Annotated in this window: 64 protein-coding genes (1 of these 64 running past the window's edge); 53 read left to right on the top strand and 11 right to left on the bottom strand. The window is 48.8% G+C overall.

Annotation, left to right across the window (positions count from 1 at the left end):
* Positions 1–1,426 carry the 5' portion of an aspartate ammonia-lyase gene (gene aspA / locus AC6R1O_RS06915; RefSeq protein ID WP_500629848.1) on the bottom strand. It extends 26 nt beyond the left edge of the window, so only the first 1,426 of its 1,452 coding nucleotides appear in the window; its start codon is at positions 1,424–1,426; the stop codon falls past the left edge of the window.
* A 270-nt stretch (positions 1,427–1,696) separates the two neighbouring features.
* On the opposite strand from aspA, the gene AC6R1O_RS06910 reads away from it, so the two are divergent.
* From AC6R1O_RS06910 to AC6R1O_RS06885, 6 genes are all read left to right on the top strand, one after another.
* Positions 1,697–2,254, top strand: a complete 558-nt coding sequence (locus AC6R1O_RS06910) for an FxsA family protein (RefSeq protein WP_500633609.1) — start codon at positions 1,697–1,699, stop codon at positions 2,252–2,254.
* Positions 2,255–2,384: 130 nt separating this feature from the next.
* Positions 2,385–2,969: an aminodeoxychorismate/anthranilate synthase component II gene (locus AC6R1O_RS06905; protein ID WP_500633624.1), complete on the top strand. Its 585-nt coding sequence runs from the start codon at positions 2,385–2,387 to the stop codon at positions 2,967–2,969.
* A 515-nt stretch (positions 2,970–3,484) separates the two neighbouring features.
* Complete coding sequence (locus tag AC6R1O_RS06900) at positions 3,485–4,696, top strand: aspartate aminotransferase family protein (protein ID WP_500633608.1); 1,212 nt, start codon at positions 3,485–3,487, stop codon at positions 4,694–4,696.
* A gap of 111 nt (positions 4,697–4,807) precedes the next feature.
* Positions 4,808–5,827: an arginine N-succinyltransferase gene (gene astA, locus AC6R1O_RS06895; protein WP_487903350.1), complete on the top strand. Its 1,020-nt coding sequence runs from the start codon at positions 4,808–4,810 to the stop codon at positions 5,825–5,827.
* 59 nt (positions 5,828–5,886) lie between these two features.
* Positions 5,887–7,344 (top strand): succinylglutamate-semialdehyde dehydrogenase, encoded by a 1,458-nt coding sequence (gene astD / locus AC6R1O_RS06890; RefSeq protein ID WP_500629852.1) that lies wholly within the window; start codon positions 5,887–5,889, stop codon positions 7,342–7,344.
* A 119-nt stretch (positions 7,345–7,463) separates the two neighbouring features.
* Complete coding sequence (locus AC6R1O_RS06885; RefSeq protein ID WP_500633607.1) at positions 7,464–8,255, top strand: DUF1338 domain-containing protein; 792 nt, start codon at positions 7,464–7,466, stop codon at positions 8,253–8,255.
* Between the two features lie 157 nt (positions 8,256–8,412).
* Here the strand turns inward: AC6R1O_RS06885 and crp are convergent, their stop codons facing one another.
* On the bottom strand, positions 8,413–9,045 hold the full coding sequence (gene crp / locus AC6R1O_RS06880; protein WP_004410522.1) for a cAMP-activated global transcriptional regulator CRP: 633 nt from the start codon (positions 9,043–9,045) through the stop codon (positions 8,413–8,415).
* A gap of 257 nt (positions 9,046–9,302) precedes the next feature.
* Positions 9,303–10,172, bottom strand: a complete 870-nt coding sequence (locus tag AC6R1O_RS06875; RefSeq protein ID WP_500633606.1) for a phosphoribulokinase — start codon at positions 10,170–10,172, stop codon at positions 9,303–9,305.
* Between the two features lie 325 nt (positions 10,173–10,497).
* Between AC6R1O_RS06875 and AC6R1O_RS06870 the strand changes: the two genes are divergently transcribed.
* The 7 genes from AC6R1O_RS06870 (at position 10,498) to AC6R1O_RS06840 (ending at position 19,703) form a co-directional block, all read left to right on the top strand.
* Positions 10,498–11,844, top strand: a complete 1,347-nt coding sequence (locus AC6R1O_RS06870; RefSeq protein ID WP_500633605.1) for a capsule assembly Wzi family protein — start codon at positions 10,498–10,500, stop codon at positions 11,842–11,844.
* 33 nt (positions 11,845–11,877) lie between these two features.
* Positions 11,878–14,460 (top strand): SLBB domain-containing protein, encoded by a 2,583-nt coding sequence (locus tag AC6R1O_RS06865; RefSeq protein WP_500633604.1) that lies wholly within the window; start codon positions 11,878–11,880, stop codon positions 14,458–14,460.
* 138 nt (positions 14,461–14,598) lie between these two features.
* Complete coding sequence (locus AC6R1O_RS06860; RefSeq protein ID WP_500627504.1) at positions 14,599–15,579, top strand: Wzz/FepE/Etk N-terminal domain-containing protein; 981 nt, start codon at positions 14,599–14,601, stop codon at positions 15,577–15,579.
* A 142-nt stretch (positions 15,580–15,721) separates the two neighbouring features.
* Positions 15,722–16,015: a hypothetical protein gene (locus AC6R1O_RS06855; RefSeq protein WP_500633603.1), complete on the top strand. Its 294-nt coding sequence runs from the start codon at positions 15,722–15,724 to the stop codon at positions 16,013–16,015.
* A 75-nt stretch (positions 16,016–16,090) separates the two neighbouring features.
* The gene (locus tag AC6R1O_RS06850; protein ID WP_500633602.1) at positions 16,091–16,777 is read left to right on the top strand and encodes a YjbF family lipoprotein; all 687 of its coding nucleotides are present in this window, start codon (positions 16,091–16,093) and stop codon (positions 16,775–16,777) included.
* Positions 16,774–17,514 carry a capsule biosynthesis GfcC family protein gene (locus AC6R1O_RS06845; protein ID WP_500633601.1) on the top strand — a complete coding sequence of 247 codons (741 nt, stop codon included), beginning with the start codon at positions 16,774–16,776 and terminating at the stop codon, positions 17,512–17,514. Before AC6R1O_RS06850 ends, AC6R1O_RS06845 begins: the two co-directional genes overlap by 4 nt.
* Positions 17,511–19,703, top strand: coding sequence for a YjbH domain-containing protein (locus AC6R1O_RS06840; protein WP_500627508.1), 2,193 nt, complete (start codon positions 17,511–17,513; stop codon positions 19,701–19,703). The genes AC6R1O_RS06845 and AC6R1O_RS06840 overlap by 4 nt, the downstream gene beginning before the upstream one ends.
* A gap of 83 nt (positions 19,704–19,786) precedes the next feature.
* Here the strand turns inward: AC6R1O_RS06840 and AC6R1O_RS06835 are convergent, their stop codons facing one another.
* The 4 genes from AC6R1O_RS06835 to AC6R1O_RS06820 are packed head-to-tail and all read right to left on the bottom strand — an operon-like array spanning position 19,787 to position 23,494.
* Complete coding sequence (locus AC6R1O_RS06835; protein WP_500629854.1) at positions 19,787–19,999, bottom strand: YheU family protein; 213 nt, start codon at positions 19,997–19,999, stop codon at positions 19,787–19,789.
* Positions 20,000–20,053: 54 nt separating this feature from the next.
* Entirely contained in the window at positions 20,054–21,034 is a 981-nt protein-coding gene (locus AC6R1O_RS06830; protein WP_500632854.1) for a hydrolase, read from the bottom strand.
* A 4-nt stretch (positions 21,035–21,038) separates the two neighbouring features.
* Entirely contained in the window at positions 21,039–21,629 is a 591-nt protein-coding gene (locus AC6R1O_RS06825; protein ID WP_500632853.1) for a TIGR02444 family protein, read from the bottom strand.
* Positions 21,566–23,494, bottom strand: coding sequence for an ABC transporter ATP-binding protein (locus AC6R1O_RS06820; protein ID WP_500632852.1), 1,929 nt, complete (start codon positions 23,492–23,494; stop codon positions 21,566–21,568). Before AC6R1O_RS06820 ends, AC6R1O_RS06825 begins: the two co-directional genes overlap by 64 nt.
* 226 nt (positions 23,495–23,720) lie before the next feature.
* Between AC6R1O_RS06820 and kefG the strand changes: the two genes are divergently transcribed.
* From kefG to rplQ, 37 genes are all read left to right on the top strand, one after another.
* On the top strand, positions 23,721–24,365 hold the full coding sequence (gene kefG / locus AC6R1O_RS06815; protein WP_500632851.1) for a glutathione-regulated potassium-efflux system ancillary protein KefG: 645 nt from the start codon (positions 23,721–23,723) through the stop codon (positions 24,363–24,365).
* Positions 24,349–26,142 carry a glutathione-regulated potassium-efflux system protein KefB gene (kefB, locus tag AC6R1O_RS06810; RefSeq protein WP_500630339.1) on the top strand — a complete coding sequence of 598 codons (1,794 nt, stop codon included), beginning with the start codon at positions 24,349–24,351 and terminating at the stop codon, positions 26,140–26,142. Before kefG ends, kefB begins: the two co-directional genes overlap by 17 nt.
* A 68-nt stretch (positions 26,143–26,210) precedes the next feature.
* The gene (locus AC6R1O_RS06805; protein WP_334554646.1) at positions 26,211–26,405 is read left to right on the top strand and encodes a YheV family putative zinc ribbon protein; all 195 of its coding nucleotides are present in this window, start codon (positions 26,211–26,213) and stop codon (positions 26,403–26,405) included.
* Between the two features lie 97 nt (positions 26,406–26,502).
* A complete protein-coding gene (gene slyD / locus AC6R1O_RS06800) occupies positions 26,503–27,075 on the top strand; it encodes a peptidylprolyl isomerase (RefSeq protein WP_500632850.1) in 573 nt (190 codons plus the stop codon).
* A 144-nt stretch (positions 27,076–27,219) separates the two neighbouring features.
* A complete protein-coding gene (locus AC6R1O_RS06795) occupies positions 27,220–28,161 on the top strand; it encodes an isoaspartyl peptidase/L-asparaginase family protein (protein ID WP_500632849.1) in 942 nt (313 codons plus the stop codon).
* 161 nt (positions 28,162–28,322) lie between these two features.
* A complete protein-coding gene (locus tag AC6R1O_RS06790) occupies positions 28,323–29,639 on the top strand; it encodes an adenylosuccinate synthase (RefSeq protein WP_334554640.1) in 1,317 nt (438 codons plus the stop codon).
* A 331-nt stretch (positions 29,640–29,970) separates the two neighbouring features.
* Positions 29,971–30,609 carry a flagellar protein MotX gene (motX, locus tag AC6R1O_RS06785; protein ID WP_334554638.1) on the top strand — a complete coding sequence of 213 codons (639 nt, stop codon included), beginning with the start codon at positions 29,971–29,973 and terminating at the stop codon, positions 30,607–30,609.
* A gap of 300 nt (positions 30,610–30,909) precedes the next feature.
* On the top strand, positions 30,910–33,390 hold the full coding sequence (gene rnr / locus AC6R1O_RS06780) for a ribonuclease R (protein WP_500656728.1): 2,481 nt from the start codon (positions 30,910–30,912) through the stop codon (positions 33,388–33,390).
* A gap of 56 nt (positions 33,391–33,446) precedes the next feature.
* Positions 33,447–34,184, top strand: coding sequence for a 23S rRNA (guanosine(2251)-2'-O)-methyltransferase RlmB (rlmB, locus tag AC6R1O_RS06775; RefSeq protein ID WP_334554633.1), 738 nt, complete (start codon positions 33,447–33,449; stop codon positions 34,182–34,184).
* A 513-nt stretch (positions 34,185–34,697) separates the two neighbouring features.
* Complete coding sequence (gene rpsJ, locus AC6R1O_RS06770) at positions 34,698–35,009, top strand: 30S ribosomal protein S10 (protein WP_001181007.1); 312 nt, start codon at positions 34,698–34,700, stop codon at positions 35,007–35,009.
* Between the two features lie 14 nt (positions 35,010–35,023).
* Positions 35,024–35,653 carry a 50S ribosomal protein L3 gene (gene rplC / locus AC6R1O_RS06765; RefSeq protein WP_500630336.1) on the top strand — a complete coding sequence of 210 codons (630 nt, stop codon included), beginning with the start codon at positions 35,024–35,026 and terminating at the stop codon, positions 35,651–35,653.
* Between the two features lie 17 nt (positions 35,654–35,670).
* On the top strand, positions 35,671–36,273 hold the full coding sequence (gene rplD / locus AC6R1O_RS06760; RefSeq protein WP_005379556.1) for a 50S ribosomal protein L4: 603 nt from the start codon (positions 35,671–35,673) through the stop codon (positions 36,271–36,273).
* On the top strand, positions 36,270–36,572 hold the full coding sequence (rplW, locus tag AC6R1O_RS06755) for a 50S ribosomal protein L23 (protein WP_004398471.1): 303 nt from the start codon (positions 36,270–36,272) through the stop codon (positions 36,570–36,572). The genes rplD and rplW overlap by 4 nt, the downstream gene beginning before the upstream one ends.
* A gap of 16 nt (positions 36,573–36,588) precedes the next feature.
* Positions 36,589–37,413: a 50S ribosomal protein L2 gene (rplB, locus tag AC6R1O_RS06750; protein ID WP_334554627.1), complete on the top strand. Its 825-nt coding sequence runs from the start codon at positions 36,589–36,591 to the stop codon at positions 37,411–37,413.
* 20 nt (positions 37,414–37,433) lie between these two features.
* The gene (rpsS, locus tag AC6R1O_RS06745) at positions 37,434–37,712 is read left to right on the top strand and encodes a 30S ribosomal protein S19 (protein WP_005435078.1); all 279 of its coding nucleotides are present in this window, start codon (positions 37,434–37,436) and stop codon (positions 37,710–37,712) included.
* A gap of 10 nt (positions 37,713–37,722) precedes the next feature.
* Positions 37,723–38,055: a 50S ribosomal protein L22 gene (gene rplV / locus AC6R1O_RS06740; RefSeq protein ID WP_334554973.1), complete on the top strand. Its 333-nt coding sequence runs from the start codon at positions 37,723–37,725 to the stop codon at positions 38,053–38,055.
* 17 nt (positions 38,056–38,072) lie between these two features.
* A complete protein-coding gene (gene rpsC / locus AC6R1O_RS06735) occupies positions 38,073–38,771 on the top strand; it encodes a 30S ribosomal protein S3 (protein WP_334554625.1) in 699 nt (232 codons plus the stop codon).
* Between the two features lie 11 nt (positions 38,772–38,782).
* Positions 38,783–39,193, top strand: a complete 411-nt coding sequence (gene rplP / locus AC6R1O_RS06730) for a 50S ribosomal protein L16 (RefSeq protein ID WP_005379577.1) — start codon at positions 38,783–38,785, stop codon at positions 39,191–39,193.
* Complete coding sequence (gene rpmC / locus AC6R1O_RS06725) at positions 39,193–39,384, top strand: 50S ribosomal protein L29 (RefSeq protein ID WP_334554623.1); 192 nt, start codon at positions 39,193–39,195, stop codon at positions 39,382–39,384. The genes rplP and rpmC overlap by 1 nt, the downstream gene beginning before the upstream one ends.
* On the top strand, positions 39,384–39,638 hold the full coding sequence (gene rpsQ, locus AC6R1O_RS06720; protein WP_500627519.1) for a 30S ribosomal protein S17: 255 nt from the start codon (positions 39,384–39,386) through the stop codon (positions 39,636–39,638). Before rpmC ends, rpsQ begins: the two co-directional genes overlap by 1 nt.
* A gap of 163 nt (positions 39,639–39,801) precedes the next feature.
* Complete coding sequence (gene rplN / locus AC6R1O_RS06715; RefSeq protein ID WP_334554619.1) at positions 39,802–40,173, top strand: 50S ribosomal protein L14; 372 nt, start codon at positions 39,802–39,804, stop codon at positions 40,171–40,173.
* 13 nt (positions 40,174–40,186) lie between these two features.
* Positions 40,187–40,504: a 50S ribosomal protein L24 gene (gene rplX / locus AC6R1O_RS06710; protein WP_334554617.1), complete on the top strand. Its 318-nt coding sequence runs from the start codon at positions 40,187–40,189 to the stop codon at positions 40,502–40,504.
* 24 nt (positions 40,505–40,528) lie between these two features.
* A complete protein-coding gene (gene rplE / locus AC6R1O_RS06705) occupies positions 40,529–41,068 on the top strand; it encodes a 50S ribosomal protein L5 (protein ID WP_334554615.1) in 540 nt (179 codons plus the stop codon).
* A 17-nt stretch (positions 41,069–41,085) separates the two neighbouring features.
* A complete protein-coding gene (gene rpsN, locus AC6R1O_RS06700; RefSeq protein WP_334554612.1) occupies positions 41,086–41,391 on the top strand; it encodes a 30S ribosomal protein S14 in 306 nt (101 codons plus the stop codon).
* Between the two features lie 29 nt (positions 41,392–41,420).
* Positions 41,421–41,813: a 30S ribosomal protein S8 gene (rpsH, locus tag AC6R1O_RS06695; protein ID WP_500627520.1), complete on the top strand. Its 393-nt coding sequence runs from the start codon at positions 41,421–41,423 to the stop codon at positions 41,811–41,813.
* A 12-nt stretch (positions 41,814–41,825) separates the two neighbouring features.
* Positions 41,826–42,359: a 50S ribosomal protein L6 gene (gene rplF / locus AC6R1O_RS06690; RefSeq protein ID WP_334554608.1), complete on the top strand. Its 534-nt coding sequence runs from the start codon at positions 41,826–41,828 to the stop codon at positions 42,357–42,359.
* Positions 42,360–42,368: 9 nt separating this feature from the next.
* A complete protein-coding gene (rplR, locus tag AC6R1O_RS06685; protein WP_334554606.1) occupies positions 42,369–42,722 on the top strand; it encodes a 50S ribosomal protein L18 in 354 nt (117 codons plus the stop codon).
* A 14-nt stretch (positions 42,723–42,736) separates the two neighbouring features.
* Positions 42,737–43,240, top strand: a complete 504-nt coding sequence (rpsE, locus tag AC6R1O_RS06680) for a 30S ribosomal protein S5 (RefSeq protein ID WP_500627521.1) — start codon at positions 42,737–42,739, stop codon at positions 43,238–43,240.
* 7 nt (positions 43,241–43,247) lie between these two features.
* Positions 43,248–43,424, top strand: a complete 177-nt coding sequence (gene rpmD, locus AC6R1O_RS06675; RefSeq protein ID WP_000201159.1) for a 50S ribosomal protein L30 — start codon at positions 43,248–43,250, stop codon at positions 43,422–43,424.
* Between the two features lie 5 nt (positions 43,425–43,429).
* Positions 43,430–43,864, top strand: coding sequence for a 50S ribosomal protein L15 (gene rplO, locus AC6R1O_RS06670; protein WP_500627522.1), 435 nt, complete (start codon positions 43,430–43,432; stop codon positions 43,862–43,864).
* A 20-nt stretch (positions 43,865–43,884) separates the two neighbouring features.
* Positions 43,885–45,219, top strand: a complete 1,335-nt coding sequence (secY, locus tag AC6R1O_RS06665; protein WP_500627523.1) for a preprotein translocase subunit SecY — start codon at positions 43,885–43,887, stop codon at positions 45,217–45,219.
* 39 nt (positions 45,220–45,258) lie between these two features.
* Entirely contained in the window at positions 45,259–45,372 is a 114-nt protein-coding gene (gene rpmJ, locus AC6R1O_RS06660; RefSeq protein ID WP_000868186.1) for a 50S ribosomal protein L36, read from the top strand.
* Positions 45,373–45,520: 148 nt separating this feature from the next.
* Positions 45,521–45,877 carry a 30S ribosomal protein S13 gene (gene rpsM, locus AC6R1O_RS06655; protein ID WP_005435100.1) on the top strand — a complete coding sequence of 119 codons (357 nt, stop codon included), beginning with the start codon at positions 45,521–45,523 and terminating at the stop codon, positions 45,875–45,877.
* A gap of 18 nt (positions 45,878–45,895) precedes the next feature.
* Positions 45,896–46,285 carry a 30S ribosomal protein S11 gene (rpsK, locus tag AC6R1O_RS06650; protein ID WP_001118870.1) on the top strand — a complete coding sequence of 130 codons (390 nt, stop codon included), beginning with the start codon at positions 45,896–45,898 and terminating at the stop codon, positions 46,283–46,285.
* A gap of 27 nt (positions 46,286–46,312) precedes the next feature.
* Entirely contained in the window at positions 46,313–46,933 is a 621-nt protein-coding gene (gene rpsD / locus AC6R1O_RS06645) for a 30S ribosomal protein S4 (RefSeq protein ID WP_334554596.1), read from the top strand.
* A 24-nt stretch (positions 46,934–46,957) separates the two neighbouring features.
* Entirely contained in the window at positions 46,958–47,950 is a 993-nt protein-coding gene (locus AC6R1O_RS06640) for a DNA-directed RNA polymerase subunit alpha (protein WP_334554594.1), read from the top strand.
* 26 nt (positions 47,951–47,976) lie between these two features.
* Positions 47,977–48,357 (top strand): 50S ribosomal protein L17, encoded by a 381-nt coding sequence (gene rplQ, locus AC6R1O_RS06635; RefSeq protein WP_005383141.1) that lies wholly within the window; start codon positions 47,977–47,979, stop codon positions 48,355–48,357.
* Between the two features lie 130 nt (positions 48,358–48,487).
* Here the strand turns inward: rplQ and AC6R1O_RS06630 are convergent, their stop codons facing one another.
* Both AC6R1O_RS06630 and bamJ read right to left on the bottom strand, forming a co-directional pair.
* Entirely contained in the window at positions 48,488–48,967 is a 480-nt protein-coding gene (locus AC6R1O_RS06630; protein WP_500656727.1) for a DUF2780 domain-containing protein, read from the bottom strand.
* Between the two features lie 202 nt (positions 48,968–49,169).
* A complete protein-coding gene (bamJ, locus tag AC6R1O_RS06625) occupies positions 49,170–49,790 on the bottom strand; it encodes a BamJ family beta-barrel-assembly machinery protein (RefSeq protein WP_500627525.1) in 621 nt (206 codons plus the stop codon).
* 247 nt (positions 49,791–50,037) lie between these two features.
* Here bamJ and AC6R1O_RS06620 point away from each other — a divergent pair, with 247 nt between their 5' ends.
* Entirely contained in the window at positions 50,038–50,733 is a 696-nt protein-coding gene (locus AC6R1O_RS06620) for a LysM-like peptidoglycan-binding domain-containing protein (RefSeq protein ID WP_500627526.1), read from the top strand.
* 39 nt (positions 50,734–50,772) lie between these two features.
* Here the strand turns inward: AC6R1O_RS06620 and AC6R1O_RS06615 are convergent, their stop codons facing one another.
* Both AC6R1O_RS06615 and AC6R1O_RS06610 read right to left on the bottom strand, forming a co-directional pair.
* Complete coding sequence (locus AC6R1O_RS06615) at positions 50,773–51,228, bottom strand: GNAT family N-acetyltransferase (protein WP_500627527.1); 456 nt, start codon at positions 51,226–51,228, stop codon at positions 50,773–50,775.
* 143 nt (positions 51,229–51,371) lie between these two features.
* Positions 51,372–53,333: a bifunctional 2',3'-cyclic-nucleotide 2'-phosphodiesterase/3'-nucleotidase gene (locus AC6R1O_RS06610; protein WP_500627528.1), complete on the bottom strand. Its 1,962-nt coding sequence runs from the start codon at positions 53,331–53,333 to the stop codon at positions 51,372–51,374.
* A 262-nt stretch (positions 53,334–53,595) separates the two neighbouring features.
* On the opposite strand from AC6R1O_RS06610, the gene cobA reads away from it, so the two are divergent.
* Positions 53,596–54,471 (top strand): uroporphyrinogen-III C-methyltransferase, encoded by an 876-nt coding sequence (cobA, locus tag AC6R1O_RS06605; RefSeq protein WP_500632848.1) that lies wholly within the window; start codon positions 53,596–53,598, stop codon positions 54,469–54,471.
* A 72-nt stretch (positions 54,472–54,543) separates the two neighbouring features.
* On the top strand, positions 54,544–55,334 hold a 791-nt coding region (gene cysD / locus AC6R1O_RS06600), incomplete at its 3' end, for a sulfate adenylyltransferase subunit CysD (RefSeq protein WP_500656726.1).

Genomic DNA, 55,334 nt, shown 5'->3' with positions numbered 1-55,334 from the left:
TTGGACGCATGAAGTTTTCAACCGAAAGAATGTCATCGAGCTCTTCTGGCGTCAGCAATCCACGCTCTAGCACCACCTCACGTACGCTCTTACCGGTTTCAGCACAAATCTTACCGACGATGTCGCCTTCGTGGTGTCCGATGTATGGGTTGAGGTAAGTGACGATACCAATCGAGTTGTAGACGTAGTTTTCGCACACTTCTTTATTGACGGTAATGCCGTCGATGCATTTGTCGCGCAAGTTCACGCACGCGTTAGACAGAATCGAAATCGACTCAAACATGCTTTGGGCAATCACTGGCTCCATCACGTTAAGCTGCAATTGACCGCCTTCTGCCGCGAAAGAGATGGTGTTGTCGTTACCCAATACTTTGAAGCAGACTTGGTTAACCACTTCAGGCACCACAGGGTTGACCTTAGCAGGCATGATGGAAGAGCCCGCTTGCAGCTGTGGCAGGTTTAACTCGTTCAAACCCGCGCGAGGACCAGAAGAGAGCAAGCGCAAGTCGTTACAGATTTTAGATAGCTTCACCGCTAGGCGTTTGAGCGCGCCGTGCGTCATCACGTAGGCGCCGCAGTCTGAGGTGGCTTCAATCAAATCTTCCGCAGGGACCACATCAAGACCAGTCACTTGTGCTAAGTGTTTGACTGCCGCTGCTTGATAGCCCGGCGCCGCGTTGAGACCAGTACCGATGGCCGTTGCGCCTAGGTTCACTTCGAGCAGAAGCTTTGAGGTGTACTCAAGCGCGCGGATCTCTTCGTTGAGTGTCACCGCCCAAGCGTGGAACTCTTGACCGACCGTCATTGGCACCGCGTCTTGCAGCTGAGTGCGGCCCATCTTGAGGATATCTTTGAACTCTTGGCTCTTAAGCTCGAACGCACCTTTGAGGTATTCAATCGATTCAATCAGTTTGTGCACGCTGTTGTACACCGCAATGCGAAAACCGGTTGGGTAGGCACAGTTGGTCGACTGGCTCTTGTTGACGTGGTCATTTGGGTTGATGAAGTCATACTCGCCTTTTTCCTTGCCCATTAATTCGAGGGCGATATTGGCGATCACTTCGTTGGTGTTCATGTTGACCGACGTGCCCGCGCCACCTTGGTAGACGTCTGATGGGAATTGGTCCATGCACTTGCCGGTTTCTAGAATCAAATCACACGCTTGGATAATATAATTCGCCACATCCTTTGGAATTACACCCAGCTCTTTATTGGCCAGCGCCGCGGCTTTTTTGGTCATCACCATACCGCGGACAAAATCCGGCACGTCGGAGATGGTCATGTTGGAGATGTTGAAGTTTTCAATCGCACGTAGGGTGTGGATGCCGTAGTAAGCGTCGGCAGGGACGTGACGCTCACCCAATAAATCTTCTTCAAGACGTGTTGCAGGGGAAAGTGCCTTAGTGGCATCGGTTAGGGTAGCCATACAGGATCCTTAGAGTATTATTCTGATAATAAAGTTAAATGCTAGCCATTCTGTAGTCTAAGAATCCATTCATCAGAATTTTGGGCTATAAATCCGTCCTGACTTATGTGGCACATCATACTGCACCTAGCGCATAAAAATAGTAACTTGATCACCTTTTTTGTATTTATTTACTGAAAGTTTCATCGTGAGAGGTAAACACTTTTTTACCGCTTAAATTTGTGCCTGTGCAGGCTTTGCGCGTACACTGAGGGCAACAAAGGAGGGCGTGTGTTTCCTATCTTACTCTTACTATTTATCATCGTACCTATTATTGAAATCGGCCTGTTTATCCAAGTGGGTGGGTTTCTTGGTTTATGGCCGACCATCGGTCTGGTGCTGGTCACCGCGTTTGTCGGCGCTTCTTTAGTGCGTAGCCAAGGCGTTGCGACGTTACTGTCGGTGCAGCAACGCCTGGCACAAGGCGAGCTCCCCGCGCAGCAGATCATGGAAGGCGTGATGCTGGCGGTGGCGGGTGTCTTACTGCTCACTCCCGGTTTTTTAACCGACGCGTTAGGCATGTTGGTGTTACTGCCAGCGCCCCGTGCCATGATCGCCAAAACGCTGATGAGCAAAATGGTGATTCGATCAGTGGGTGGGCAGAGTGGCTTTGGTCATGATCCATTCTCTCATGATCCCTTTTCTCACTCTCATCAAGATCCTTCTCATCAAGACCCTTTCCATCGTGACGGCGCCTCGCCGTTTGAGTCTGACTCGACGCAGGGGAAGACGTTTGAAGGCGAATACGAACGCAAAGACGATGAGAATGACAAGCCGAAATTAAAGTAACTCCGCATAGACGAGTTGAACCTCTGGCCAGCGTTTGCTGGCCTTAATTTTGCGCTTTTCCCTTGCCTTTCTGGCATGGTGTTGCACAATACCGCCCCAGTGAAAACCAACCTGTGTGTCATCGTCACTCATGCTACTGATCATCGACAATTACGACTCGTTTACCTACAACCTCTACCAATACTTTTGTGAGTTGGGCTGCGAGGTGTTGGTGCGCCGTAATGATGAGATCACGCTTGAGGAGATTGAGGCGCTGTCGCCAAGCCATTTGGTGATTTCGCCTGGGCCATGTACGCCCAATGAAGCGGGGATTTCCCTAGCGGCCATTCGCCACTTTGCCGGTAAGCTGCCGATTCTCGGTGTCTGTTTGGGGCATCAAGCGATTGCCCAAGCCTTTGGCGCCAACGTCGTACGGGCGCGTCAAGTGATGCACGGTAAAACCTCCCCCATTATCCATACGGGTAAGAGCGTCTTTAAAGGGCTCAATAACCCCCTAACGGTGACGCGTTACCATTCGCTGGTGGTCGAGGCAAACAGCCTGCCGAGTGAGTTTGAGCTCACGGCTTGGACGACACTCGCCGATGGCAGCATGGATGAGATCATGGGCTATCAACACCGCACTCTACCGATTGACGCGGTGCAGTTTCACCCGGAATCGATCAAAACCGAGCAAGGACATCAATTGCTGGCGAATTTCCTGACGCGCATGGTTTAACGCGCATGATTGAATGCGCATAGTTTAAAACCGTCTTCAAATCGGTCAGCAAGCCGCGTGCAACGTTTGTCTCTTTCCCCTGTGCTGAAAACCGCACTCAGATCACTTTTCTTAACATTTCTTTCATAACTTGCCGTTTGCATAGCGAGTGAAAAACTATTCGCTAGCCAAGTGGCGCTCTGGGCTCACGCCTTGTTGCGTCTGGGTTAAACCCCTGCTTATCTTTGTTATAAGAATAAATTGCTTCATAAAAGGGGTGGCATCGTGCATAAATACTCAAGCTCAATAGGGTTTTGCCTCCTATGGTGCCTCTAAAAAGAATAAATCACTATTGAAATGGTTAATTAATTGTAAATACAATGCTGTGATGGCTGATATGCAAAACATTCTGTTTTCTGTCTCTGTTGGTAACGTGATAAGCGAACGTCGTGAACGACACCAATGAACGAAGAGACGTTTAATGAAGAGATATCGAGCAACAGCGATCCAGTGAGCAGTATCGAGAGGGAAAGACGATGACAACTGAAATGAACGTAGAACGCGGCCTGTTTGATGAGGTGATGGTGCCTTGTTACAACCCAATGGAGATGATCCCAGTGAAAGGCGAGGGTGCTCGCGTATGGGATCAGCAAGGTAATGAGTATATCGACTTTGCAGGGGGGATTGCCGTGAGCTGCTTGGGGCATTGTCACCCTGCGATGGTGAAGGCGCTGACCGAGCAAGGTCAAAAATTGTGGCACCTGAGCAACGTGATGACCAATGAGCCGGCGTTGCGTTTGGCGAAAAAGCTGACCCAAGTGAGCTTTGCCGAGAAAGTCTTCTTTGCTAACTCAGGCGCAGAAGCCAATGAAGCGGCGCTCAAACTGGCGCGCCGCGTGGCAGCCGACAAGTTTGGCCCTGAAAAGTCGGAAATCATTGCTTTTAAACAAGGCTTCCACGGCCGAACCTTCTTTACGGTAACGGTCGGCGGTCAAGCAGCTTACTCTGATGGCTTTGGCCCGAAACCGGGCGATGTCACGCACTTGCCTTACAACGATGTCGAAGCACTGAAAGCGCACATCTCAGATCGCACCTGCGCCATCATGATGGAGCCGCTGCAAGGCGAAGGCGGGATTATCTCACCAACGGACGAGTTTGTTGCGACTGTGCGCGAGCTGTGTGACAAGCACAATGCGCTGCTGATCTTCGATGAAGTGCAAACCGGCAACGGCCGTACTGGCAACTTTTACGCCTACCAAGGTTTGGGTGTGACGCCTGATATTTTGAGCACAGCGAAATCACTCGGTGGCGGTTTCCCGATTGGGGCAATGCTGACCACCAATGCGCTCGCGGAGCACATGAAAGTGGGCACGCACGGTTCGACTTACGGCGGTAACCCGCTAGCGTGTGCGGTTGCTGAGGCCGTGGTTGATATCGTTAGCCAACCAGACACATTGGCGGGCGTTGCTGAGCGTGAAGCCCTGTTCCGTGATGGTCTGAACAAAATCAATGCCAAGTACCACCTGTTCGACGAAATTCGCGGTAAAGGCCTACTGCTTGGCGCTGCACTGAATGAGCAGTGGCAAGGCCGCGCTCGTGATGTTCTGGTCGCCGCAGGTAAAGAAGGCCTGATGGTACTGGTTGCCGGCGCCAATGTCGTGCGCTTCACGCCATCACTGGTGATCAGCAAAGAAGAGATCGAACAAGGTCTCGCTCGTTTAGATAAAGCCATCGCAAGTTTGGTTTAGGTTTTGTGAGTGCCTAGTTTCTAGTTCCTAGTGCCTAGAGTGAGGATTTCCTTTCTCTAGGAACTCGCCTCTAGGAACTAGGCACTTAAATAGCATCAGGAGGGAGTATCGATGCTGGTTGTTCGCCCTATTTCTATTTCGGACTATGACGCGTTGCACACATGTGCGGTGGAGTCTGGTCACGGATTTACTTCTCTACCCGTCAACGAAGAGCTGTTGACGAACCGCATTACCCATTCCGAATACAGCTTCGGCAAAGCCAATGTGACCGAGCCCGGTGACGAAGGCTATTTGATGGTTGGGTTTGACAGCGAGACGGGGGAAGTGGCCGGGTGTACCGGAATCGAAGCCTCGATTGGCTGGGATGTCCCGTTTTACTCGTACCACATTAGCACCATTGTTCACTCATCCCCCAAACTGGGCGTGAATAACGTGGTGAAACTGCTCACGTTTGGCAACAACTACACCGGATGCAGTGAGATTTGTACGCTATTCCTCAGACCCAGTTTCCGTGGCGGGCTCAATGGTCGTTTGATGTCGAAGTGTCGTTTTTTGATGATGGCCGAGCATCCGCATCGCTTCTCGACAACGGTGTTTGCCGAGATGCGCGGTGTCTCTGATGAGAACGGCAACTCGCCATTTTGGCAATGGCTACAAGAGCACTTCTTCTCGATTGATTTCACTATGGCGGATTATCTTACCGGGATCGGTAAAAAAGGTTTCATTGCCGATTTGATGCCTAAGCTGCCGATTTACATCAACTTGCTCAGTAAAGAGGCACAAGCGGTGATCGGCCAAGTGCACGAGAACACCAAGCCGGCGCTGCGCCTTCTAGAGAAAGAGGGTTTCACCTGTCGTAACTACGTCGACATTTTTGACGGCGGCCCAACGGTTGAGTGTGAGGTGCGCAATATTGAGTCGGTGCGAGAATCGTTTCGAGCCAAAGTGAGCATCTCTGAACACGCCAGTTCTCAGGATTACCTGATTGCTAACACCTCATTTGAGAACTTCAGAGCCACCGCCGCCAAAGCGGCGTACGACAAAGAGTCGGGTTCGGTCATCCTAGCGCCAGAGGTGGCGAACGCGCTGCAAGTCGGCGATGGTGACTACGTGCGCATGCTGGCTCAGTAATAGTCAGCCCAGCGATAGTCAGCCCAGTACTGGCAGTAGAATTGGACAAGGAAAACAACATGACTCATTGGATTGCAGGAGAGTGGCTGGCCGGACAAGGCGAGCCGATGAATTCAACCAGCCCGTACAATGACGAGGTCATTTGGCAGGGTGACAGCGCGTCTAGCGCGCAAGTCGAAGCGGCGGTCAGCGCGGCGAGAAACGCCTTTCAGACATGGAAAAAACTCAGCTTTGCGCAGCGCGAAGCCATCGTGCTGGCGTTTGCTGAAAAAGTGAAAGAGAGCAGCGAGCAGATAGCCGAAGTGATTGCTAAAGAGACCGGCAAGCCGTTGTGGGAAACGCGCACAGAAGCCGCGGCCATGGCGGGCAAGATTGCCATCTCTATTCGCGCTTATCATGATCGCACAGGCGAAAGTACCCGTGAAGCGGCGGGTAACCAAATTGTACTGCGCCATCGCCCGTTGGGTGTGATGGCGGTGTTTGGCCCGTATAACTTCCCGTGTCATTTGCCCAATGGTCACATTGTCCCAGCGCTGCTGGCGGGCAACACCGTGGTGTTCAAGCCGTCAGAGCAAACGCCGCTGACCGGTGAGCTAGCGATGAAGCTGTGGCAACAAGCGGGATTGCCTGCGGGCGTGATCAACTTAGTCCAAGGGGGCAAAGAGACGGGCATTGCGCTAGCAGAGTCGAAAGGCATTGATGGCCTGCTGTTTACTGGTAGCGCCAATACAGGTCACCTGCTGCATCGCCAATTTGCCGGTCAGCCAGACAAGATGCTGGCACTGGAGATGGGCGGCAACAACCCTATGGTCATCAGTGAGCACTATGGTGAGCTGGACGCGACGGTCTACACCATTTTGCAATCGGCCTTTATCAGTGCCGGGCAGCGTTGCACCTGTGCGCGACGTCTCTATGTGCCTGTGGGCGACAAAGGCGATGCCTTGGTCAATCGCTTGGTTGAGGCCACACGCAAGCTGCGCGTCGATCAGCCGTTTGCAGAGCCAGCGCCTTTTATGGGCCCACAAATTTCGAAAGCTGCGGCACACTTTATCCTCAACGCACAGGCGAACTTGCAGAGCCTTGGTGGTGTGAGCTTGGTGGAAGCGAAAGCGGGCGAGGCGGCGTTTGTCACTCCGGGGATTATTGATGTCACGGCCATCGAAGCGCTGCCAGATGAAGAGTATTTTGGCCCGCTGCTGCAAGTGGTGCGTTATCAAGGTCTTGAGCGCGCCGTTGAGCTGGCCAATGACACCCGCTTTGGTCTCTCTGCTGGGCTGGTGTCCACCGATGATGATGAGTGGGCCTACTTTGTTGACCACATTCGTGCAGGGATCGTCAATCGCAACCGCCAATTAACTGGGGCAAGTGGCGATGCGCCGTTTGGCGGACCGGGCGCCTCGGGCAACCTTCGCCCAAGTGCTTACTACGCTGCGGATTATTGCGCTTACCCTATGGCGTCGATGGAAGGCGAGCACACCTTGCTGCCTGAGACGTTAAGCCCGGGTGTAGAACTGTAAGACGCACCTTGGGCTCGCTTGGAGCCCAAGGTGTTCGATTCATTGCTAGGTTTGTGATTAAGCCATTCTTTTAAAGAACCAGCTTTACGATTCAGCTTCACGATTAACATGGAGACGTTATGACGCCTGCTCAACTGTTCGATTTACTGTGGCAAGACTATATTTCCCGTCTATGTCCTCAAGCGGCCAAGGTTCATCAGCTTTTAGAAGAAGATGAGCCGCTGATCAATGACCATATTGCGCTGCGCACCTTTAACATTGCGCCGCTCGGTATCGAGACATTGGCTGCGCCATTTATTGCGCTAGGTTACCAAGCGTGCGGTGACTACCTGTTTGAGAGCAAACACTTGGTCGCCAAGCACTACGAGCACGCCGATCCGACGTTGCCAAAAGTGTTCATCAGTGAGCTGAAAGTCGAAGAGTGCTCAGCGCCGCTGCAACGCATTGTCAGCAAGCTGGTGGCACAAGTGGAGGCATCCGCACTGCAAAGCCATGAGTTTTTGTATGCGGGCCGTTTGTGGGATCTCAGCTATGAAGATTTTCAAACCCTCGCCCAAGAGAGTGAGTACGCAGCATGGCTTGCGGCGCACGGCTATGGGGCCAACCATTTCACCGTAAGCGTTAATCAGCTCAAGGCATTTGACGAGGTCGCGGCGGTGAATGAGCACCTGCGCCAAGCGGGCTTTGTCATCAATGAGTCGGGTGGCGAAGTGAAAGGCTCACCAGAGGTATTGCTTGAGCAATCGTCCACCATGGCAGACAAAGTCGAGGTGAGCTTTAGTGACGGTACGCAAGTGATCCCAGGCGGCTTCTACGAATTCGCCAAACGCTATCCGATGAGTAATGGTGAGCTCTACCCAGGGTTTGTCGCGGCGTCAGCGGATAAGATATTTGAGAGTACGAATGGGTAGGGAGTGCCTAGTTCCTAGTTGCTAGAGGGGCTGGTGAAATGGGTGATGGGAACTGGGTACTGGTAAATAAAAAGCCACCGCTGGTAGACAGGGTGGCTTTCTTAATCTTTAAAGGTTTTCTCTAGGAACTAGCCACTAGGAACTCGCCTCTAATGCCCTATCGCGTGCCGTAGACGACGATGGTTTTACCGTGGGCGGAGATCAGGTTTTGCTCTTCAAGCATCTTCAAGATACGGCCAACGGTCTCACGTGAACAGCCGACAATCTGACCGATCTCTTGACGCGTGATCTTGATTTGCATGCCGTCTGGGTGCGTCATGGCATCTGGCTGTTTCGCTAGGTTAAGTAGCGTCTGCGCGATGCGGCCTGTCACGTCTAGGAAGGCGAGGTCACCGACTTTTTGGCTCGTCACTTGTAGGCGGCTTGCCATTTGCGCAGATAGACGCATCAGGATGTCAGGGTTGACTTGGATAAGCTGACGGAATTTCTTGAATGAGATCTCTGCAACTTCACAAGGTGATTTAGCGCGAACCCAAGCGGTACGCTCTTGATCTTCTTCAAATAGACCAAGTTCACCGATAAAGTCACCTTGGTTTAGGTAAGAAAGGATCATTTCCTTACCTTCTTCGTCTTTAATCAGTACCGCCACAGAGCCTTTGACGATGTAGTAAAGCGTCTCTGCTTTCTCACCGGCGTGGATCAATGTGCTTTTTGATGGGTACTTATGAATATGACAATGTGACAGGAACCACTCTAATGTTGGATCGGTTTGAGGTTTACCTAGAACCATAATATCTCACTTCCTCTGCAGGGTACGCTTGCCGCTTTCCATTTTTGTCGCGCCAGTAAAAGGCGCGAAGCCTTGAACAAGGCTTTTTAGGATAAGAGCACTTATTCAATGCTGCAAGCCATCTTTGTTTCGGTTACAAATAGTAGCCTTTTTCAAAAGGGATTTCTTGATTTTAATCGTGTCAAGTTGGTGATTGTTTACGCAAAAATGTGCACATGATCACGGTATGACAAGTAAACGGGTCTTAGGACTGATCGCTAGCCAATTTTACCCGTCTCGATAAGCTGCTGTAGGATAGGTCTGACGATGAGCTCCATCGCAAAACTCATCTTACCCCCCGGCACGACAATAGTGTTGTGGCGCGACATGAAAGAGCCATCAATCATAGCGAGCAGGTATGGGAAGTCGACCTGTTTGATGCCGCGCAAGCGGATCACTACAAAGCTTTCATCCAAACTTGGGATGCCTTTAGCGTTAAGTGGGTTGGACGTATCGACGGTCGGCACGCGTTGGAAGTTGATGTGGGTGCGCGAAAATTGCGGGGTAATGTAGTTGAGGTAGTCATCCATCGAGCGGACAATCGAGTCCATTACCGCTTCGCGTGAGTGACCGCGATCGCGCGTGTCACGGACGAATTTTTGAATCCACTCCAAGTTCACAATCGGTACCATGCCAATCAAAAAGTCGACGTGTTGGGCGACGTTGACCTCACCATCCACCACGCCGCCATGCAGTCCTTCGTAGAACAGCATGTCAGAATTTTCCGGCAAATCTTGCCACGGCGTGAAGGTACCCGGCATTTGATTGTAGGGCACGGCTTCATCGAAGGTGTGCAAGTAGCGACGAATTTGCCCTGTGCCTTCATTGCCATACTGCTTAAAAAACTCAGACAGCGCAGGGAAGTCGTTCGCCTGCGGACCAAAGTAGCTGATGTGGCGTCCTTGCTCGCGCGCTTTGCGGATCTCGACATCCATTTCTGGGCGCGTAAAGCGGTGGAAACTGTCCCCTTCCACCCAAGCCGGTTTCACGCGCATCATGTTAAACATTTTGCGAAACGCTTCAGAGGTCGTGGTTGTGCCCGCACCGGAAGAGCCCGTTACGGCAATAATGGGGTGTTTTGCTGACATGACAAACCTTATGTGTAATACCTGTCCTTGTATGTTCGCACTATATCACCAAAACGAAGGCGAGTGTGCCCCTTGAGCAGTTTGCTACTCGTCAGTATTCTTATTTTCGCAAGTGGCATTTTAACTACGTAGTATAATGAGAAGGGAAGTACTTTATTGATATGTTAATACTCTATATACTGCATATCTTTGTGATTGATGCAGTATGATCGGGCGTGCTTATTTGTAGCTAGTTCACCATTTCATCGAAAACCAAAATTCTAATAAGCTAATAATAATTATAGGTTATGTCAGTGGGATTCAAAGAGAATCAAAGGTTCTAATTGTGGTAAATGGATGTTTAGGACGTCGGCTCTTTATAAAAGACACGTTTTCAGAGGTAACACTGCAAGTATTTTTCGGTTTAATGTGGGTGTTGTCTCTTTTCTGTCTTCCCTTTGGTGTAAAAGCGTCACCATGGCTAGAGTCCCATGACCCTTTCCTAAGAGCATCACTCAATCAACTCTCAAATATTGGCCTGATGAGCTCTCCCGTTAGTACATTTCCTCTACGTTGGCTTAGCATCGGCGATGATCTCACCAACAATCATATATCAGATGAACAAGCCTTAGTAGCAAATCGACAGTTGCGGCATGCAATGAGTAATGCGCAATATGGACGTGGTAAATTCATGTCGAAAGTGAAGTACCAGACAGGGCCGCTAGTGTCTTTAGGATATGGCGCTAATGATAGTGATAGTTGGGGAATTTACTCTAGCTATAATCATCTAGATGACCGTTTTGCGTACAGGCTTAACTTGAACTACGTAAACCAAAGGATATCCCAGCAAGATTTGCTACCCATAGAGTATGATCAAGATATTGACTTTAGCGGTTCGTATATTGCCTTTAATGTTGGTTACTCGTTAGTTGCATTGGGATACCTTGAACGTTGGTGGGGGCCGACATGGCAACATAATTTACAATTAGGCACATATGGGAATTCGACGCCTTCTTTATCAGTGTCATGGGTATCAAACAATCAGGGACTATTAGGCTATTGGCAACTGGATAGTGTGATCTCTGAAACGGATAGTGAGGCGGACTACTTATGGTCTAACCGCTTTTCAATGAAACCGTTTAATTTTGCAGAAGTGTCATTGAACTATCACGAATCCACTGACTTCGATTCCAGCGCCTCGTACCGCTCATTTGGCATTGATTTCAATGTTCCTCTTCCAAAAATGTTTGAGCTCAGTCATGCAATGTTTGCGTCCTTTCAAAAGGTTTCCTTGGGACAGGAGACCCAGTCTTTTGTTGTGGGGTGGGAAGGTCATAGACGTTTGCTTGATATTGATTGGACGTTGGTTTTAGAGAGTCAGCATGTTGACGAAGCTTACGTTAAAGTACTTCATCCCAAAGAGTATGAGTTAATCAGTGACTTGACCTCATTGAGTTGGGGAAACAGTCAATCTGTCGCTGTTTATGCTCAATTGGCCAATGATCATCGGCTAAGTATCGTTGCTCGAGATTCAGGTTCGAGCAACGGTCAAGAGAGGGTGATGAAAACCGACTACTACATCCCTTATCTGCAAGGGATGTTTAACTTGGGAGTGGGCTATCGAGACGTAGTCTCGGATACCTATTCTAACAATGAGCCTATTTTTTCATTTGGTTATGAGTATCGTTACTAACCTACCATTAGTTTGCAAGGGACCTAAAATTGTATGAAGGTGTTTAACTACCTGGTACTACTAGGCATTACTTTGATTAGTCAAGTTTCATTGGCCAATCAGCCTACACCAGCTCAAATAGAACAATTCAAGAAGCTACCGAAATCTCAGCAGGAGCAACTGGCACGCCAGTATGGGGTTGACTTGTCGCTCCTTGAATCCTCATCACAGGCTCCAGCGTCAGTTAACGTCGTATCTCAGCCAGTGAGAGTACAGCCAAGTGAACCCGAAGCTGAGGTTAAAAAAAATGTGGAAGTGCAAGATCAGTCGCTTCCTCTGTTTGGGTATGACGTATTGAACGGAGTCCCAGGAAGTTTTGTAACGCTCGACAACACTCCCATTCCCACAGATTATGTTTTGGGTGCGGGTGATGAGCTCTTGGTACATGTGTTTGGTAAGGAAGATCAGCAATATTCTCTCGTTGTTGATAGAAGTGGGCATATTACCTTGCCTAAAATCGGCCCTTTTAGTGTTTCAGGTAAATCTTTTAAGCAGGTCGATGAGCAGCTCAGCGCTTTGATTGAAGAACGGATCATCGGTGTCAACGTGACCGTGTCCATGGGAAGCATGAGGTTAATGCAAGTTTACATTACGGGGGAGGCTAATCAGCCTGGTGCTTACAATGTAAATGGTCTCACGACAATGACTCAAGCCATTATCGCGGCAGGAGGTGTGAAACCAACAGGTTCACTACGCTCCATATTTTTAAAGCGAAAAGGTAGAGTCGTTGCCCAATTAGATATGTATAAGCTATTGCTTGAAGGTGATTCAAGTAAAGATGTTCGTTTGCAAAAAGGCGATACCCTTTTTATCCCAACAAAACAGTCTAACATCACGATAAGTGGTGAAGTGACACGACCGGCTCACTATGAAATCGTTGGTGAAACAGCATTAAAAGATGTTGTATCGTATGCTGGTGGGACTGTGAATACCGCTTATCTTGCGGCTGTCACCATTCGAAAGCAAACTCAAAAAGGTATTGTTGTCGACACTATTGATTATACGACGCCTGCTGGTCGGCAATACAAAGTATCTGACGGTGATGAGATATTCTTCCACAAAGCTAGTCTTAATTTAGTCGATGCAGTGGCCGTTCGTGGTCAAGTAACCAAACAAGGTATTCATTCGTTTCGCAGTGGTATGAAAGTCTCTGACATTTTGTCTTCATTCGAAGAAGACTTGTTGCCGTCAGCAGATCTTGAATACGCTTTGGTAGTTCGAGAGAAAGGATATAGAAAAGGTATTGAGGTTCTGCAATTTGAGCTCGGCAAGGCAATGGCAAATCCTGGTTCAACAGACGATCTCACATTAAGTAATAGAGACCAAATATTTGTGTTTTCGACCAATCTTGATGTCGACTTTTGGTTGGGGAAAGGAGCACAAAAAAGAATTGAGTTAGAGAGACAAAGAGCCAACGATGCTCAAGTCGGCTCATCTGTTAGTGGCGTTTCCTCAGTAGCTAAAGCCTCTGATTTGGCAGACAATGATAAACTGTCTCTTCGCGAACGAGAGCTAATGCCTATTCTAGAGCGATTGCAAGAGCAATCCTCGCTCGCTCTTCCTGCGCAAATAATACAAATAACTGGAGAGGTGAAATTTCCTGGGAGATACCCTCTTACTCAGAATATGACGGTGTCTGACTTGGTCAAAGCCGCAGGTGGCCTCATGGAAGCTGCGTATGTAGAAGGCATTGAGTTAATCCGTTTTGATGCAAGGACAACAGATGAAACCAAACTGCTAGAAAAGGTGCAGCTTGATCTGAGTCGCAATGACACGAGAAATGGTGAGTTTGTATTGCAATCTAAAGATCGCGTGACGGTTCTCAAGAATACAGCGTGGCGTTCTGAAATGACTGTTGAGCTAACAGGGGAAGTCATGTACCCCGGCGTTTACGCGATCAATAGAGGCGATACTATCCTCGATGTTATAGAACGGGCTGGTGGACTAACAGAGTTTGCTTATCCAAATGGTGCTGTATTTGCGAGAGAGAGCTTGAAAGAGCGTGAACGAAAACAAATGGAGCACTTAAAAAGTTCCTTACAAAGTGAGATTGCGAACTTAACGTTGAGGCGTAACAGCTCGAGTGCAAGCTTTTCATCAAGTCCATCAGAAGCCATGGCCTTGGTAGAGAACTTGTCATCCACAGCGCCATTGGGACGAATGGTAATTGATTTACCAGCTATTCTTGCTGGTGACCAAGATGCCAATATATTGTTGACCAATCTTGATCGTCTTCATATTCCTGAGTTTGATAAATCGGTTTCCATCATTGGTGAAGTGCAGTTTACGTCTACTCATACTTTCGATTACGGAAAAAGTGTAGAAGACTATATTCGACTTGCAGGTGGGACCAAAAAACAGGCAGATACAGACCGAGTGTACGTTGTGCGAGCCAATGGTTCAGTAATGTTGCCCAACAACTCATTTTGGTTTAGCCGCAATAGTGAGTCATTACAACCTGGTGACACCATCATAGTACCTGTTGATGTCGATTATCTTGATGGCTTGAGCACAGTCGCTTCTGCTACACAAATTATGTATCAATTGGGAGTTGCATGGAGTGCCATTAGCGATTGATATGAGTTGATAGCGAGTTGTACGTTCTATGTACAACTCGCTTTAAATAATAATCTGCGTTATTGATAAGCCCATTCATCAGTAAGGTGAAATAACGCTCAAAGTTTGCGATTAAACAATTAGGCGATTCTTACGAACATGTCAGATATTAAATCCACACATACGCAGCAAGGTGGCTTTCACGTTATACCGCCTTTTCCTTCCGATACTCGAGATGATGAAATCGACTTAAAAGAGTTGTTTATTGCGCTTTGGCATGGCAAATGGACAATCATTTTAGTGACGTTTTTGTTTTCTGTAGCTGGGGTAGTATTTGCGCTAAATCAGCCAAATACTTATAAAGCGCAAGCCCTTTTGACGGCTACTCAAGGTGGAGGGTCGGGGGGGATATCTGGTTCTCTTGGAAATTTAGCCGCATTCGCAGGTGTTAGTTTGGGTGGAGGGAATCAAGCTGACCCTAAAGTTGAGGCTTTGGCTGTGTTACAGTCTCGAAAGTTCATTGAGGCGTTTATTGAGAAACACAAACTTCTAGCGCCTCTCATGGCCCTTGAAAGTTGGAATGAAAGCCACGAAGAGATACGTTACGACTCGGAACTGTACAATGTCAGCACAGGTAAATGGATGTTGGACGAAAATGGTGAGTCTTTAAAGCCGACTTTATGGGAGGCGCATAAAGCGTTCAAAGAGATACTTTCTGTTTCCGAAAACAAGGATAATGGAATGGTCACTGTTTCAGTGGTTAGTGAATCACCCTTTCTCGCTCGCCAGTGGACCACCTTATTGGTTGAAGACATCAACTTATGGATGAAAGAACAAGCGCTGAAAGAGGCAAGCTCGAAAATCGCCTACTTAGAAACACAAATCACTAAGACATCGATTACAGAGCTACAAAACATGTTTTATTCGTTGATTGAAGAGCAATATAAAACCCAGATGCTAGCAGAGGTAGAAGAAGAGTTTGTCTTTAAAACGATAGACCCAGCTGTGGTACCAGAAGACAAAGATGGCCCTAAACGAGCGCTGATTTGCGTACTCGCTACTTTGCTCGGGGGTATGTTAGGTGTCGCTGTTGTTCTCGTAAAGTACGCTTTTCGCAAAGAGGATAAAAATAACGACTAGTCAGTACGTTACATCAGCTCGCTGAGTTAATTGTTATGCTAATTGTTTTACATTGTTCTTCTGGTCTCATAAAATAGTTCATGAAGTGATTAAATATCCTTCAACTTTGTGATCACTGAGTCAAATTTTATAAGGAATATTCATGAAAAATATCGCGTTGGCACTATTAATTGCCTTTGGCGTTTCTGGGAATGCACTAGCTGCAGGTGAGGCGGCTGGCGCAGCTTCTGGTTCAACTGCAAGTGGTAGTGCCGCTGCCGGTGGTGCTGCTGCTGGTGGTGGTGCTGCTGGTGGTGCTGCTGCTGCTGCTGGTGCTGGTATTGGCGCTGCAACGGTTGGTGCAGTTGCTGCAGGCGTTGTTGTTGCTGGAGCGGTTGTTGCATCGGTTGCAGACAACAATGATGGCACAACAGGCGCAGATGGTACTACCAACTAATCCTCGTTTAGTCAAAAAACACCCCGGGAGGGGTGTTTTTTTTATTACTTTATCAGCATTTTTTAGGTTTTATGCATGCGCAAATTATGGGTTTTTGCCCTCTCAGTCGGAATGCTTTTGTCAGGTTGCACACAACGTTTTCAAAATGTCGGCGATACGATGAGAGAGGGAGTATTGGGCGGAGAAGACGCCTCGGTTACGCGGCAACACGTAGATTCTTTGCCATACGCGAGTATTTATGCGCGTATTAATGATGGCCCTCGGTTGTTTATGGCCTTGGCGTTTGCAGACAAAGAAACCAAATCAGATTCAATGTTGTTGAAGTGGGTTTCGTCAGACCGAGGAATGATCGTTACGAGGGATGGACGTATCGTGAAAACTGTTGGTCTGCCTGATACAAACTTAGTACACATATCTTCATCCGATGTAGCTCCCTTTCCCATTAATACATCACAAGCGCAACAATGGCAGGCTATTTATGATTGGCAACCTAACTATCGCTTCGGTCATATCGCCGTGCTTAACTCTTATGTTGTAGGCGAAGAAAGTATCGAGACGATCAGAGGCCGTCTGTCAGCGAAAAAGATTGTTGAAAAGGTTGAATTTAAGGGACTGAATAAACGGTTTGACAATATTTACTGGTTGGATCGTCAAGGTTACGTTGTTAAGACCGTTCAATGGCTGCATCCTGATGAATTGAAAATAGAGTTAGAAATATTGAAGCCCTATGGAATGAGAAGTAGGCAAGAGAATCCACGATGAAGAGCTTAGTTGCACTAATTATTACACTGTTGGTAACCGTTCAAGTGAACGCTCAACTTGTCATTCAGTTGCCTCAGGAAGAGATTGCTCTGGAGTATTCGATACCCGTCAGGTTGAGCCAAGTGCTGAGTGATATCCCTTCTTTTAGTCAAACCATTACTTTTGATGACTATAGTATCGCCAATAAAATGTTTAATCACGACAAACACAAAAAAGCTTCTCAGCTGAAACAGACTGTCTTGAATCGGCTGCAAGAACAGCTATCAAGCGACTTAACCAAGAATAAAACAATTGGCGCATTAATCGAGCAAGTTCGAACATGGCCAATTGGATACCGAGAATTTGTTTCGCTAGATTATGATCAAGTCAGGCTTCATCCTAAAAATGATCCTCTTTTGTCAGGTCGTTTTGAACTTGTACAAGGTATGCGAACATCAACGATATCAATCGAAGGCGCTGTCTATCAGACCAGCAAGGTCTCTATGTCTGCAAACCAAACGTTATCGGATTATCTTACTTCGGTCAAACTACTGCCAGAGGCGCACAAAAGCTACGCTTGGGTCATTTACCCCGATGGTGAGAGTAAGCGGGTGGGTTATGCGTATTGGAATGATGAAGGGGTTTCTTTGACACCTGGAAGCACAATATTTATTGGATTTGACTCTGACTCCGATGAAACGATTGAACTAGAAAAATCGATAACTCAATTGCTTAGTATGAGGAAGGACCTGCCATGAAACGCTTTGTCGCAACTTTAATATTCGCACCTAGCGTTTTCGGTATTCAAAGCATGGCTTATGCTCAAGCTGATTGGCAGGTTTCACAAATGGATTTTGGTGGTGTGGGGTTGCTTCAAACTCCTACGGCCCGAATGGCCGACGAAGGTGAATTTAATGTCGGGTTGAATTACAACGATGACTACTACCACTACACGGCTTCAGTACAATTAATGCCCTGGCTGGAGACAACGGTTCGCTATACTCGAGTACCTGATGTGCTGTATAACTCGGATGCCGATTATAGCGGTGATAATCTCTATACCGATAAAGGTATAGATTTTAAATTGCGCCTCCTTGAGGAAAGCTACTGGTTACCTGAAACTTCAATAGGTGTTCGAGACTTTGGTGGAACCGGCTTGTTTGACGGAGAGTTTGTCGCCGTATCAAAGCGGTTCGGTTCTGTTGATTTTAGCGTGGGTCTGGGATGGGGCTATTTAGGTCAAAGAGGTAGCGTGACGAACCCCTTTTGCAAAGTCAGTGACTCTTATTGCCAACGCCCAAGTGATTTTCGCGGTTCCGGAGGCAGCGTCGATTACGCACGTTGGTTTAAGGGGCCATCAGCGGTATTTGGTGGTATCGAGTATCAAACACCTTATGAGCCTCTTCGATTGAAAGTGGAGTATGAGGGCAATGATTACAGCCAAGATTTTCCGGTTAGTCGTGGTGGGAAAACTATGGTCCAGCATACACCTTGGAATTTCGGTCTAAGCTATCGATTCTCAGACTGGATAGATGCCAAGGTCAGCTATCAACGCGGTGACACACTGACATTAGGTGTGAATATGTATACTAATTTTAACGACCTAAAAGCAACTTGGCGTGATGAACCCAAACCTATATCAAAAGGGCGACCTAGCGAGCGCGATACTGACTGGGATATGGTTGTAAAAGAGCTAGAGTCTAATGCAGGCTACTCTCAGGGAGTGTTGACCCAGAATGGCCAGACAATACAACTCTCAGCAGAGCAGGAAAAGTACAGAGATAGAAACGAGGCGTTGGAACGAGCCGCCATTCTGTTAAACAACGAACTGACCGATGAGATCCAAGAGTTTAACATTCAGGAAACTCAGAGTGGTTTGGTTATGACGGAAGTATCTATAGATAGGTCTGATTTTGACAAATATGCCAACTATCGAACTATGGATGGTCATGTGACGGACACTTTCAAGAAGACTCAGCCAACTTCTTTGAAACACATCCAACCTATAGTGAATTCGAAAGAGAAGTGGTCTGTTGGCGTCGAGCCTAAATTATCACAAACGCTTGGTGGACCAGAAAGCTTTTACTTGTATAGTTTTGGTATCAATGGGACATCCAACGTTTGGTTGACAGATAGTTTGGAGCTTAGTGGATCTATTTATCTAAACTTGTTTGATAACTACGATAAGTTTAATTATGTAGAGAACTCTCCTCACATCAATAACTATTCAACTCCTAGAGTTAGAACGATGTTCAGAGCTTACGTCCATGATAATACCTTAAGGTTAAATCGATTACAGTTAACTTGGTTCGAGCAGCTATCAGACAATATTTATTCGCAATCCTATGGCGGCTACTTAGAGATGATGTTTGCTGGCGTTGGTGGTGAGGTACTATATCGACCGTTGGATACTAATTGGGCTATAGGTGCTGATATAAACGTCGTCAGTCAGAGAGACCCGGACTCTTGGTTTGGAGTTTATGAAGAAGATTATTTTTTCTACGATGAGTCAAGCTGTGATGAAGCCATACCATCATGTCAGGCTTTTGTTTTGAGTCAGGGAGTGACAGGCCATGTTACCGGTTACTACATGCCAGAGTGGGAATTTTTGCGTGGCACCTTGTTTAAAGTGAGTGCAGGTCAATTCTTGGGTGGTGACATAGGAGCTAGGCTTGACGTTTCAAAACAATTCAATTCTGGAGTTATTGTTGGAGCCTACGCGACCAAAACAGATCTGAGTGCGGAGGAGTACGGGGAAGGTAGTTACAACAAGGGTTTTTATATATCGATACCATTAGATGTGCTTACGGTGAAACCAAGCACGGGTAGAGCTAGTGTTAGCTGGGAGCCTATTACACGTGATGGTGGTCAAATGTTAAATAAATTGCATAATCTGTTCGAAACTACTGATGCGCGTTCGACTTGGTATCAACGTTCTGGTAACTAGATGAAAGCCCTCGCTATTTTTTGGCGAGGGCTATTTTGATTGGCTAAACCCAAAGAGTAGTACGTGAAATGCCATTAGCAATACTAAAACTTTGATTTGAGTTGAATATCCACGCTCTCATGCAGCTCTGAATAGACCACCACCGCTTCACCACTCACCAAGCTCTGACGGATCTGGGCGATTTTCTCGTCAAGAGAGATTTCCTGCTCGCCATAGTCCGTCCCTTCACGCAGTACAAATTCACGGATCAGGTTGTCTAGGGTGTCAGGGGCGATCTGTTGCCAAGGGATGATCATAAATACCTCATTCATTTATGATGAAAGTTGAAGGCGGCTATTATGCCGAAAGGGCTAACGATTCGAAACGCTTAGGGATTCATAGTACGCCGGCAACGCCTCTTCCAACCAAAAGCGCGGTTTGATGGCGCTGCCAGTGAGAAACCCAACGTGGCCGCCTTGATCGAACAGGCGGTAGTCGATGTTGTCTGGCAGGACAAATTTCGGGATGACGTCGGGCGTCATAAACGGGTCGTCTTTGGCGTGGATGATTTGTGTCGGCAAGCGGATTTCTTTCAGGCGATGAATCCCAGAGCAGCGCTGGTAGTAGTCTTGCGCGTCTTTAAAACCGTGGAGGGGAGCTGTGATGAGGTCATCAAACTCCATCAGTTTAGTGACCCGTTTGATGCTTTGATAAGAGAGATCGAGCTCGCCTTTTAACAGATGATGTTTACGCAGCGCGTTTTTCTTAAGTGAAGAGAGCAGATAGGTTTTGTAGACCTTGGAGAAACCTTGCTCGATCCGCTCAGCGCAGGCCGACAAATCCAAAGGCGCGGAGACGATGGTTGCCGCGTCAAGCAGTGGCTCATCGCGGTAGTCGGCTAAGTAGTTCGCCAACATGTTTCCGCCTAGAGAGATGCCGACCGCGACTTTAGCTTGCTCGGGAAACAGGTGGTTGAGATGGCGTAAAAAGTGGCGAGCATCCTCGGTTTCGCCTGAGTGATAGGCGCGCGCGGTGTGGTTGGGTTTACCGCTGCAACCGCGAAAATGCATCATCACGGCGAGCCAGCCCTGGGAAGAAAACGCGTGCATCAATCCGTTGGCGTAGGGGCTGTAAAAACAACCTTCTAAGCCATGAAACAGCACGAAAATGGGTTTGCGCGCGGCGCGCTCTTGTTGCCAATCTTCGCTCCAAGCGAGATCGAGAAAGTCGCCATCGGGCGTATCAAGCGTTTGCCAGATAGGCTCAAACAAGGCTTTTTTGCGAATCAGGCGCGGAGCCAAGGTTTGCAGGTGCGGGTTGGTGAGTCCTTTCGCGGCGGTAAAATGTGTCATAAGCCTATCCCTTGCTCGCTTCTGTATTTGGCGGGTTGCCGACAGTCGGATACCAATCGGTATGCAGCGCGGCGTAGAGGGGCTCAGCATCCTGCTGCCGACAATAGTGCAAGGTGAGTGGTTCGCCTTGATTCTCTTGCAGTGTGAGCGTGTTGACGCCAGTGAGCAAATCGACCTGCTGCTGTTTTTCTAGCTCTAGCTCGAATTGCAGTGCCTCGCGGTAGAGCGTATCGGGCGCGCCAAGTTTTAACTTGCGGCGCAGCTCTCGATAGCTGTGCAGCAGAGGTTCACATCGCGCCAGGCTAGCGTGCAGCGTTGCCCAGCCCTGCTCGTCAAAGGTGAGCCTCTGCTCATCTAACCAGCGTACCAGCAGCAGTAAATTGACATTGCCACCATAGCGGTTTTGCATACTAAGACAGGCGTCTTTCACTTCACGCACGCTGTAGTATTGCAAGCAGAATGCCCACAGCTCGTCGTGTGACAGGCGCGCGGCTTGCGCGCTGTCTTGCGATGCTTGTGCTTCGGTGGTCTCTACTGGCTCGCGTCCGTGAACGCCGCTTCCATCTGTTCGAGTTGTTCTTGCCCTGCCATCCATTCCATTTCTACCTCCTCAAGCTCAGCTTTGCAGCTTGCTTGAGTCGCCAATACTTGATTAAGTTTAGCCTTATTTTCTGCTTCATACAGGCTGTTGTCAGACAGCTGTACTTCAGCGTCATTGAGCGCTTTACCCAACTTATCCATTTTTTCTTCGAGTTTTGTCAGAGTTTTGCGAAGAGGGGCGGTCTGCTTACGAAATTCTGCTTCACGACGCTTTTGCTCCTTCTTGGCGGCTGCGCTGTTGGTGGTGCTTTTTTCAGGTTGAGCGTCTTGCGCGTCACGCCTCTCTTGTTTTTGCTGTTCCGTCAGCCATTTATAGTAGTCATTGAGATCGCCATCGAAGGGCGCGACTTGTCGGTCGTGCACCAAATAGAGGTCGTCGGTGGTGGCGCGCAACAAGTAACGGTCGTGCGAGACGATGACCATCGCACCCTCGAAGGTTTGCAACGCAAGGGTCAGCGCTTCACGCATATCGAGATCGAGGTGGTTGGTCGGTTCGTCGAGCAGCAGCAAGTTCGGTTTTTGCCACACAATCAGCGCCAGCACCAAGCGCGCTTTTTCGCCGCCGGAGAAGGGCGCGACTTTTTCCAGTGCCTTATCACCTTGAAAGCCAAAGCTGCCAAGATAGTTACGCAGCTCTAGCTCGTTTTTATCCGGGGCGATTTGCATCATGTGTTGTAATGGCGTCTCTTCGGGATGCAAGGTTTCGAGCTGATGCTGGGCAAAGTAGCCAATTTTGACCCCTTGTGAGTAGGTCAAATCGCCACCTTGAGGCTTGAGCTCACGCGAGAGCAGTTTGATCAGCGTTGACTTACCGGCGCCGTTGCGCCCGAGCAGGCCAATTCGGCTGCCAGGAACCAGGTTGAGACGAATTTTGTCGAGGATTAAGGCATCGCCATAACCGGCACTGACCTCATCCATCATGATGATTGGGTTAGGTAGGGCCAACGGCTCACGGAACTCAAAGCTAAACGGGTTATCAAATTGTGCCGGCAGGACTTTCTCCATGCGCTCCAACGCCTTAATGCGGCTTTGCGCTTGGCGCGCTTTGGAGGCTTTGTAGCGGAAACGGTCGATGTAGCTTTGCATGTGCGCCATCTGTTTCTGCTGCTTCTGAAATTGCGCTTGTTGCAGGATCAGTTTTTGCGCGCGCTGCTCTTCAAATGACGAATAGTTACCGGTGTACTCATTCATCGTCTGATTCTCGATATGAATGATGCGACCGACAATCGGATCGAGAAAGTCTCGGTCGTGAGAAATCAAGATTAAAGTACCCGGGTAATTTTGCAGCCAGCGCTCAAGCCACATCACGGCATCCAGATCTAAGTGGTTGGTCGGTTCGTCGAGCAGCAGCAAGTCAGAGCGACACAGCAGCGCCTGCGCTAAGTTAAGGCGCATCCGCCAACCACCGGAAAATTGGGTCAAATTCCAGCTCATCTGCGTTTGGCTAAAGCCTAAGCCATCGAGCAGCTCCGCGGCGCGCGCTTTAATGCTGTAGCCGCCAATGGTTTCGATTTTGCCGTGGATCTCAGCGACGAGCGTGCCGTTGTCTTTCTGTTCCGCTTCGGCCAATTGCGCTTCCAGTGCACGATACTCGCGGTCACCATCAATCACATACTCAAGGGCGCAGCGCTCTAGGGCGGGCGTTTCCTGAGCCACCCAAGAGAGTTCCCAGTGAGCGGGTTTAGTGAAGTTTCCGCCATCGATAGAGAGTTCGTCTTTGATCAGCGCAAATAGTGTGGATTTACCACAACCGTTTTTGCCGACTAGGCCGACTTTGTCCCCCGGATGAATCGTCGCCGTAGCGTGTTCAAGCAGGGGTTTGCCGCCGCGCAGCAATTCGATGTCAGAAAAGGTGATCATAATGTTACCCGTTGGGTTCTCGCGATGTGGACTGGTCTTGCGTCGCATAGTAGGGGGATTGGCGTAAAAAGTCGATCATTGCGTCGGTGTTGCTGGCGTATGTGTTGTTTCGGGTTGCGCTTTTCTTGGGCCTATTGGTGGTGTGAATTGATTGATTAGCATTGAGAAATAGCAGCGAACCACGTATTGTCAAAGGCAACAGAGAAGAATGGATGGTGATTCACGGATGGAACTGTCATCGACCCCCACGTCTAAGCAGACACTTAAGCATAAACCTAAAGTGCTGGTGCTGTACGCGCACCCAGAGTCGCAAGGTTCAGTGGCCAATACGATCATGCTTAAGAAAATAGCCTCACTTGAGCACGTTACTGTGCGCGATTTGTACGCGCACTATCCTGAATTCTTTATTGATGTCGCTGCTGAGCACCAACTACTGCTCGAGCACGATGTAATTGTCTTTCATCACCCTCTTTATATGTACTCTTGTCCGGCGCTGCTTAAAGAGTGGATCGATCGCGTGTTAAGCAAAGGATTTGCCTTTGGCAAAGGCGAAGCGCTCAAGGGCAAAGTGTGGCGCAGCGTGATCACCACAGGCGGTCATTTTGATGCGTACGCCAAATCGGGCTACAACCGCTATCCACTGTCCGAGATTTTGCAGCCGTTTGAGTTGACCGCCGCCTTGTGTCAAATGGAGTGGATTGAACCGCTGGTGCTTTACTGGGCGCGCAATGTGACTGACTTGGAGCGTTATCAACATGCCGAAGAGTACCGTCAATGGCTCAACGATCCGCTTGCGCCGATGACTACGGGGGCCGAGCTGAGCGAGGCGAAAGCGCGCGCACAAGGGGGGCAAGATGGCTCTGGAAAGTGATTTTCTGCAAAGCAGTGTGATTTTCCTGACCGCTGCGGTGGTGGCGGTGCCACTGGCTCAGCGTTTAGGCCTGGGCTCTGTGCTCGGTTATCTGTTGGCGGGCGTGGCGATTGGTCCTTGGGGACTGGGGCTGATTAGTGATGTGGAAGCGATTCTCCATTTTGCCGAATTTGGTGTGGTGCTGCTGCTGTTTTTGATTGGCCTTGAGCTCAATCCCAAAAAACTGCTGAAAATGAAAGGGCCGATTTTAGGCTTGGGCGGCGCTCAAGTGGTGTTGACTACGCTCGTATTGGCGAGTATTGCCAATCTCTTTGGCGTGAGTTGGCAAACCAGCGTGGTGATCGGTATGGGACTGGCACTTTCATCTACCGCTATCGCCTTGAAAGTGATTGAAGAGCAAGGGCTAGGCGGCAGTGAGGCCGGGCAGTCAGGGTTTGCGGTGCTGTTGTTTCAAGATATTGCGGTGATCCCTATGCTGGCGGTGTTGCCGCTTCTGGCTGGGCACACCAGTGGTGATTGGCTCAGCGCCGTGTGGATGGTCGGCGGCGTGATAGGTTTGCTGGTCGGTGGTCACTATTTATTGCGCCCTTTGTTTCGCTACATCGTATTAAGTGGTGTTCGAGAGTTGTTTACCGCGTGTGCCTTGCTGCTGGTGATCGGCATCGCTTTGTTGATGCAGTCTTTGGGGCTATCCATGGCGCTCGGGACCTTTCTTGCGGGCGTGCTGCTGGCAGAAAGTGAATACCGACATGAGCTCGAGATAGCGATTGAGCCGTTTAAAGGCTTGTTGCTTGGGCTGTTTTTTATTGCCGTAGGCATGGCGGTCAATCTTGGTCTGTTGGCGCTAGAGCCGTTGGCGGTGCTGATATCGGTGATTGGCCTGGTATCGATCAAAGGGCTGATTTTGTACTTGCTGGCTAAGGCGTCGGGAAGCCGACCCAAAGCCCGCAGTAAAATGGCAGCCATTTTGAGTCAAGGCGGTGAGTTTGCGTTTGTGATTTTTACCGCTGCGAGCAGCCAAGGGTTGTTGAGTAAAGATCAAACCGCGTTTTTATTGGTGGTGGTCAGCCTCTCTATGGTCACCACGCCCTTGCTGTTGATGGCGCAGAACAAGTGGTATGCACGCGGGCTCAATACCTCAGGTCAGTCGGCGCAAAGCGACATCATCAACAAACGTCCGCGGGTGATCATTGCCGGTTTTGGTCGTTTTGGGCAGATTGTGGGTCGACTTATGTACGCCAACAAAATCAAAGTGACCGTATTGGAAAGTGACGCCAGCCAAATTAAGCTGCTGCGTAAATATGGCTACAAGGTATTTTATGGTGACGCGACGCAACTGGATTTACTGCGTGCCGCCGGCGCCGACAAGGCGGAAGCGATGATCATCTGTACCGACTCACCGGATGAAATCATGAAGATCGTTGAGCTTTGTCAGCACTATTTTCCGCACCTAAAGCTGCTTGCTCGTGCGCGCAGCCGAGTGGAGGCGTATCAGCTTCTCAGTCACGGTGTAGACAACTATTCGCGCGAAACCTTTTTGGGCGCGTTAGACTTAGGGCGTCAAGCCTTGGTTGAGATGGGCATGCACCCCTATCAGGCCAAACGTGCTGAGGCGCACTTTAGAAAGTTAGACAATGCGATGCTCAAAGAGCTTCTGCCACAGCACAACGAAGATAAGCAGTTGGCGCTGAGAGCCAAAGAGGCGCGTAAAGAGCTGGAAGAGATTTTTGGTCGTGAGATGGAAAGCGACCAGCAATCGAAAAACTACTGGGATTGAGCTCATCAAGCTCTACGCTTCCCATAACCGATAACCCATAACCCTACAAACCCAATAACAAGAGCACCATGAAAAAACGATTTATAGCTGGGGCGAGTTGCCCACATTGCCAAGCTCAAGATACCCTGCGCTGGTGGATAGAGAACAATATTGAGTGGGTCGAGTGCGTGGAATGCCAGCACACCGATCAACGAAAACCGCAAGAGGTGGAGAAAACGCCGCATGCTGGTCAAGATATGATCGGTATTTTTAAGCCAGATTGATTGAGTTTATAAAAATCATCCCCATAATGTCCGCTTAGACGACACTATTTTACGGAGCGTTTGTGTTGCTCCGTTATTCACTCTCCTTGGAGTCATTATGAAAATCGAAAAGAACGTAGTTGTAAGCCTTGCTTACCAAGTGAAAATGGAAGACGGCGTTGTCGTTGACCAATCAACTGCCGATGCGCCGCTAGATTACCTACACGGTAACAACAACCTGATCACGGGTTTGGAAACTGCGCTTGAAGGCAAAGAAGCAGGTGCGAAGTTCTCTGTGACGGTTTCACCAGAAGAAGCGTACGGCGAGCATAATGACGCATTGGTTCAGCGCGTTCCTGCTGACGTATTCCAAGGTGTGGATCAAATTGAAGTGGGCATGCGCTTTCTAGCAGACACTGACCAAGGTCCTATTCCTGTCGAAGTGACAGAAGTAGACGGTGATGAAGTGGTGGTTGATGGTAACCATATGCTTGCAGGTCAAACGCTGACGTTTGATGTGGAAGTGGTTGCGCTACGTGAAGCGACAGCGGAAGAGATCGAGCACGGTCACGTACATCAAGCGGGTGGTCACGACCACGAGCACGAAGGCGGCTGTTGTGGCGGTGAAGGCCATGACCATGGCGAGAAAAAAGACGGTTGCTGCGGTGGCGGTGGTTGCGGCTCGCATTAATAGTGAGTGCCTAGTTTCTAGTGGCTAGTTCCTAGAGGTGGGCAGAGAGGCTAAAAAGCTAACAGGAGCGTGAGTTGAGTGATCGACTTGCGCTTTTTTTGTTGTTTGGGGATAGGCTGACTGAGCCACGTTAAGGAGAAAAGAGTGAATTCACCGATTTCAATCGCCATACATGGTGGGGCTGGGACCATACTGCGAGAGCAAATGAGCGACTCACTAAAAGCGGCCATATTGTCTGATTTAGAGAGCGCGGTGCGCGCTGGGCACTGCTTGTTAGCGGCCGGTGGCGACGCGCTCGATGCGGCGGTCGCGGCGGTGAAAGTGCTGGAAGACTCGCCGCACTTCAATGCAGGGAAAGGCTCGGTGCTGACCCACAAAGAGTTTGTCGAGATGGATGCCTCAGTGATGCATGGCGCCCAGTGTGATGCTGGCGCGGTGGCGGGGGTGCGCCATATTAAAAATCCGGTAGAAGTTGCCCGCTCAGTGATGCAGAAGAGCGACCATGTGCTCTTGATCGGAGAGGGCGCGGAAGCGTTCGCCTTTGAGCACGGCTATACCTATACCGAGCAAGATTACTTTTTTACCGAGCGCCGCTATGAGCAGCTTCAGTCGATGAAAGAGAAAGGGATGTTTGCCCTGTCGGAGTCGCGCTATCCGGATGACAACAAGTACGGCACGGTCGGAGCGGTGGCGCTCGATGCCAACGGGAATTTGGCAGCGGCAACCAGCACCGGCGGTATCACCAACAAGAAGTATGGCCGAGTCGGTGACTCTGCGTTGATTGGCGCGGGCACGTACGCAGAAAATGGCGTTGTGGCGGTCTCCACCACGGGAATGGGTGAGTACTTCATTCGCAAAACCGTGGCCGTTGATGTTGCGGCGCGCATGCGCTATCTCAAGGAGAGCGTCCAGCAAGCCAGCGACAGCATCATTCAAGGGGAGCTCAAATCGTTAGGTGGAGAAGGTGGCCTGATTGCTCTCGATGCGCACGGGCAAGTGCACTTTGCCATGAACAGCTCAGGCATGTATCGCGCTAGTATTGATGCCGCGGGTAATTTATGTGTGAAAATTTACGCCGATGAATGAAAGCCGCCACTGACTGTGAGTCAAAATGGATAATAGGATCTGAAAATCTCGTTGCGTACCAGAGCACTAGCGGGGTTTCCTTTGGGATGATTAAAAAATGACTGCACGAAGTGTGATTCGGTGCTAGAATCCTTTTTTAACTAGCAATCAGACTTGGAAAGATGGGAAATAACGTAGTCGTTCTGGGCACCCAATGGGGTGACGAAGGTAAAGGTAAAATCGTAGACCTTTTAACTGAAGATGCAAAATATGTGGTTCGCTACCAAGGCGGTCACAACGCAGGTCACACTCTAGTCATTGACGGTGAAAAAACCGTTCTCCACTTAATTCCATCAGGTATTCTTCGCGATAACGTTAAATGTGTTATCGGTAATGGCGTTGTTCTTTCGCCAGAAGCGTTACTGAAAGAAATGAAACCTCTTGAAGAGCGCGGCATTCCAGTGCGCGAGCGTCTTTTCATTTCTGAAGCCTGTCCTCTTATTCTTCCATACCACATCGCTATGGACCAAGCGCGTGAAGTTGCGCGTGGTAAAAAAGCGATCGGTACAACAGGCCGTGGTATCGGTCCTGCGTATGAAGATAAAGTGGCGCGCCGTGGTCTTCGTGTTGGCGATCTGTTCGACATGGACGCGTTTGCTGAGAAACTGAAAGAAGTGATGGAATACCACAACTTCCAGCTTGTGAATTTCTACAAAGCGGAAGCGGTGAGCTATGACGAAGTGCTTGAGCAAGCCAAAGGCTACGCAGACCTTCTCACTTCTATGGTGATTGATGTCACTGACGAACTGGATGCGGCTCGTAAGCGCGGCGACAAGATCATGTTCGAAGGTGCACAAGGCACACTGCTTGATATCGACCACGGTACTTACCCATACGTGACCTCATCGAACACTACAGCAGGTGGTGTTGCGGCAGGCTCTGGCTTTGGTCCTCGTCACATTGGTTACATTCTTGGTATCGCGAAAGCGTACTGCACACGTGTTGGTGCAGGCCCATTCCCGACGGAACTGTACGATGGTCAAGACAAGCAAGATCCTATCGGTAAACACCTAGGCACGGTTGGCCACGAGTTTGGTGCAACGACAGGTCGTCTACGTCGTACCGGTTGGTTTGACGCTGTCGCAATGCGCCGCGCGATCCAAATCAACTCAGTGTCCGGTTTCTGTTTGACGAAATTGGACGTACTGGATGGCTTGAAAGAGCTGAAAATCTGTACGGGTTACAAGATGGATGATGGCGCTATCCTTGAAGTGTCACCAATGGCGGCAGAAGCGTTCGAGAAGGCAACCCCTATCTACGAAACCATGCCTGGTTGGTCTGAGAACACCTTCGGTGCCAAGTCTATCGATGATTTGCCTCAAGCTGCGCTGAACTATATCAAGCGTATTGAAGAGCTCACCGGCGTGCCTGTTGACATCATCTCAACCGGTCCTGACCGTAACGAAACCATCATCAAAGTTCACCCGTTTAACGCCTAATCTAGGCTGGCAGCCCTACTCGCTACTGGCTGCCACAACGGTGAATAGTGAATGTGATAAACCAGCGCTCTTGCGCTGGTTTTTTTATGTCTTTACAGCTTGAATTCTCTCCCTTTCGCGGCAACAATTTGCCTTGTAGCGGCAATTTTGATTAAAGAGTTATCAATCTTGGTCGATATAAGGTTCAAGCTTGCCACCTCTTTCGCCGGTTTGTTGGCGTCGACTCCAGCAGTGGAGTCATTCGGTGGTGGTCGCTCACAATTGAGGTGTAGTGTTGAGTCGCGCATCCCAGTTAACAATGGACAAACAATCGAAGTAAAGAGTGCAGATAATGACGCTAAAAACGTTAGCGGCTTCGATGGTATTGATGTTGGGCGCTCAAACGGTCACCGCGAATGAGCTAGCGGAGATTGGTGAACCGGTCCCGATTTATACCGAAGCTGAACTGATCAAACTGATTAACGACAACAAGCACCTTGAGCAAGTCAAAGCCGACAAATGTCAGCTGGTGGAAGACATTGTCGCGCGCGCAACGCGCATTAGCCTACCGTCTTACGAGTTTTTGTATGGCGATATGTTGGCGTGGGGTGTGTGTGTGGAGCAGGATGTGGAACTGGGTCTCTACTATATGGAGAACGCTGCCCATCAAGGTTTACCTGCCGCGCTGGAGCAGCTCGGGCGTTACTACTCTCGAGGCACCTTGGTACAAGAAGACAAAGAGCGCGCGATTCCTTATCTGCGTGAAGCCGCTGCGATGGGCAACCTGAACGCGCGTATTCATCTGGCAGAATTGCTGCTGCGTGATTATGGCAGCCCGCTCGATTATGAAGATGCCTACCGCTGGCTCTACAACTCCGTCACCGCGGATCAGCGCACCCACAAACGCATCTCTATTTTGCGTCAGGGGCTGGAGCGCCGTATGCCGCAAAACATCATCGCGCGCGCCAAAAAACGCGACACGTTCTGGTAACGCACTCGTTCTGCTAGGGGGCGGGGCTCGCGCTAGCAGGCGACGGACTTAGAATTCGAAACAGACACCACGCGGCTTATCCAACCTGCACTCTGGATTGGCCTTTGTGGCCAGTGATGGTGATACTCAGCTCGGCTGGGTATTTTGCTTTTATCTCCTCACCTTTTATCCGCTAACCCTTCTACTTGCAAACTCTGCCTAAAAAGACCACCTTTCACTTTAAAAACGCTAGCTTAGTATTAAAAGCTCACTTGAGCCGATATACTGTTATTAACTCCTCTGGAAAAAATAGGCGTGCCTATGTCTGACACAATGCCCAACGATCCGTTTGCCGATCGTGAATCTGAAAATTACGAAAACCCCATCCCAAGTCGTGAGTACATTCTTGAGTATCTCACTAACGCGGGAGTGCCCATGAACCGCAACGATCTGTTTGAGGCGCTCAAACTCGAAGGCGAAGAGCAATACGAAGGTTTGCGCCGCCGTTTGCGCGCGATGGAGCGTGACGGGCAGTTGGTGTTTACGCGCCGTCAATGTTACGCCTTGCCAGAAAAACTCGAGATGGTGAAAGGCTATGTGATTGGCCATAAAGACGGTCATGGTTGGGTCCGACCGGAAGGCAGTGTCGGCAAAGATAACGACATCGTGTTGCCGCATCATCAGATGAAAAACATCATTCATGGTGATTACGTCTTAGTGCAACCGACCGATAACTCGAAGCGCGGCCGCAAAGAAGGGCGCCTGGTGCGTGTGTTGGAAGAGCGTCAGACGCAGATCGTCGGCCGCTTTTTCATGGAGTATGGCTACTCCTATGTGGTGCCGGATGACTCTCGAATTAGCCAAGATATTTTGATTCCTAATGACCAGCGAGCAGGGGCTCGTATGGGCAACGTGGTCGTAATTGAATTGACCGACCGTGGCTCACGCTCACGTGGCATGATGGGCAAAGTGGTTGAAGTTTTGGGTGAGAATATGGCGCCAGGTATGGAGACGCAAATTGCCATTCGTACCCACCAAATTCCTCACGAATGGCCCGAAGCGGTTGAGAAGCAGATTGAAGGCCTGGGTGAAGAGGTCCCGGAAGAGGCGAAAGTCGGTCGTGTTGACTTGCGCGACTTGCCATTGGTCACCATTGATGGCGAAGACGCGCGCGATTTCGATGATGCTGTCTACTGTGAAGCGAAGAAAGGGGGCGGCTGGCGTCTCTGGGTGGCGATTGCGGATGTCAGCTATTACGTTCGTACCGATAGCGCGTTAGATAAAGAGGCCATCAACCGTGGTAACTCGGTCTACTTCCCATCACAAGTGGTGCCAATGTTGCCTGAGGTACTCTCTAACGGACTCTGTTCACTGAATCCACAGGTGGACCGCTTGTGTATGGTGTGCGAGATGGCCATCTCAGAAACCGGCAAGCTGTCAGGCTACAAGCATTACGAAGCGGTGATGAATTCTCACGCGCGTCTGACCTACAGCAAAGTGCATGACATCCTCGAAGGGGATGAAGAGCTGCGTGAGCGCTACCAAGCTTTGGTGCCGCATCTTGAGCAGCTGCACGCGATGTACAAAGTGCTAAAAGAAGCGCGCGATCAGCGTGGGGCGATCGAGTTTGAAAGTGTCGAAACCAAATTTATCTTCAATGCGCAGCGTAAAATCGAAAGTATTGAGCCTGTGGTGCGTAACGATGCGCACAAGATCATTGAAGAGTGTATGATTCTGGCCAACATCGCCTCGGCTTCCTTGGTGGAAAAAGCCAAAGAGCCAGCGCTATATCGTATTCACGAAACGCCGGGCGAGGAGCGCTTAACGGGCTTTAGAGATTTCTTGGCTGAGCTTGGCTTGGATTTGAAAGGCGGTTTGGAGCCTTCTCCTACGGATTATGCGGATTTGATGAAGCATATCGGTGAGCGCCCTGATAAAGAGCTGATTCAAACCATGCTACTACGCTCGATGAAGCAAGCGGTGTACAATGCCGACAACTGTGGCCACTTTGGCTTGGCGTTGAAGCGTTACGCGCACTTTACGTCGCCGATTCGTCGTTACCCAGACTTGCTGCTTCATCGCGCGATTAAGTATTTGATTGCCAAACAAGCGGGCACTAATCACGATCGCTGGACCCCAACAGGCGGCTACCACTATTCATTTGATGACATGGACTTCTACGGTGAGCAGTGTTCGATGACCGAACGCCGCGCTGATGACGCGACGCGTGAGGTGTCGGATTGGCTCAAATGTGAGTACATGCAAGATCATGTTGGTGAAGAGCTAGACGGTGTGATTGCCAACGTCACGGGCTTTGGCTTCTTTGTCCGTTTGAGTGAGTTGCACATCGATGGCTTAGTGCACATCTCTAACTTGGCGAACGACTACTATCAGTTTGATCCAATCGGCCAGCGCTTGATCGGCGAGAGCTTTGGCGCCATTTATCGTCTTGGCGATAGCGTCAAAGTGAAGGTGCTGTCGGTTAACTTGGACGACAGACAGATCGATTTTGAGTTGGTGGAAAGTAGCCGAGTGCCACGTGGTAAAGGCAAAACGTCGAAAAAACGCGCGGCAGAAGCGCAGCGTAAAGCAAAAGAGAAGAAGCGTAACGCCAGCGGAAAAGGCGAGCGCCGCGCCATCCCTGCAGTGGAGCCGACTAAGCGTCCTGACACTGAGCGCGGTAAAGCGGGCGCGAAAGGTCAGTCTCGTGGCGACGCGAGCGCTGAGGGGGCGAAAAAGCCAAAAGTCAAAAAGGCCATCAAGAAAAAGCCCGGTCGTAAGCCGAAAAAAGCCACACGATAATCTATCGAAGAGAGGGGCGCATCACGCCTCTCTCTTGAATCAAAACAGGTTAACTAATGAGTAACGAATTTATTTATGGCATCCACGCCGTCAAAGCAGTGTTGGCCAAAGAGCCTGAACGTTTTGTTGAAGCGTATGTTCTTAAAGGGCGTCAAGACGACCGCCTGCTACCTATCCTCAACGAGTTGCAAGCGGTAGGCGTTTCCATCCAGCAGATGACGCGCAAAACCCTCGACGACAAAGCGCATGGCGCCAATCACCAAGGTGTGATTGCTCGTGTTAAGCCCGCCAAGCCGCTCAACGAGCATGATTTGGATGACATTATCGCCAAGCACGACAATCCACTGCTGCTAGTACTGGATGGGGTGACCGATCCCCATAACTTAGGTGCTTGCCTACGTAACGCTGATGCGGCGGGTGTTTGCGCGGTCATCGTGCCGAAAGATAAGTCGGCGCCAATGACGGCAACGGTTAGCAAAGTGGCGTGTGGCGCAGCAGAAACCGTACCCTTAGTGCGCGTGACTAATCTGGCGCGCACGATGCGCAGCTTGCAAGAGCAGGGCATCTGGTTTGTCGGCACCGCTGGCGAGGCGACGCACGATATCTATCAAGCCAAACTGACTGGCCCACTGGCCATCGTCATGGGTGCCGAAGGAGACGGTATGCGCCGCCTAACGCGCGAGACCTGTGATGACCTAATCAAAATCCCAATGGCCGGCTCAGTCTCGAGCTTAAACGTCTCGGTTGCTTCAGGCATCTGCCTCTTCGAAGCCGTCCGTCAGAGGTTGGGGTAAGGTCCTAGTGGCGAGTGCCTAGTTCCTAGAGGGCGACTTCTAGGAACTAGGCACTTCTTTTCACTTTTTTCTTCTTCCCCTCTCACTTTCTTTAAGCACCCCTCTGGCTCTCTATACGCTCCTTCTAGGAACTAGAAACTAGGCACTTCTTTTTCTCCCCCCTCTTTTTCTGCGACTATTTTTCAAACAACCCTTGCATGTGAAACTGTGATCTGTATAATCCCCCGCACTGGTTAAGCCAGTTGTGAACCAATGAGCAGCGAGGAGCTGATTTACCGCTTGGTAAATTAGGTAATGTAAACTCAGCTTATGTTCGCGGTTAATACAATTAGTTCACCTCTTGAAAACAAACAGCAATGTTTCTCTTCTCGAGAGCTAATCGAAAATTAGCTGACAATGCGTCCTAATCTTGGATGCTACGGTTTCACATAAATCAATCGTACATTCTCTCGCCTTAGCGAGTCTGAGTGGCGATATTGTTTGTGTAATAAATAACTATTGGAGCTCTGTCTCATGCAGAACCAACGTATTCGTATCCGCCTAAAAGCTTTCGATTACAAACTAATCGACGCTTCTACAGCGGAGATCGTTGAAACAGCTAAGCGCACTGGCGCACAGGTTCGTGGTCCAATCCCACTGCCAACTCGTAAAGAGCGTTTCACAGTTCTTATCTCTCCACACGTTAACAAAGATGCTCGTGATCAGTACGAAATCCGTACTCACAAACGTCTAATCGACATCGTTGAGCCAACAGACAAAACTGTTGATGCTCTGATGCGTCTAGACCTTGCAGCGGGCGTTGACGTACAAATTAGCCTAGGTTAAGGGAGATTAGAAGAATGATTGGTCTAATCGGTCGTAAAGTGGGCATGACCCGCGTATTTACTGAAGATGGCGTTTCTATCCCAGTTACTGTTGTTGAAGTTGAAGGTAACCGCGTTTCTCAAGTGAAAACTCTTGAAACAGACGGCTACGCAGCAATTCAGGTAACTGCTGGTGCTAAGAAAGCCAACCGCGTAAACAAAGCTGAAGCAGGTCACTTTGCTAAAGCTGGCGTTGAAGCTGGTCGTGGTCTTTGGGAATTCCGTTTGGAAAACGGCGAAGAGTTTGAAGTTGGCGCTGAGCTAACTGTTGAACTGTTCAACGAAACTAAGAAAGTAGACGTTACTGGTACATCGAAAGGTAAAGGCTTCCAAGGCGCTGTTAAGCGTTGGAACTTCCGTACTCAAGATATGACTCACGGTAACTCATTGTCTCACCGTGCTCCTGGTTCTATCGGTCAATGTCAGACTCCAGGTCGCGTATTTAAAGGCAAGAAAATGGCAGGTCACATGGGTGCTGAGCGTGTAACGACTCAAAACCTAGAGATCGTACGTGTTGACGCTGAGCGCAACCTGCTTCTTATTAAAGGTGCAGTCCCAGGCTCAACTGGCGGCAACGTGATCGTTAAACCAGCTGTTAAAGCATAACGTCTCAGGAGTAAGTAATGGAACTAATGGTTAAAGGTGCTGATGCACTAACTGTTTCCGAAACTACTTTCGGACGTGAGTTTAACGAAGCTCTTGTACACCAAGTAGTTGTTGCGTACGCAGCAGGTGCTCGTCAAGGTACTCGTGCTCAAAAAACACGTTCAGAAGTTTCTGGCGGTGGCGCTAAGCCATGGCGTCAAAAAGGTACTGGCCGTGCTCGTGCTGGTACAATCCGTAGCCCAATCTGGCGTACAGGTGGTGTTACTTTTGCTGCGAAACCACAAGATCACAGCCAAAAAGTAAACAAGAAAATGTACCGTGGTGCTATGAAGAGCATTCTTTCTGAGCTAGTTCGTCAAGAGCGTCTAATCGTTGTTGATAACTTCTCAGTTGAAGCGCCAAAAACTAAAGAGCTTGTAGCTAAGCTGAAAGAGCTTGAGCTAACTGACGCTCTAATCGTGACTAGCGAAGTAGATGAGAATCTATTCCTAGCGGCTCGTAACCTATACAAAGTTGACGCACGTGATGTTGCTGGTATCGACCCAGTTTCACTGATCGCGTTCGACAAAGTTGTAATGACTGCTGAAGCAGTTAAGCAAGTTGAGGAGATGCTAGCATGATCACTGAAGAGCGTATCCTAAAAGTTCTACGTGCACCGCACATCTCTGAAAAAGCAACGATGGCTGCTGAGAAAGCGAACACTATCGTTTTCAAAGTAGCAAAAGATGCGACTAAGAAAGAGATCAAAGCAGCCGTAGAAAAGCTATTTGAAGTTGAAGTTAAGTCTGTAAATACTCTTATCACTAAGGGTAAGACCAAACGTCAAGGTCTACGCCAAGGTCGCCGCAGCGACGTTAAGAAAGCGTACGTTACTTTGAAAGAAGGTCAAGATCTTGACTTCGTTGGCGGTGCGGAATAACAGGAGTAGTTAAACAATGGCTATTGTTAAATGTAAGCCGACTTCCCCTGGTCGTCGTCACGTAGTTAAAGTTGTTAACGCTGACCTTCACAAAGGTAAGCCTTACGCACCTCTTCTAGAGAAAAACTCTAAGAACGGTGGTCGTAACAACAACGGTCGTATCACAGTACGTCACATCGGCGGTGGTCACAAACACCACTACCGCGTTATCGATTTCAAACGTACTAAAGATGGCATTCCAGCGAAAGTTGAGCGTCTAGAATACGATCCAAACCGTAGCGCAAACATCGCTCTAGTTCTGTACGCAGACGGTGAGCGTCGTTACATCATTGCACCTAAAGGTGTTCAAGCTGGTGATCAGATCCAATCTGGTGTTGATGCGCCTATCAAAGCAGGTAACACCCTGCCGATGCGCAACATCCCTGTAGGTTCTACTGTTCACTGTGTTGAACTTAAGCCTGGTAAAGGTGCTCAGCTAGCTCGTTCGGCTGGTGCTTACGCTCAAATCGTTGCTCGCGACGGTGCGTACGTGACTATCCGTCTACGTTCTGGTGAGATGCGCAAAGTATTGTCTGAAGGCCGTGCAACAATCGGTGAAGTAGGCAACGCTGAGCACATGCTACGCGAACTAGGTAAAGCTGGTGCTAACCGCTGGCGCGGTGTTCGTCCAACCGTTCGCGGTGTGGTAATGAACCCAGTAGACCACCCACACGGTGGTGGTGAAGGCCGTACATCTGGTGGTCGTCACCCAGTTTCTCCTTGGGGTATGCCAACTAAAGGCTTCAAGACCCGTAAGAACAAACGCACTGACAAGTACATCGTACGTCGTCGTAACAAGTAATCTATATAAGAGGATAAGCCATGCCACGTTCTCTCAAGAAAGGTCCATTTATTGACCTACACTTGCTGAAGAAGGTAGAGAAAGCGGTGGAAAGCGGAGACAAAAAGCCTATTAAGACTTGGTCCCGTCGCTCAATGATCATTCCAACAATGATCGGTTTGACCATCGCTGTCCATAATGGTCGTCAGCACGTTCCAGTTTTCGTTACCGAAGAAATGATCGGTCACAAACTGGGCGAATTCGCACCAACACGTACTTACCGCGGTCACGCTGCGGATAAGAAAGCTAAGAAGCGTTAAGGAGTAGATGATGGAAGCAGTAGCTAAACATAACTTTGCTCGCATTTCGCCTCAGAAAGCTCGCTTAGTTGCAGATCAAATTCGTGGTAAATCAGTTGATCAAGCTCTAGAAATCTTGACGTTCAGCAACAAAAAAGCGGCTGAACTGATCAAGAAAGTTCTTGAATCAGCTATCGCGAACGCGGAGCACAACGAAGGTGCAGATATCGACGATCTATCAGTCGCTAAAATCTTCGTAGATGAAGGCCCGATCATGAAGCGTATTATGCCTCGTGCTAAAGGTCGTGCGGATCGTATCTTGAAGCGTTCAAGCCACATCACTGTTGTTGTTGCAGACGCTTGAGACTAGGAGAGTAAGCAATGGGTCAAAAAGTACATCCTAATGGTATTCGTCTAGGCATCGTTAAGCCTTGGAATGCTACATGGTTTGCTAACACCAAAGAATTCGCTGACAACCTAGACGGCGACTTCAAGGTACGTCAGTTCCTAACTAAGGAACTTTCGAAAGCGTCTCTTTCACGTATCGTTATCGAGCGTCCTGCTAAGAGCATCCGTGTGACTATTCACACTGCTCGTCCAGGCGTTGTTATCGGTAAGAAAGGTGAAGACGTTGAGAAGCTACGCGCAGCTGTAGCTAAAATTGCAGGTGTACCAGCGCAAATTAACATCGCTGAAGTACGTAAGCCTGAACTGGATGCGCAACTTGTTGGTGACAGCATCGCGTCTCAGCTAGAGCGTCGTGTGATGTTCCGTCGTGCTATGAAGCGCGCGGTACAAAACGCAATGCGTCTAGGTGCTAAAGGTATCAAAGTGGAAGTAAGCGGTCGTCTAGGCGGCGCTGAAATCGCACGTTCAGAGTGGTACCGTGAAGGCCGTGTGCCTCTACACACTCTACGTGCTGACATTGATTACGCAACTTCTTCGGCTCACACCCAATACGGTGTAATCGGCATTAAAGTTTGGATCTTCAAAGGTGAGATCCTAGGCGGCATGCCAGCAGCTAACGCTGTAGAGCCTAAAGGCGACAAGCCTAAGAAGCAGCGCAAAGGCCGTAAGTAAGGAGTCGACAGATGCTACAACCTAAACGTACTAAGTTCCGTAAGGTTCAGACTGGTCGTAACCGTGGTCTAGCTAAAGGTACTGATGTAAGCTTCGGCGAATTCGGTCTTAAAGCTGTTGGCCGTGGTCGTCTAACTGCTCGTCAAATCGAAGCGGCACGTCGTGCAATGACACGTCACGTTAAGCGTCAAGGTAAAATCTGGATCCGTGTGTTCCCAGACAAGCCTATCACAGAGAAACCACTTGAAGTTCGTCAAGGTAAGGGTAAAGGTAACGTTGAGTACTGGGTAGCCCAAATCCAACCTGGTAAGGTGATGTACGAAATGGGTGGTGTACCTGAAGAATTGGCACGTGAAGCGTTCCGCCTAGCGGCTCGTAAACTGCCATTCAAGACGACATTTGTAACTAAGCAGGTGATGTGATGAAAGCACAAGATCTACGCGAAAAAAGCGTTGAAGAGCTAAATGCAGAGCTTCTAGGTTTGCTACGTGAACAGTTCAACTTGCGCATGCAAGCTGCGACTGGTCAACTACAGCAAACTCATACTCTGAAAGCTGTACGCCGTGATATCGCACGTGTGAAAACTGTTTTGACTGAGAAGGCAGGCGCATAATGAGCGAAGTAAAACGTACTCAACAAGGTCGTGTAATCAGCGACAAGATGGACAAGTCTATCACTGTTGCTATCGAGCGTTTCGTAAAACACCCAATTTACGGTAAGTTCGTAAAACGCACGACAAAAGTACACGCACATGACGAGAACAACGAATGTGGCCTAGGCGACAAAGTTGAAATCGCAGAGTGTCGTCCACTGTCTAAGACTAAGTCTTGGACTTTGGTGAAAGTTGTAGAAAAAGCGAAGATGTAATCTCGTTAATTCTATGATGAAACGGCTCCAAAAAGTTTTTTTGGGGCCGTTTATTTTTTGACTACCCAAGTGAAAAAAAGGGTGGTACAATTCGCGTCCCTTTTAAAGAGGCAGCCCGACCCGTGAGGGTCTAGTTTTTTTATATATTTAGCGGAGCACTAACATGATCCAAATGCAAAGTATGCTGGACGCAGCTGATAACTCAGGCGCTCGCAGCGTAATGTGTATTAAGGTTCTGGGTGGCTCTCACCGCCGTTATGCACATATCGGTGACATCATCAAAGTTACTGTTAAGGAAGCAATTCCTCGCGGTAAAGTTAAAAAAGGTGATGTACTGAAGGCGGTGGTAGTTCGCACCCGTAAAGGCGTACGTCGTCCAGACGGTTCTGTCATTCGCTTCGACCGTAATGCTTGCGTACTGTTAAATGACAATACTGAGCAACCAATCGGTACACGTATCTTTGGTCCTGTGACACGCGAACTTCGTAACGATAAGTTCATGAAGATCGTTTCACTGGCTCCAGAAGTTCTGTAAGGAGCACGTAAAGATGGCAGCTAAAATCCGTCGTAATGACGAAGTAATCGTTCTTGCTGGTAAAGATAAAGGCAAGAAAGGTAAAGTAACTAAGGTCCTAGCTACTGGTAAAGTTATCGTTGAAGGTATCAACCTTGTTAAGAAACACCAGAAACCTGTTCCTGCTATGGGTATCCAAGGCGGTATCGTAGAGCAAGAAGCAGCAATCGACGTTTCTAACGTGGCGATTTTCAACGCAGCTACTGGTAAAGCTGACCGTATCGGTTTCCGTATCGAAGATGGCAAGAAAGTTCGTTTCTTCAAGTCTAACGGCGAAACTGTTTCTAACTAATAGAAAGTAATTTGGAGTTCTACTATGGCGAAACTGCATGATTACTACAAGTCGTCTGTAGTCGCTGAACTGACCAAACAGTTCGGTTACTCAAGCGTCATGCAAGTCCCTAGAATCGAGAAAATCACCCTTAACATGGGTGTTGGTGAAGCAATCAACGACAAGAAACTGCTAGAAAACGCAGCATCTGATATGGCAACGATCTCTGGTCAAAAGCCACTTATCACTAAAGCGCGTAAATCTGTTGCAGGCTTCAAAATTCGTGAAGGCTACCCTATCGGTTGTAAAGTAACCTTGCGTGGCGAACGTATGTGGGATTTTCTTGAGCGTCTAATTTCGATCGCTCTTCCACGTGTACGTGACTTCCGTGGTGTTAGCGCTAAGTCTTTTGACGGTCGCGGTAACTACAGCATGGGCGTTCGCGAGCAAATCATCTTCCCGGAAATCGACTTTGATAAAGTTGATCGAGTACGCGGTCTAGACATCACTATTACGACGTCTGCTGGTACTGATGAGGAAGGCCGTGCTCTGCTGGCTGCCTTTAACTTCCCATTCCGTAAGTAAGGTGAAGGGTTACTGTTATGGCTAAAAATTCTATGAAAGCACGTGAAGCAAAGCGTGCGAAGCTTGTAGCTAAGTTCGCTGAAAAGCGTGCGGCTCTTAAAGCTATCATCAGCGATGTAAACGCATCTGAAGAAGATCGTTGGGATGCAGTGCTTAAACTGCAAACTCTTCCACGTGATTCAAGTGCATCACGTCAGCGCAACCGTTGTAACCAAACTGGTCGTCCACACGGTTACCTACGTAAGTTCGGTCTAAGCCGTATCAAAGTTCGCGAAGCTTGCATGAAAGGCGAGATTCCTGGACTTCGTAAGGCTAGCTGGTAATTGCCACTTAATCATTTGGAGTAAATCATATGAGCATGCAAGATCCGATTTCGGATATGCTGACCCGCATTCGTAACGGTCAGGCAGCAGACAAAGTCTCTGTTAAAATGCCTTCTTCAAAGCTTAAAGTTGCAATTGCTGCACTACTAAAAGCTGAAGGTTACATCGTTGATTTCGCTGTTGAAGGCGAAGTAAAACCTGAGCTAGAAGTTACTCTTAAGTACTTCCAAGCGAAACCAGTAATCGAGCAACTTAAACGTGTTTCTCGTCCAGGTCTACGTGTTTACAAGAAGAAAGATGAACTTCCTTCTGTAATGGGTGGTCTTGGTGTTGCTATCGTTTCAACTTCCAAGGGTCTGATGTCAGACCGTGCTGCACGTAAAGCAGGTCTTGGTGGTGAAATCATCGCTTACGTAGCGTAATAGGAGTAGAAAATGTCTCGTGTTGCTAAAGCACCTGTCGCTATTCCAGCTGGCGTAGAGGTGAAACTGAACGGCCAAGAAATCACTGTAAAAGGTGCGAAGGGCGAACTAACTCGCGTTCTTAACGACGCTGTTGTTATCGCTCAGGAAGAGAACAACCTTACTTTCGGTCCTAAAGAAGGTGTTGCTAACGCATGGGCTCAAGCAGGTACTGCTCGCGCTCTAGTGAACAACATGGTTGTTGGTGTTACTGAAGGCTTTACCAAGAAGCTAACTCTTAAAGGTGTTGGTTACCGTGCTGCTATCAAAGGCAACGCTGTAGGTCTAACACTAGGCTTCTCTCACCCAGTTGAGCACGAGTTGCCAGCGGGTATCAAAGCTGAGTGTCCAAGCCAAACTGAAATTGTTATCACTGGTTGTGACAAACAACTAGTTGGTCAAGTTGCGGCTGACATTCGTTCTTACCGTGAGCCTGAGCCATACAAAGGCAAAGGTGTTCGTTACGCAGATGAAAATGTGCGTACTAAAGAAGCTAAGAAGAAGTAAGGTAACACTATGGATAAGAAAGCATCTCGCATCCGTCGTGCTACACGCGCACGTCGTAAGATTGCAGAACTGGGTGCAACTCGCCTAGTAGTACACCGTACTCCTCGTCACGTGTACGCACAGGTTATCGCATCAAACGGCTCTGAGGTAATCGCAGCAGCTTCTACTGTAGAAAAAGCGATCCGTGAGCAAGTGAAGAACACTGGTAACATCGATGCAGCAAAAGCAGTAGGTAAAGCTATTGCAGAGCGCGCGCTTGAAAAAGGCGTTGACGCAGTTGCATTTGATCGTTCTGGTTTCCAATACCACGGTCGAGTAGCGGCGCTAGCAGAATCTGCTCGCGAAGCTGGTCTGAAATTCTAAGGTAGGGTTGGAAGATGGCTAAAGAACAACAAGTTCAAGCGAATGATTTGCAAGAAAAGCTAATCGCAGTTAACCGTGTATCTAAAACGGTTAAAGGCGGTCGAATCATGAGCTTTACTGCACTAACTGTAGTTGGTGACGGTAACGGTCGCGTAGGTTTCGGTTACGGCAAAGCCCGTGAAGTACCTGCAGCGATTCAAAAAGCAATGGAAAAAGCACGTCGTAACATGACTACGATCGCGCTTAACGAAGGCACACTTTTCCACCCGGTAAAAGGTCGCCACTCGGGCTCTAAAGTTTACATGCAGCCAGCGGCTGAAGGTACAGGTGTTATCGCAGGTGGTGCGATGCGTGCAGTACTAGAAGTAGCAGGTGTACACAACGTACTATCTAAAGCATACGGTTCTACGAACCCTATCAACATCGTTCGTGCGACGATCGATGCGCTAGGTAGCATGAAGTCACCAGACATGGTTGCTGCTAAACGTGGTCTAACTGTTGAATCTATTTCGGAGTAAGAACACCATGGCAACTATTAAAGTTACTCAAACTAAAAGCTCAATTGGTCGCCTACCAAAGCACAAAGCTACTTTGCGTGGTCTGGGCCTTCGTAAAATCAACCATACAGTAGAACTTGAAGATACTCCGTGTGTACGCGGTATGATCAACAAGGTTTACTACATGGTTAAAGTTGAGGAGTAATCAGAATGCGTTTGAATACTCTAGCACCGGCTGCGGGCGCTAAGACTCCTGCGAAGCGAGTTGGCCGTGGTATCGGTTCTGGCCTTGGTAAAACTGGTGGCCGTGGTCACAAAGGTCAAAAATCACGTTCTGGCGGCAGTGTTCGTCCAGGTTTTGAAGGCGGTCAGATGCCTCTAAAACAACGTCTACCTAAGTTCGGTTTCACTTCTCGTAAGAGCCTAGTGTCTGCTGAAGTTCGTCTAGCTGAACTAGCGAAAGTAACAGGTGACGTGGTTGACCTAAACAGCCTTAAAGCTGCTAACGTCATCACTAAGAACATCGAATTTGTAAAAGTTGTTCTTTCTGGTGAAATTAACAAAGCAGTGACTGTTAAAGGTCTACGTGTGACTAAAGGCGCTAAAGCTGCAATCGAAGCTGCAGGCGGTAAAATCGAAGAATAATCTTCGAAGGAAGGGTACAGATGGCTAAAAAACCAGGACAAGATTTTAGTAGTGCAAAGAATGGATTGGCGGAATTAAAGTCGCGTTTATTGTTCGTTTTAGGCGCACTTTTGGTATTCCGTGCAGGTTCCTTTGTACCACTACCTGGTATTGATGCTGCTGTACTTGCCCAATTGTTCGAACAGCAAAAAGGTACCATCGTAGAGATGTTTAACATGTTCTCCGGTGGTGCTCTTGAGCGTGCATCTATATTAGCGTTGGGCATCATGCCGTACATTTCGGCATCGATTGTTGTCCAACTGCTAACTGTAGTTCATCCAGCGTTAGCTGAACTCAAAAAAGAGGGTGAAGCAGGCCGTCGTAAGATAAGCCAATATACACGCTACGGCACGCTTGTACTTGCAACCTTCCAAGCTATTGGTATTGCAACAGGCCTACCAAACATGGTCGACAATCTGGTTGTTATCAACCAAACCATGTTTACGCTTATTGCGACCGTAAGTTTAGTAACCGGTACCATGTTCCTTATGTGGTTAGGTGAACAAATTACAGAGCGCGGAATTGGTAACGGTATCTCGTTGCTGATCTTTGCAGGTATTGTTGCTGGATTGCCTTCGGCAATCGGCCAAACAATTGAGCAAGCGCGTCAAGGTGAATTGCATGTACTTCTTCTGCTGTTGATTGCTGTATTGTCTTTCGCTGTCATTTACTTTGTTGTTTTCATGGAACGTGGTCAACGTCGTATCGTTGTCAACTACGCGAAGCGTCAACAAGGTCGCAAAGTATTTGCTGCGCAAAGTACGCATCTGCCATTAAAAATTAATATGGCCGGTGTTATTCCAGCAATCTTCGCTTCGAGCATTATCCTGTTCCCAGGAACATTGGCTCAGTGGTTCGGTCAGAACGGTGAGAGCAGCGCGTTCGGTTGGTTAACTGACGTGTCTTTGGCTCTTAGCCCAGGTCAACCTCTGTATGTAATGCTTTATGCAGCAGCGATTATTTTCTTCTGTTTCTTCTACACGGCGTTGGTATTCAACCCGCGTGAAACAGCAGATAACTTGAAGAAGTCAGGTGCATTCGTACCCGGCATCCGCCCAGGTGAGCAGACAGCTAAGTACATTGATAAAGTAATGACGCGACTAACCCTTGCGGGCGCGCTTTACATTACCTTTATCTGTCTGATTCCGGAGTTCATGATGGTCGCATGGAACGTACGTTTCTACTTCGGCGGTACATCACTACTTATCGTAGTTGTTGTTATCATGGACTTTATGGCACAGGTACAGACTCATATGATGTCTCAACAATATGATTCTGTGTTGAAGAAAGCGAATCTGAAAGGTTATGGCCGTTAATTCGGCGGTAGTCTCAGATTTCATTTACGGAGTTTAGCAATGAAAGTTCGTGCTTCCGTTAAAAAAATCTGCCGTAACTGTAAAGTTATCAAGCGTAACGGTGTCGTTCGCGTGATTTGCAGTGAGCCAAAGCACAAGCAGCGCCAAGGCTAATTAGCAGAAATTTTTACTTGAAATAGAAGGTTAGGTCGAGTATATTCCTCGGCCTACCTTTTGCGTGCAAAAGAAGTAGTATTCCGCAACGTATCCATAACGGGCTTTGTTGCGGCTAATTCTTTTTAAGAAACACTAGGAGTGAATAATGGCCCGTATTGCAGGCATTAACATTCCTGATCAGAAACATGCTGTGATTGCACTAACGTCAATCTACGGCATCGGTAAAACTCGCTCTCAAGCTATCCTAGCTGAAGTGGGTATTGCTGAAGATGTTAAGATCAGTGAACTAACTGAAGAGCAGATCGATCAACTGCGTGATGGTGTAGCTAAGTACACTGTAGAAGGTGATCTACGTCGTGAAGTATCTATGAACATCAAGCGTCTTATGGACCTTGGTTGTTACCGTGGTCTTCGTCATCGTCGCAGTCTACCACTACGTGGACAGCGTACTAAAACCAACGCTCGCACCCGTAAGGGTCCGCGTAAGCCGATCAAGAAATAATCGGGAAGGTAGAGTACAATGGCTAAACAACCAACTCGCGCTCGTAAGCGCGTACGCAAGCAAGTTGCAGATGGCGTTGCGCACATCCATGCTTCTTTCAACAACACAATCGTAACCATCACTGACCGTCAAGGTAACGCACTAGCTTGGGCTACTGCAGGTGGTTCAGGTTTCCGTGGTTCTCGTAAGTCTACTCCGTTCGCTGCACAGGTTGCTGCTGAGCGTTGTGCTGAAATGGCTAAAGAATACGGTCTAAAGAACTTGGAAGTTATGGTTAAGGGTCCAGGTCCAGGTCGTGAATCTACTGTTCGCGCACTGAACGCTGCTGGTTTCCGCATCACAAACATTGTTGATGCTACACCAATCCCTCATAACGGTTGTCGTCCACCTAAGAAACGTCGCGTATAACGTTTTTTAGATTACTGGAGAAAGATCATGGCAAGATATTTGGGTCCTAAGCTGAAGCTTAGCCGTCGCGAAGGTACTGACTTATTCCTTAAGTCTGGTGTACGCGCGATCGATACCAAGTGTAAAATTGATAACGCACCAGGTGTACACGGCGCTCGTCGCGGTCGTCTATCTGAGTATGGCGTTCAGCTTCGTGAGAAGCAAAAAGTTCGTCGTATGTACGGCGTTCTAGAAAAACAATTCCGTAACTACTACAAAGAAGCTGCTCGCCTTAAAGGCAACACAGGTGAAAACCTGCTTCAGCTTCTTGAAGGTCGTCTTGATAACGTAGTTTACCGCATGGGCTTTGGTGCAACTCGCGCAGAAGCACGTCAGCTAGTTAGCCACAAAGCTATTCTAGTTAACGGTAAAGTGGTAAACGTTCCTTCTTTCAAAGTTGCGGCTAACGACGTTGTTTCTATTCGCGAAAAAGCGAAACAGCAATCTCGCATCAAAGGTGCACTAGAAGTTGCTGAACAACGCGAAAAACCAACTTGGATTGAAGTAGATGGCACTAAGATGGAAGGTACGTTCAAGCGTCTGCCTGAGCGTTCTGATCTGTCTGCTGACATCAACGAACAACTGATCGTCGAGCTTTACTCTAAGTAAGGTTTAAACTAAAGAGAGGACACAATGCAGGGTTCTGTAACAGAATTTCTTAAGCCACGTCTGGTTGACATCGAACAAGTCAGCACGACACACGCAAAAGTAACTCTTGAGCCATTAGAGCGTGGCTTTGGTCACACTCTAGGTAATGCACTTCGCCGTATTTTACTTTCGTCTATGCCAGGTTGCGCAGTGACTGAAGTTGAAATTGAAGGCGTTCTGCACGAGTACAGCACTAAAGAAGGCGTTCAAGAAGATATTCTTGAAATTCTTCTAAACCTTAAAGGTTTGGCTGTTCGCGTTGCCGAAGGCAAAGATGAAGTGTTTATTACACTGAACAAATCAGGCTCAGGCCCTGTGGTTGCAGGTGACATCACCCATGATGGTGATGTAGAGATCGCTAACCCAGAACACGTAATTTGTCACCTAACGGATGACAACGCTGAGATCGCTATGCGTATCAAAGTTGAACGTGGTCGCGGTTACGTTCCAGCTTCAGCTCGTATCCATACTGAAGAAGATGAGCGTCCAATTGGCCGCCTACTGGTTGACGCTACGTACAGCCCAGTAGACAAGATTGCTTACGCTGTTGAAGCCGCTCGTGTAGAGCAGCGTACAGACTTAGACAAGCTTGTTATCGACATGGAAACGAACGGAACTCTAGACCCTGAGGAAGCAATCCGTCGCGCAGCAACTATTCTTGCTGAGCAATTGGATGCGTTCGTAGATCTTCGTGATGTACGTGTACCTGAGGAGAAGGAAGAGAAGCCAGAATTCGATCCGATCCTACTGCGTCCTGTAGACGATCTTGAACTAACAGTTCGCTCTGCTAACTGTCTGAAAGCAGAAGCGATTCACTACATCGGTGATCTTGTACAGCGCACTGAGGTTGAGCTACTTAAAACGCCAAACCTTGGTAAAAAATCTCTTACTGAGATTAAAGACGTACTTGCATCACGTGGTCTGTCTCTGGGCATGCGCCTAGAAAACTGGCCACCAGCGTCTATCGCTGAAGATTAATCGATACTAGTTAGAAGGATTAGGTCATGCGCCATCGTAAGAGTGGTCGTCAACTCAACCGCAACAGCTCACATCGCAAAGCGATGTTCAGCAACATGGCTAGCTCTCTAGTACGTCATGAAGTTATCAAGACTACTTTGCCAAAAGCAAAAGAGCTACGTCGCGTAGTTGAGCCTTTGATTACACTAGCTAAGACTGACAGCGTTGCTAACCGTCGTCTAGCATTTGCACGTACTCGTGACAACGAAGTAGTTGCAAAACTATTTAACGAACTAGGTCCACGTTTTGCTGCTCGTCAGGGCGGTTACACTCGTATCCTAAAAGCTGGCTTCCGTGCTGGTGATAAAGCTCCAATGGCTTACATTGAGCTTGTTGATCGCCCAGCTGCTGAAGAAGCTGCTGAGTAATCAGTTCGTATAACGAAAAAGCCGAGCGTTAGCTCGGCTTTTTTGTGCCTGTCGTATAGGTAATGTCTCTGTACGTTATCTCATCGAGACATCAAGATTTAATGCAGAGCACCACTCTACTCACTGACGACTATTCTAAATCGGTCCAGAGTCCACCGAGTGAACCTAATAGACTGTCACTGGCGCCTTGGTCGCTAAGATAGCCAAGGATTACAGGCGCAAATTGGCTGATCATCGAAGGGTCCAGACCCACTTTTTCAAAGACGCCGCGCACCGCCTCGATACTTTCAAGTTGACTAAAGAGCCCACCCGCATCGTTGAGTTGCGAGAGGCCAGGTACTAAAGACTCTAATTCGTTGCTGTTTTCAGAAGATAACTGACTTTGTGCGAACGCCAACAGTGCGCCGCCGCCCGCTGTCGCTTGTTCGCTGGTCACAGGAAGCTGACTGGTCAACAGCTCGCTTATTGGTGAAGATTGCAGGTTGAGCCCTTGGCTAACCATGTCCATAAAACCCTCTTGGCTTGATTTTTCAGTAATGGAATTGAGAAAGGCGTGCGCTTGTCCGGCAGACAGAGCCAGCAGCGCCGCAGTAAGAAGGTGTTTGCGCATAGAGCCTCCATGCAGTGTTCGCTTTAACACTCTGATAGGCCAGAGTGATTGAATGGATCAATGGGTATATTGCTTCCATAAGCGATACTTGTATCACACTCATCTCACAGTGAATAGAGCCATCTCTGCGTCAAGATGAAAAAAAGCGGCGCTCATAGAGCACCGCTGTCTGTCTTGAACTTTCGGCTGTTCTGCCAGGCTATTACAGGATAGCCAGCAATTCGACTTCGAAGACCAAGGCTGCGAATGGAGGGATCGCCGCACCAGCGCCGCGCTCACCATAGGCAAGGTCTTGAGGAATATACAGTTTCCACTTTGAGCCAACAGGCATCAGTTGTAGGGCTTCTACCCAACCTTTGATCACGCCAGTAACTGGGAATTCTGCTGGTTGGCCACGAGACACTGAGCTGTCAAATACCGTACCGTCAGTCAATTCACCGTGGTAGTGAACGCGAACTTGCTTGTCTGAAGTTGGGATTTCACCCGTACCTTCAGTGATGATTTCGTACTGAAGACCTGACTCTAGTACGGTCACTTCTGGACGTAGAGCGTTGTCTTTTAGGAAGGCTTCGCCATCTGCCGCCGCCGCTTTTGCCGCTTCTTGACGTACTGCTTCTGCACGAGTGTGCAGCTCTTGCAGCGCTTTGTTGATTTCGTCTACTTCGATTGCTGGCATGTCACCAACCAATGCTGTTGCGATACCCGCAGCAATGGCGTCAACGTTTAGGCCGTCAAGACCAGAACCCGCAAGTTGTTGACCCATTTGTAGGCCGATTCCGTAGCTGGCTTTTTGCTCTACAGTTTCAAATTTCACTTCAGACATGATGTCTCTCTTGTTGGGTGTATAAAGTCATCAAGTCTACCAGTTCTCACACAGTGATGAAACGATAGCGCCCTTTTAACTGTCACTCTCGGGGGAGAATAACCATCACTCTCGGGGTGAAATGCGCCTATCGATGAGAATTCCGTGAGATTTGACCGAGTTATTACTTAACGCGCGCAAAATCCCTATACTCGGTTGATTATCATTTTTATACTTGGGGCAGGGTAGTATTGGGAGAAATAGGGCGATGAATCGCAGAAAGAAGAAACCACAACGTGTCGATTATGCTGAGGTATTGAAAACACAGTTGGCGCGCTTTCGTCATTCAAACCCGTTGGGCGCACTCAAGCTGAAAAAGCAAGGGCCTAGTCAGCCCGACTCAAGCACGCCTGAGACGAACCCATCGTCTCCCCTTGGGGCTAAATGGCGCACGTTACCCGAGCAAGGCAAGGCGCTTTGGCATCGTCTACCTAAGTGGCATCAACGTGGGTTGATGGTACTGGTTCCACTACTTGTCATTTTGCTGATGTTGCCCACATCACAGTCGACACCGGAGACGGCTTCGGTGCAGGTTGCGTCACCTCAACGTGTCTCCATTGATATCAACACCACCTCACTGAGCCAGCAAAGCTCAACGCCAGTCTCACATCAAGAACAAGTAACAAACCCAAGACAAGTCACGAACCCGTGGCAAGAAGATACGGTGAAAAGTGGCGATACCCTAGCTGAGATGTTTCGACGCAATGGGCTCTCAATGGCGGACTTAAACGCACTCGTCAAAGTCGAGGGGCAAGATAAACCGCTTAGTCAAATTCGCCAAGGCCAGTTGGTGCGCTACAAAGTGACCGATGAAGGTCAGCTTGATATTCTTCAGCTTGAGAAAAATCAGCAATCGGTGATGTTCTTTAGGTTATCAGATGGTGGATTTGGCCGCAGTAAGTAATCACTTACCCTCTGCCCGCTACCCATTCCCCTTTGCCCCTCAAGCCCCACTCTCTCGCTTCATATCAATATGAGGGATGCCATCTTCGAGATAGACCTCAGAGGTGGCAACAAATCCATATCGGCCATAGAAGGCACTTAAGTGCTCCTGCGCGCCGATTTCAATTGCGCTGTTTGGCCACAAACGTTGGCATTGATGAATCGCTTGCTCCAACAGTTGATGACCCAGCCCGTTGCCACGCGCTTTTTCATGTGTCGCCACTCGGCCAATACTGACGCTCGGATAACTGATCCCCGCAGGCAGTAAGCGCGCGCAGGCGACCAGTTGGCCTTGCTCATAACCCAGTAGGTGATACACCCCCGTGATTGGGTCTTTGTCATCGAGCTCGGGGTATGGGCAGGTTTGTTCGACCACAAACACATCCACTCTTAGTTTGAGTAATTGATACAGTTCGTGGTTGCTCAAAGCTTCAAAGGTACGCAGTTGCCAATCCATCGGACACCTATTGGTGGTAAATAAGGGACGCCATCATATCAACCTGAGATAAGTGGCTGCAATATTAACGATCTTTGTAAAATAGAGAGAAAAAAGCCGCAGTGACTGCGGCTTAATGAAAGACGCTCTGATTGAGCAAAGTGCTATTTTTGCAGATCGATTTGGTAGACCGCAAAGCCTACATCATCATTCTCAACGAAGGCCATTGGATATTGACCTTTATCTGCGATGAACTTAGCTGCCTTTTCACCCGGTGAGGTTTCGAAACGGATATCGAGTTTTTTATCCGATTGGATAGGGGCGAAAGACCAGTTGTTGTCTGCGCTTGGTACAAACTCACCGTTTTCTTCACTGACGCGGGTAATGTACGCAGCCACAACCGAGCGGTTTTCATCTGGCGAGTCAAACGCAACAAACTCGGCACCTGTGCCTGGGAACTTGTTGCTGTACGCACGGTAGTTGTTGGTCGCAATGATAAATGGCTGTTTCAGATCAATCGCTTTCCCTTGATAAGTCAAACCGACGATACGCTCAGCATCTTCATTGATGACGTTACAGTTGCCGTCGTATTTCGCTGGCTGGGTCACATCAATCTGGTAGTTAACCCCATCAATGACGTCAAAGTTGTAAGTACGGAAGCCATCCCAATCAATCAGGCTTTGTGCGGCGCTGCTGTTGGTATCGATCTGTTTAAATTGACCGGCGCTACACTCTAGCCACTCTTTCACTTCGTGACCGCTGACTTTCATCGCCACCAAGGTATTCGGGTAGAGATAGAGATCCGCAGCGTTACGGAAGGTCAACTGACCTGACTCCACTTCGGTGTAGTTATTCGGATCGTTTTTACGACCGCCCGCTTTAAATGGCGCTGCCGCTGAGAGCACAGGGATGTCTGATAAATCAGGATCGCCTTGGATAAAGCGCTCAACGTAATCTTTTTGTGCAAGGTTGACGATTTGTACGGTGGGATCGTCTTGCACCAAGGCGAGGAAGCTGTACATCACGTCGCTGGCTTTACCAATCGGCTGATTGACAAAGTCGCGCGTCGCTTTGTGGTCTGCTTCAAGCGCTTTGACGATACCGGCATCCGCGTCGACGATAGGCTGTTTAGTCGCTGAATCAAAGATTGGGCGTGCTTCGGACTGGCCTTTCACCACCACCCACTGCTCACCTTCTTGCTTAAGCTCTAGGTCAATCACACCAACGTGGCTGCCCCAACGTCCTGGCATGACGGCGGCAACGCCGTTGATGGTACCCATTTCATTATCCACACCTTGGATGTTTTCAAAGCCTTTCCCTGGGAAGACGGCGTGCGAGTGACCAAACGCAATCGCATCAATGCCTTCTACTTCAGAGAGATAGTAAGTGGAGTTTTCTGCGCCCATTTTGTGCGGATCAGAGGATACGCCTGAGTGCGGGATGGCGACAATCACATCTGCGCCTTCAGCCTTCATTTGTGGCACTAGGGCCATCGCTGATTCTTTGATGTCTTTGGCAAACACTTTGCCTTCGAGGTTTTTCTTATCCCACACCATGATTTGTGGCGGTACGAAGCCGATGTAGCCGACTTTGATCTCGTGCTCGACACCATCGACATCTTTAAACATGTGCGACTTAATCAGGTAAGGTTTGAAGTAGTGCTCACCGGTTTTTTGGTCAAAAACGTTTGCGCTGACATAAGGGAACTCGGCACCTTCCAGCGATTTTGCCAGAAACTCTAAGCCGTAGTTGAACTCGTGGTTACCGATGTTACCCACATCGTAGCCAAGCTGATTCATTGCCTTGTAAACAGGGTGAACTTCGCCCTTCTCAATGCCTTTGGCCGCCATGTAGTCACCCATTGGGCTGCCTTGAATCAAATCACCGTTATCAACCAAGACGCTGTTTTCGACTTCACTGCGCGCGGCTTTGACTAAGGTTGCGGCGCGAGTCAAACCAATCTTTTGTGACGGTTTGTCTTTGTAGTAGTCGTAATCCATCACGTTGGTGTGGATGTCGGTGGTCTCGATAATGCGAAGTTTGATGGTTTCTGCCATCGCTGGGCTGGCCATAACCAGCATCCCGCTAAGGACAGCCAGAGAGAGAGGTTTCACTGCTACGTTCATTTTTTGCTCCGATGAGGGGGGTCAACAGTACTGCATAATGTAACAAAGTTGTATGAAACAAGAATTTCATTCATCAGGAAAACGTGATCTTAACCGTTGGTATCAACGGGTTGTGGTGCCCAACTCTCACTTTTTGCCTCGATTCGGTGTCACAAGAATCGTCTCTTATCAGCAATTGGTATAAAAAATGAAATTTTAGAATTTCAGGTAATATGTTCGCAGCGCCATAATGCCATCCATAGATTAGCAAAAGGATGACGTTATGGCGCACAAGGAAACTGTCTCTCCCTTTCCACTTCGCCAGCCCCAAGTCGAGCGCAACCTACCGCCGTTGCACGCAATGGGCCGCAGTGGTTTGAAAGCCGGTGAAGTGGCATTGGTTGGCGCAGGGCCAGGCGATGTGGAGTTGCTGACGCTCAAAGCGTTGCGCTTTTTACAGCAGGCCGATGTGGTGCTGTATGACTACTTGGTGTCAGACGAGATCATGGCGCTCGTGCCAAGCGACACCATTTTGGTCTGCGTCGGCAAACGTGCGGGTCACCACAGCGTACCGCAAGAGAAAACCAATCAACTGTTGGTCGATTTTGCTCAGCAAGGGCACAAAGTCGTGCGCATTAAAGGTGGCGATCCGTTTATTTTTGGTCGCGGCGGAGAGGAGCTCGAAGTGTTGGCTGACGCGGGTATCGCCTTTCATGTGGTACCAGGGATCACCGCTGCTGCTGGCGCGACGGCCTACGCAGGCATTCCATTGACGCACCGAGATTACGCTCAGTCGGCGATGTTTATTACCGGTCATCTCAAAGCCGAACGTGATGAGATGGATTGGTCGACATTGGCGCGTGGCAATCAAACGCTAGTCATCTATATGGGGCTGATGAAGTCCGATTGCATCCAAAGCCAGTTGATTACGCATGGCCGCGCCGCGCACACGCCAATTGCCATTATCGAGCGTGGTACGCAGCAAGCCCAACGCGTACTGAAAGGTCAATTGAGCGATTTGAGTGAATTGGCCAAAAGCGCCGAGTCCCCGTCATTGATTGTGATCGGTGAAGTGGTGGCGTTGTCCGAAAAGCTCGATTGGTTTGCCCGCGAGCAAACCGAGGCGCCCATAAGCCAACTTGGCCGCCAGAGCGCATAGCGCTTAATTTTTGCACATCACCCTGAATTTAATAGTCAGAAGCTCAACGCGAGCCGTAAAGGAAGCACCAACATGGACCAAGAACGTTTAACTCACCTCAAGCAACTGGAAGCGGAGAGTATTCATATCATCCGCGAAGTTGCCGCTGAGTTTGATAACCCTGTGATGATGTACTCCATCGGTAAAGACTCCTCAGTAATGCTGCATCTTGCGCGTAAAGCGTTTTACCCAGGCAAGATCCCATTTCCATTGCTGCACGTCGATACCGACTGGAAGTTTAGAGAAATGATCGAATTTCGCGATAGAACCGCGAAGAAGTATGGCTTTGAGCTTTTGGTCCATAAGAACCCAGAAGGTCTGGCGATGGGCATCAACCCATTCGATCATGGCTCTTCGAAACACACGGACATCATGAAAACCCAAGGGTTAAAGCAGGCGCTGAACAAATACGGCTTTGACGCTGCCTTTGGCGGTGCCCGCCGTGACGAAGAGAAGTCTCGAGCGAAAGAGCGCGTCTACTCATTTCGAGATAAAAACCACACCTGGGACCCGAAAAACCAGCGTCCAGAGCTATGGCGCACCTATAACGGTCAAATCAACAAAGGCGAAAGTATTCGTGTGTTCCCACTGTCGAACTGGACTGAGCTCGACATCTGGCAATACATCTACTTAGAGAACATCGAGATTGTGCCTTTGTACTTGGCGGATACGCGTCCTGTTGTTGAGCGTGATGGCATGTTGATCATGGTCGATGACGAGCGCATGAAGCTGCAACCGGGTGAAGTGGTGGAAGAGAAAAGCGTGCGTTTTCGTACCTTGGGTTGTTACCCACTGACTGGGGCGATTGAGTCCACCGCCAACAC

Source organism: Vibrio sp. R11-SG3-ISO3-SZ, assembly GCF_059834345.1.
Note: the sequence above shows the minus strand (reverse complement) of the source record. Positions and strands in the feature narration are given on the sequence as shown.

Excerpts from the sequence above, each read along its gene's own strand:
- AC6R1O_RS06905 (WP_500633624.1), top strand. The coding sequence starts at position 2,385 with ATGCTACTGATCATCGACAATTACGACTCGTTTACCTACAACCTCTAC.
- AC6R1O_RS06900 (WP_500633608.1), top strand. The coding sequence starts at position 3,485 with ATGACAACTGAAATGAACGTAGAACGCGGCCTGTTTGATGAGGTGATG.
- astA (WP_487903350.1), top strand. The coding sequence starts at position 4,808 with ATGCTGGTTGTTCGCCCTATTTCTATTTCGGACTATGACGCGTTGCAC.
- astD (WP_500629852.1), top strand. The coding sequence starts at position 5,887 with ATGACTCATTGGATTGCAGGAGAGTGGCTGGCCGGACAAGGCGAGCCG.
- AC6R1O_RS06885 (WP_500633607.1), top strand. The coding sequence starts at position 7,464 with ATGACGCCTGCTCAACTGTTCGATTTACTGTGGCAAGACTATATTTCC.
- crp (WP_004410522.1), bottom strand. The coding sequence starts at position 9,045 with ATGGTTCTAGGTAAACCTCAAACCGATCCAACATTAGAGTGGTTCCTG.
- AC6R1O_RS06875 (WP_500633606.1), bottom strand. The coding sequence starts at position 10,172 with ATGTCAGCAAAACACCCCATTATTGCCGTAACGGGCTCTTCCGGTGCG.
- AC6R1O_RS06865 (WP_500633604.1), top strand. The coding sequence starts at position 11,878 with ATGAAGGTGTTTAACTACCTGGTACTACTAGGCATTACTTTGATTAGT.
- AC6R1O_RS06860 (WP_500627504.1), top strand. The coding sequence starts at position 14,599 with ATGTCAGATATTAAATCCACACATACGCAGCAAGGTGGCTTTCACGTT.
- AC6R1O_RS06855 (WP_500633603.1), top strand. The coding sequence starts at position 15,722 with ATGAAAAATATCGCGTTGGCACTATTAATTGCCTTTGGCGTTTCTGGG.
- AC6R1O_RS06850 (WP_500633602.1), top strand. The coding sequence starts at position 16,091 with ATGCGCAAATTATGGGTTTTTGCCCTCTCAGTCGGAATGCTTTTGTCA.
- AC6R1O_RS06845 (WP_500633601.1), top strand. The coding sequence starts at position 16,774 with ATGAAGAGCTTAGTTGCACTAATTATTACACTGTTGGTAACCGTTCAA.
- AC6R1O_RS06840 (WP_500627508.1), top strand. The coding sequence starts at position 17,511 with ATGAAACGCTTTGTCGCAACTTTAATATTCGCACCTAGCGTTTTCGGT.
- AC6R1O_RS06835 (WP_500629854.1), bottom strand. The coding sequence starts at position 19,999 with ATGATCATCCCTTGGCAACAGATCGCCCCTGACACCCTAGACAACCTG.
- AC6R1O_RS06830 (WP_500632854.1), bottom strand. The coding sequence starts at position 21,034 with ATGACACATTTTACCGCCGCGAAAGGACTCACCAACCCGCACCTGCAA.
- AC6R1O_RS06825 (WP_500632853.1), bottom strand. The coding sequence starts at position 21,629 with ATGGATGGCAGGGCAAGAACAACTCGAACAGATGGAAGCGGCGTTCAC.
- AC6R1O_RS06820 (WP_500632852.1), bottom strand. The coding sequence starts at position 23,494 with ATGATCACCTTTTCTGACATCGAATTGCTGCGCGGCGGCAAACCCCTG.
- kefG (WP_500632851.1), top strand. The coding sequence starts at position 23,721 with ATGGAACTGTCATCGACCCCCACGTCTAAGCAGACACTTAAGCATAAA.
- kefB (WP_500630339.1), top strand. The coding sequence starts at position 24,349 with ATGGCTCTGGAAAGTGATTTTCTGCAAAGCAGTGTGATTTTCCTGACC.
- AC6R1O_RS06805 (WP_334554646.1), top strand. The coding sequence starts at position 26,211 with ATGAAAAAACGATTTATAGCTGGGGCGAGTTGCCCACATTGCCAAGCT.
- slyD (WP_500632850.1), top strand. The coding sequence starts at position 26,503 with ATGAAAATCGAAAAGAACGTAGTTGTAAGCCTTGCTTACCAAGTGAAA.
- AC6R1O_RS06790 (WP_334554640.1), top strand. The coding sequence starts at position 28,323 with ATGGGAAATAACGTAGTCGTTCTGGGCACCCAATGGGGTGACGAAGGT.
- motX (WP_334554638.1), top strand. The coding sequence starts at position 29,971 with ATGACGCTAAAAACGTTAGCGGCTTCGATGGTATTGATGTTGGGCGCT.
- rnr (WP_500656728.1), top strand. The coding sequence starts at position 30,910 with ATGTCTGACACAATGCCCAACGATCCGTTTGCCGATCGTGAATCTGAA.
- rlmB (WP_334554633.1), top strand. The coding sequence starts at position 33,447 with ATGAGTAACGAATTTATTTATGGCATCCACGCCGTCAAAGCAGTGTTG.
- rpsJ (WP_001181007.1), top strand. The coding sequence starts at position 34,698 with ATGCAGAACCAACGTATTCGTATCCGCCTAAAAGCTTTCGATTACAAA.
- rplC (WP_500630336.1), top strand. The coding sequence starts at position 35,024 with ATGATTGGTCTAATCGGTCGTAAAGTGGGCATGACCCGCGTATTTACT.
- rplD (WP_005379556.1), top strand. The coding sequence starts at position 35,671 with ATGGAACTAATGGTTAAAGGTGCTGATGCACTAACTGTTTCCGAAACT.
- rplW (WP_004398471.1), top strand. The coding sequence starts at position 36,270 with ATGATCACTGAAGAGCGTATCCTAAAAGTTCTACGTGCACCGCACATC.
- rplB (WP_334554627.1), top strand. The coding sequence starts at position 36,589 with ATGGCTATTGTTAAATGTAAGCCGACTTCCCCTGGTCGTCGTCACGTA.
- rpsS (WP_005435078.1), top strand. The coding sequence starts at position 37,434 with ATGCCACGTTCTCTCAAGAAAGGTCCATTTATTGACCTACACTTGCTG.
- rplV (WP_334554973.1), top strand. The coding sequence starts at position 37,723 with ATGGAAGCAGTAGCTAAACATAACTTTGCTCGCATTTCGCCTCAGAAA.
- rpsC (WP_334554625.1), top strand. The coding sequence starts at position 38,073 with ATGGGTCAAAAAGTACATCCTAATGGTATTCGTCTAGGCATCGTTAAG.
- rplP (WP_005379577.1), top strand. The coding sequence starts at position 38,783 with ATGCTACAACCTAAACGTACTAAGTTCCGTAAGGTTCAGACTGGTCGT.
- rpmC (WP_334554623.1), top strand. The coding sequence starts at position 39,193 with ATGAAAGCACAAGATCTACGCGAAAAAAGCGTTGAAGAGCTAAATGCA.
- rpsQ (WP_500627519.1), top strand. The coding sequence starts at position 39,384 with ATGAGCGAAGTAAAACGTACTCAACAAGGTCGTGTAATCAGCGACAAG.
- rplN (WP_334554619.1), top strand. The coding sequence starts at position 39,802 with ATGATCCAAATGCAAAGTATGCTGGACGCAGCTGATAACTCAGGCGCT.
- rplX (WP_334554617.1), top strand. The coding sequence starts at position 40,187 with ATGGCAGCTAAAATCCGTCGTAATGACGAAGTAATCGTTCTTGCTGGT.
- rplE (WP_334554615.1), top strand. The coding sequence starts at position 40,529 with ATGGCGAAACTGCATGATTACTACAAGTCGTCTGTAGTCGCTGAACTG.
- rpsN (WP_334554612.1), top strand. The coding sequence starts at position 41,086 with ATGGCTAAAAATTCTATGAAAGCACGTGAAGCAAAGCGTGCGAAGCTT.
- rpsH (WP_500627520.1), top strand. The coding sequence starts at position 41,421 with ATGAGCATGCAAGATCCGATTTCGGATATGCTGACCCGCATTCGTAAC.
- rplF (WP_334554608.1), top strand. The coding sequence starts at position 41,826 with ATGTCTCGTGTTGCTAAAGCACCTGTCGCTATTCCAGCTGGCGTAGAG.
- rplR (WP_334554606.1), top strand. The coding sequence starts at position 42,369 with ATGGATAAGAAAGCATCTCGCATCCGTCGTGCTACACGCGCACGTCGT.
- rpsE (WP_500627521.1), top strand. The coding sequence starts at position 42,737 with ATGGCTAAAGAACAACAAGTTCAAGCGAATGATTTGCAAGAAAAGCTA.
- rpmD (WP_000201159.1), top strand. The coding sequence starts at position 43,248 with ATGGCAACTATTAAAGTTACTCAAACTAAAAGCTCAATTGGTCGCCTA.
- rplO (WP_500627522.1), top strand. The coding sequence starts at position 43,430 with ATGCGTTTGAATACTCTAGCACCGGCTGCGGGCGCTAAGACTCCTGCG.
- secY (WP_500627523.1), top strand. The coding sequence starts at position 43,885 with ATGGCTAAAAAACCAGGACAAGATTTTAGTAGTGCAAAGAATGGATTG.
- rpmJ (WP_000868186.1), top strand. The coding sequence starts at position 45,259 with ATGAAAGTTCGTGCTTCCGTTAAAAAAATCTGCCGTAACTGTAAAGTT.
- rpsM (WP_005435100.1), top strand. The coding sequence starts at position 45,521 with ATGGCCCGTATTGCAGGCATTAACATTCCTGATCAGAAACATGCTGTG.
- rpsK (WP_001118870.1), top strand. The coding sequence starts at position 45,896 with ATGGCTAAACAACCAACTCGCGCTCGTAAGCGCGTACGCAAGCAAGTT.
- rpsD (WP_334554596.1), top strand. The coding sequence starts at position 46,313 with ATGGCAAGATATTTGGGTCCTAAGCTGAAGCTTAGCCGTCGCGAAGGT.
- AC6R1O_RS06640 (WP_334554594.1), top strand. The coding sequence starts at position 46,958 with ATGCAGGGTTCTGTAACAGAATTTCTTAAGCCACGTCTGGTTGACATC.
- rplQ (WP_005383141.1), top strand. The coding sequence starts at position 47,977 with ATGCGCCATCGTAAGAGTGGTCGTCAACTCAACCGCAACAGCTCACAT.
- AC6R1O_RS06630 (WP_500656727.1), bottom strand. The coding sequence starts at position 48,967 with ATGCGCAAACACCTTCTTACTGCGGCGCTGCTGGCTCTGTCTGCCGGA.
- bamJ (WP_500627525.1), bottom strand. The coding sequence starts at position 49,790 with ATGTCTGAAGTGAAATTTGAAACTGTAGAGCAAAAAGCCAGCTACGGA.
- AC6R1O_RS06620 (WP_500627526.1), top strand. The coding sequence starts at position 50,038 with ATGAATCGCAGAAAGAAGAAACCACAACGTGTCGATTATGCTGAGGTA.
- AC6R1O_RS06615 (WP_500627527.1), bottom strand. The coding sequence starts at position 51,228 with ATGGATTGGCAACTGCGTACCTTTGAAGCTTTGAGCAACCACGAACTG.
- AC6R1O_RS06610 (WP_500627528.1), bottom strand. The coding sequence starts at position 53,333 with ATGAACGTAGCAGTGAAACCTCTCTCTCTGGCTGTCCTTAGCGGGATG.
- cobA (WP_500632848.1), top strand. The coding sequence starts at position 53,596 with ATGGCGCACAAGGAAACTGTCTCTCCCTTTCCACTTCGCCAGCCCCAA.